This is a genomic window from Vibrio sp. 10N.247.311.49 (assembly GCF_041467655.1).
GTDB classification, from domain to species: Bacteria; Pseudomonadota; Gammaproteobacteria; order Enterobacterales; family Vibrionaceae; genus Vibrio; species Vibrio crassostreae_C.
Map to the genome: position 1 here is coordinate 1 of NZ_JBFSVA010000029.1, position 49,959 is coordinate 49,959.

Consider the following 49,959-nt stretch of genomic DNA (forward strand, 5'->3'; position numbering starts at 1 on the left):
TCACAATAATTCATCAATCTTAATTAGATCACATTTTTACTTTAATTGGTATTACGCAGCAAACTTGATTGAAGGTGCTGAAGTTAAAGTCCTAGACATCAACGATTACAATGTTCCTATGTTCAGTGAAGACACTGAAAAAGAGATTGGCCAAGCGGAAGGCGCTCAAGCATTCTTGCGCGACCTAGCTGAAGCTGATGCGTTTGTTATCTCGTTCGCAGAACACAATGGTCACTACCCAGCTGCGTATAAAAACCTATTTGATTGGGCGACACGCATTGAGCGTTCAGTATTTGGCGAGAAGCCGGCGGTTTACCTAGCGACTTCACCAGGCCCTGGCGGCGCACAAACGGTACTTGGCGCAGCGACAGGTTCTGCACTTTACTTCGGTGGCAACGTGCAAGCGTCAGTTTCAGTACCAAGCTTCTACGATAACTTTGATTTTGAATCTGGTTCTATCAGCAACGAAGAGATCGTTCTACAGATTAAAGACGCGGTTGCTAAGCTGTAAATACAGCTTCGTTTAGAACATCAGTTTAGAGCAACACGAATAACAAAAAGCCCGAGCGACACAATGAACTCGGGCTTTTTAGCTTTTAACTTATTAGTTTCAGATATTCAGAAATTTCAGATGTTCAAAATAGCTGAACTAGAAACTACGGCTTTGATTTAGAATGCTTGTCAGCAACCCATCCAGCCGTTAATGCCTTACCTTTACGCAGTCTGCGTACCCACATTCGACTTGGGTGAATCGCCTCAAGCACATCAACAGGCAAGGGCAGCGGATCGCCACAGATCTGTGATGCTAATACTTCAGCCAATAATGGTGCAGAGCTCAAACCACGTGAACCCAGTCCGATAAAGCAATAAAGGTTAGGGAAGTTTGTTACCGTTTCTACATCCTCAACCGAGTCACGCTGCGGGTTGAAGTTGTGGAGATCTTGGTACTGCTCCTTAATGGCTTCAAAGTCACCAACGTTTCCGACAAACGGAAGGTGGTCACGGCTTACGCTTCGGATACCTTGGCGCGCTAAGTTGTCACAGGTATCGACATCTTTTGTCCATGCTTGGTCTGGTAGTGACCCATGTAGGCGCTCGCCATTGTGCTGCTGAACCTCAATATCAAATTCTTGGTCGATATTGGTTTTGTCGTAGTTCGCACCAATACAGTGATGACCATTGTTGGGGTTCTGTGGCGTCAAATAGCCATCAAAGCACAACACGGTTTTTAGCTGGCTGAGATTTTCCGTGGTCGGAATATGGCTCACTTGGCCTTTAACCGGAGTCAGTGGTACTGGCTGAGTTTGTTCAAACTGAGTGAACTTGTGTCCGTTTGCGACAACTACTTGGTCGTGCTTGGTTTGAATCTCACCTTGAGGTGTATCCATCGTCAGTATCCATTGTTGTTCAGCTTCGAGCCACTCAAGTTGCGTTACTTGATGTTGATAGTGCGCGCTTACTTGGTTGTTCTCTTCTAACTTGCTAATCAAGCCTTGAGTCAGTTGCAGAGGGCTTAGCCAACCACCCAGCGGAAAGTAAACACTCTCTTTATCGACGGGTAAGCCAATCTTTTCGTTGGCTTGCTCTGGCGATAAACGCTGAATCAGGTCGGTGTGGAAGTTGCCTTCCAACATGCGGTTGAGCTTTTTAGTGGAGCCTTGATCCCACATCAAGATGTTCACGCCACACCAACTGTGATCAAATTGAATAGACTGAGCCGCTTGATTAATAAATTGACGAGCAAACAGTAATCCCGGGCCAAACACGCGAGACACGTTCGAGGTCGCTTCGCTTAATAGCGGGTAAATCGCACCTTGGTTGTTACCTGAGGCATTGCCCGCAGCTTGTGGATGTTCACAATAAAGGGTGATGTTTTTACCACGACGGCTTAGCGTTTTGGCTAATGCAGCACTGGCGACACCACCACCAATGATCGCAATGTCTTGGGATTCAGTGTGTTGAGCGAGGCCATACCAAGGTTTGATGTTGGTGTGAGCGTGCTTTTCGCCAAGTCGGCCGGCGATCATTTCTCGCTTAGTACCAAAGCCTTTGACCTTTTTCATTTCAAAGCCAGCTTCAATTAAGCCACGGCGAACAAAGCCAGCAGCGGTGAAGGTGGCGCAGCTACAATCTTGCTTAGCGAGCTTAGCCATGCCGTTGAATAGGTTTTGATTCCACATCTCTGGGTTCTTGCTCGGAGCAAAACCGTCTAAGAACCAAGCATCAACCAAACCTTCACGCGGGGTTGGTACGTTGGGCATGCAATCTTTAATATCGCCAAACCACAAATCAAGCGTGATTGCACCGTCGCCCAGCACAATGCGGTGACATTCAGGTAGAGCAATAGGGTAGTGTTCTTGGAGTTGCGTCGCATACTCGGCTAATTCTGGCCACGATTGGTGTGCTTTGATGAGATCCTCTTTATTTAAAGGATATTTTTCAAAACTGATGAAATGTAACTCTTTGGTCATCGCTTGTGGGTTATCTTTAAGAAAAGCATCGAACCATTGCCAAACTGCAAGAAAGTTCAAACCTGTGCCAAAGCCGGTTTCAGCAATCACAAAGCGGCGTTGTTCATGTTCAAGCCAACGCTCTGGAAGGTGGTTTTGCTTTAAAAAGACGTAGCGAGTTTCTTCTAAACCGTTAACATTGGAGAAGTAAACGTCGTCAAATTGGTCTGAAACTGGCGTGCCAGACTCATTCCATTCCAGTTCTGCATTAGTAATTGAAGTCATAAAATCTATCATTTTGTGATTTGAAGCGATATGTTGGTAGGGATTGTACGAATTTCTAGGAAAGCTGACCACTTTTGTTAGGCTTCTTAGTTATCATCTAGCTGAATTTAGAATTATAGGAATGTCACATGAAACGAGTCGTAATCACCGGTATGGGTATTGTTTCAAGTATCGGTAACAACGTCGAAGAAGTTTTAGCATCACTGAAAGAGGGTAAATCTGGTATTACCGCTTCAGAGCAGTTCAAGGAAAATGGCTTGCGCTCTCAAGTATGGGGTAACCTAAAAATGAACCCTGCTGACCATATCGATCGCAAAAAAATGCGCTTTATGGGTGATGCAGCGGCATTCGCTTATCTTTCAATGGAGCAAGCAATTGCTGATTCTGGCTTAACTGAAGATCAAGTATCTAATGACCGCACGGGTATCGTTGCGGGTTCAGGTGGTGCTTCATCTCTAAACCAAGTAAACGCGGTAGACATCATCCGTGAGAAAGGCGTGAAGCGCGTTGGTCCATACATGGTTCCACGTACAATGGCTTCTACGGTTTCTGCTTGTCTAGCAACTCCTTTCAAAATCCGTGGTGTGAACTACTCTATGAGCTCTGCATGTGCGACATCTGCACACTGTATTGGTCACGCAATGGAGCTTATCCAACTTGGTAAGCAAGACGTTGTATTCGCTGGTGGCGGTGAAGAACTGGATTGGTCTCTGACTATGATGTTCGACGCAATGGGCGCACTTTCTACTAAGTACAACGACACGCCAGAGCTGGCTTCTCGTACCTACGATGCAGACCGTGATGGTTTCGTTATCTCTGGTGGCGGCGGCATGTTAGTTATCGAAGAGCTTGAGCACGCTGTTGCTCGTGGCGCAAAAATCTACGGTGAAATCGTAGGCTACGGCGCAACTTCAGATGGCTACGACATGGTTGCTCCTTCTGGTGAAGGTGCGGTTCGTTGTATGAAGATGGCGATGCAAAACGTTGATGGCGTTGATTACGTGAACACTCACGGTACTTCAACTCCAGTTGGCGACGTTAAAGAGCTAGGCGCTATCCAAGAAGTATTCTCTCAAGGCAATGGCGGTGGCAACAGCCCAGCAATTTCTGCAACTAAAGCGATGACAGGTCACGCTCTAGGTGCTGCTGGCGTACACGAAGCTATTTACTCAACGCTAATGCTAGATAACGGCTTTATCGCTCCAAGCATTAACGTTTCGAACCTAGACGAAGCTGCTGCTGGCCTAGACATCGTAACTGAAGCTCGTGATCAAGAGCTAACTACAGTTATGTCTAACAGTTTTGGTTTCGGCGGTACGAACGCAACGCTAGTAATCAAAAAGTACCAAGCTTAACTTAAGCTTGAGTTACAGAGACAAGGTTAATCGTTAAAGGGTTGCGCTAGTGCCGATTCAACACGCACAGGTCACCCAGTAATAATGACCATCAGAACAAAGTTTTTAGACGCAGGTTGGTAAACGTGTTTTTTGAACATAGTTTTTAAATCTGGGTTTTGAGATTGAAAGGTTTCCAGAGCTTGACCAGTACTGACTTTGGTTAGTACTGGTTGAACAGACGCAAGACTCTGTCTCCTGGAGAGCGAGATAGGATCCTTTTGTTCTGGATGTTTGCCCGATTGTTTATTCAATCGGGCATTTTTCGTTTTAGCCGTTTGAGATTTGGGTATGGAATCTTATGCCTGTTGTTTGTGCAGACTCAGTGATTCAGCCCTTTATTTATAATGTATTCCAATTGCTACTCGACACCGTGTGTGGAATTTTGCACAATCATTTCAATTCACATTTAGGTCGATAGACCCCAACAAAAGTACTCGCCAAATGAAAATCTTAATCGACGAAAATATGCCTTACGCTGAAGCGCTTTTTAGCCAGCTAGGGGAAGTGACAATGAAGTCTGGTCGCACACTTACTGCTGACGACCTAGTTGACGTAGACGCATTGATGATTCGCTCTGTTACCAAGGTAAACGAGTCATTGATCAGCAAAGCCAATAAGCTGAAGTTTGTCGGTACTGCGACGGCTGGTATGGACCATGTTGACCAAGAATTGATGAAAGAGCGTGGCATTTTCTTTACTGCGGCGCCTGGCTGTAACAAGGTGGGTGTTGCTGAGTACGCATTCAGTGCGATGATGGTGCTTGCGCAACAGCAAGGCTTCTCTGTTTTTGATAAAACGGTTGGTATTATCGGCTGTGGTCAGGTAGGTAGCTACTTAGCGAAGTGCCTTGAAGGTATTGGTATCAAAGTTCTGCTGAACGACCCTCTAAAACAGCAAGAGGGTGATACTCGCGAATTTACTGAGTTAGAGACTTTGCTTGAACAATCAGACGTTATTACATTACACACGCCAATCACTAAGACGGGTGAGTATCCAACGCATCACTTGATCAGTGAGCAAGTGCTGAACAACTTACGTGCTGATCAAATCCTGATTAATGCAGCTCGCGGTCCTGTGGTTGATAACCAAGCGCTAAAAGCTCGCCTGCAAAAAGCCGATGGTTTCACTGCAGTGCTTGATGTGTTTGAGTTTGAACCTGAAGTCGACTTTGAGCTTCTTCCGTTACTCGCTTTTGCAACGCCTCACGTAGCGGGCTACGGTTTAGAAGGTAAAGCGCGTGGTACCACGATGATCTTCAACAGTTATTGTGAATTTTTAGGTACTGAACAGCGTGCGTATGCAAGCGACTTATTGCCGACAGCGCCTGTACCTCAAATGAAATTAGATAGAGCTTGGGATGAAGCAACACTGCACAATTTGACTCAGTTGATCTATGATGTGCGCAAAGACGACGCCTTATTCCGTCGCAATATCGTTACGCCGGGTTCTTTTGACAAGATGCGTAAAGAATATTGGGACCGCAGAGAGTACAGTGCAGTCGAGTTAACGGGCGACGAATCTTGTAATTTAACGCCGTTATCTAAACTCGGTTTTATGGTAAAGCCAACTTTATAAAAGAGAGAAACAATGAGCCAAGAATTTAATATTGCTATTTTAGGTGCGACTGGTGCGGTTGGTGAAACCATTCTTGAAGTACTTAAAGAGCGTAAATTCCCTGTCGGTGAAATGCACTTACTAGCAAGTGAACGTAGTGAAGGCAAAACTTCCCGTTTTAACGGCAAAACAATACAAGTACAAAACGTAGAAGACTTCGATTGGTCTCAAGTACATATTGCGTTTTTCTCTGCAGGTAGCGAGCTTTCAGAGCGTTGGGCTCCAATTGCGGCTGATGAAGGTGTGGTTGTCATCGATAACACATCACGCTTCCGTTACGAATACGATGTTCCTCTGGTTGTGCCTGAAGTGAACCCTGAAGCGATTGCTGAGTTCCGTAACCGTAACATCATCGCGAACCCTAACTGCTCGACTATCCAAATGGTAGTAGCGCTAAAACCAATTCACGATGAAGTGGGCCTTGAGCGTATTAACGTTTCAACTTACCAATCTGTGTCTGGTGCAGGTAAGCCAGGTATCGATGAGCTAGCGGGTCAAACGGCTAAGCTTCTTAACGGTATGCCAGCTGAAAACTCAGCGTTCTCACAACAAATCGCTTTCAACTGTATTCCTCAAATCGATGAATTTACAGAGAACGGCTACACGCGTGAAGAGATGAAGATGGTTTGGGAAACTCAAAAAATCTTTGCTGACTCTTCAATCACAGTGAACCCGACTTGTGTCCGCGTACCAGTATTTTACGGTCACGCAGAATCTCTACACATTGAAACTCGCGCACCAATCGGTGCAGAGCAAGTGGTTCAGCTTCTAGAGAACACAGAAGGTGTTGAAGTATTCCAAGCGCTAGACTTCCCAACTCAAGTTCGTGATGCAGGTGGTAAAGACCACGTAATGGTTGGTCGTATTCGTAACGACATCAGCCATCACAGTGGCGTAAACATGTGGGTTGTCGCTGATAACGTTCGTAAAGGCGCAGCAACAAACGCAGTTCAAATCGCTGAAGTTCTGATTCGCGATTACTTCTAAGCTTTATTGCTTTGATAAAAAAGCCTCACTCTTTAGTGGGGCTTTTTTAATCGATTAAAAATATTGTTAGTCAAATTGTGTGAAATTGCTGCGAATATTGTTGCTGCAACACATTTTTTGTTTTCATCTCTATAGTTTTACGTCATTTATCCGATATATTTAATAGATCATCACTTTTCCGAATTTAAGCACCTAGCTGAGCCTTTTATGTTTCAAATTTTCAAGCCGTGGTTAATGCCTTTTGCCTTTATCATTGCGACTCAGATTTCCGTTGTTCGTGCAGATTCCATTCGAGTTGTAGGGCCTAATGGCCAGATACAATCAGCGCCTACGTTTTCAGAACCACTTCAAAGAGCGCAATCAAATAGCGCTGAGCCTTCACGTTTCTATGGTCCAACTCGCGGCTCAGAAACATTGTGGTCTATTGCCTCAAAGTTACGCCCTGATAACTCCGTTTCAGTCCAACAAACTCTGTTGGCTATTTATCGCTTAAACCCACAAGCGTTTGAAAACCAGAATATCCATAGCCTGCTGCCTGCGAGCAATCTACGCGTGCCTTCTTTAGAGCAAGCACGTGCAAGCTCGACGCAGCAAGCTATCAACATCATGAACTCACATCTTGCTAAGCTTGATGCTCCTGCAAGTAAGCCTGTCGCTTCAAAACCCAAAGCGCCGAGTTCTGATGCAAAAAATGTTACTCCTGCTAAGCAAGTAAGCACTACTGAAACTGCTAAAAAGCCATTGTCTCCAACTCAATCATCTCTAGCTCAATCTGCACCAACCCAAGAGATGAACAAGTTAGAGAAGCAGCTAGAGCTTTCAGAAACTGAACTGCTGTCACTTGAAGAGAAAAATCACCAACTTCGTTTGATGTTATCGAATGTTCAATCGGAAGTGGATGAGCTAAAAACAGAGCTCAGTGATGAAGACCGCATTCGTAGCGAAGTGGAAAAGCTGCTTGATGAAGAGCGCAGAAAGAACGCCGAAATTGAAAAGATGGCACCAAGTGTCATTGACGAACTGTTATCGAATGGTTGGTTAGTGGCGGCTCTTGCGATTATTCCAGGTCTGCTCATTGGTTTGATCGTTGTGATGCTGTTAGGCCGTCGTTCTAAAAATGATGAGCAACAGCAGACGACTCAAGAACAACCGCTCCAGCCAGAACCAAGCAGCGTTGCACCTATTACATTGGGCGACGAGATGGACGACCTTAACGAGCTGTCTTTAGATGATGACTTGTTTGGTACGGAAGATGACGCCAACAAGCTATTTGACGATCAAGCGCTAGCCGAAGAGGATGATGTCTTTGCTGGTTTAGATGAATCTGATCTCGATTTCAATCTAGATGGTGAAGACGATGACCCATTTGCTAGCATTGGCGAAAACGGTGATTTAGACACCAACTTCGACGATCTAGATTTAGACAGCAGCAACGGCATTAGTGTTAATGGCGAAGAGAAAGCGCTTGGCCTTGAAGAGATGGAACGTGCGCTAGACAAAACAGCGGAAAGCGCCGTCGATACTGATGATGTTGACTTTGATCTTTCTGATGATAACGCAATGTCTGCTGATGACATTGAAGCTTTACTATCTCAAGAGTCTGAAACTGAAGATCTCGGTTCCAACGAGCTAGACCAATCTTTATTAGATGATCTGTTTGCTCTTGATGACGAAGATGACGACAGCTTCGATATTGATGCTCTGATTTCGGAAGAGCAAAGTGATTCGCCTTCTAGCACTGAAACACCAGCAAGCGATGATTTTGACATCGATGCGCTTATCTCTGAGCAACAAAGTGAGACTAAGCCTGTTGATTTGAGCAATGACGATTTTGATATTGATGCTCTAATCTCTGAACAACAGTCCCCTGAGCCAGCTTCACCGACAGCGAATGATGATATTGATGACATCTTTGCCCAAGTTGCTGCTCAGAACGATCAAGCGAATGACCCTTTCAACCTCGATAGCGACGATGAGATTGCCACTAACCTAAACAGTGGTTTGGCGTCTGATGATGATATCGAAAACATTCTGTCTCAGTTCGATAAGCCCATCGTAAATGAAGAACCTCAAGACAGCGTTGATCTGCTTGATGAGCAACTGGCAGGCGATGACGTAGACCTAAGTAACTCGACAGACCTTCTTGATGAGATGCTAGGGGACGATTCGGATGATGAGTCTGAAAGCGAACCTCTTGGCTTTGATTCTCTGTCTGAGCTTGAAGAGCTTTCTGGTTTATCGACCGATGATGACCTCAACATCGCAGAAGACAGCACGGAAACCTTGGATGAATTAATAGGTGACTCTGACGACGATGATTTCGAACTCGACGCCGAAAGTACCGACTTATTGGATGATTTCCTTGATAGTGAATTGTCAGATGATGAGCTTTTAGCGGATGCATCAAAATCAGAATCTCTAGACCCATTTGATGACTTACTGACAAGTGGCATTGAAGACGAGCTTGAATCTGAAGATAAGACGTTTGATAAAGAGTTAGACGCAGCCTTTGGTTTGGACAACGCCAATGAGAAGCCTGAAAAGGACTCAGACGTTGAGCTTACTCCGTTAACCTCTGAAGGTGAGCCTGAGCAAGATCCGGACATTAGTGAAACACCACAACCTGAAGTCGTTACTGATGAATCGTTAGATTCTGAAATGACTCAAGAAAGTTCTGACATTAAGCCAGAAAATGATGAAGCCTTTAATCGTGATGGTTTTATCGATGATTTGTTCGGTGTCGCACCGGCAACGGATGCTTTGCTTGATGACTCGCTAGAAACAACAGACGAAGCGTTGATTGATGAGTTAATGACTTCTGATGACAATGATTTGTTGCCAGCAATAGAAGAGCCTGTTGAACCATCAATTGAAAATACGGTTGAATCAGAGCAAGCGCCTCTTTCAAACAGCAACGAAGTATCAGCGCAAGAAACCGCATCATCGGTGGAGGATGATAAATTGGATATCGACTCGCTGTTATCTGAGAATTCTGATTTTGATAAACCAGATTTTGAAGAGCGAGTTCAAGAAGAAAGCGCACAACAAGAATCTGAGCCGAAAGAAGCCGACGTACAAGAGCAAGCTTCGCCATCGTCTTTGAACGATATCTCTGAAGATGAAGAAGAAACGGTTGAAGACTGGTTAGCTGAAGCCATCGACGATGTAGAGTCGCCAGCGAACATTGACTCTGATTTTGACTTTGAACCGAAAATCCAAGGTAGCGATCAGCTTGAAGATGTCGTTGAATCCTTGCCAGAGCCAGAGCCAGAGCCAGAGCCAGAGCCAGAGCCAGAGCCAGAGCCAGTTCGTGCTGCAAACATGCCAGAGATCATTCCAAATGAATTTGGTGTGCCAGAAGACGATGATTGGCTGATTGAAGATGAGGCGTCTGAACCAGAAGCATTAGCGGAAGCTGACGTAACACCAGAGCCAGTAACACCTGTCGCTGAACCTCAGTTAGATGAAGAACCGCAAGTTGAAGCTACACCACAAACGGAAGTAGCAGAACAAGCTGAAGTTCTAGGACAAGAAAGCGCAGAAGAATTCTCGTTTGACGACTTCGAGCTACCAGAGTTTGGTGAAGAAGATGCACTAGCGGAAGCTGATGCTGAATCAACAACAGAATCAGTATTGCCTGCTGTTGAGCCTCAAGCTCAAGCTAAAGAGCAAGACGACGAAGAGTTCTCGTTTGATGACTTTGAGCTACCAGAGTTTGGTGAAGAAGACGCACTAGCGGAAGCTGATGCTGAATCAACACCAGAACCAGTAACGCCAGCTATTGATGCTCAACCAAGTGTTGAATCACAACCTACCGCTGAGCCTCAGTTAGATGCTGCACCACAAGTTGAAACTGCGAAACCAGAAAGCGAAGAAGAATTCTCGCTTGATGACTTCGAACTACCAGAGTTTGGTGAAGGCGATGCGTTAGCGGAAGTGGTGAGTGAACCAGATGAAGCACAGTTAGAGCAAGACTTAGCGCCTGACACAGAGAAGTTCGAGTTCGATGACCTTGATCTTCCGGAGTACGATGAAGAAAGCGCAAAAGCAGACTCTGTTTTAGATGATATTGAGCAAAGCAATGCCGAGCCGGTGGCGGAAGCCCAAGGCGTAGAGTTCGATGAGTTTGATTTACCGGAATATGGTGAAGATGAAGCCATCTCTGATGCGTTTGCTGAGAAGCCAACACCACTGACTTCTTTCAGCCCACAAGGCGAAGAGCAAGATGCGTTGCATGATCTGTTCTCAAATCCGCAGAGCTATAGTCAGGCTGATGATTTCTCGAATGCTGAAGACTCTGAACCGGCTGGTTTTGCACAGCCAGAACAATCACTGAGCGCGGCTTCAGAGCCAAACTCAACGCCTGCAGCGGTTCAAGACGAGCCACTAGAAGGCTTTGATGACTTTGATGAGACAGCATTAGCTGAGTTGCTTTCTGAAGATGTTCAAGACTCTGTCGACAACATGTTCGATAAGCCATTGGACGCAACTTCGATTGATAGCGCAGGGTTAGATATTGACGCCATGCTTGAAGTCGGCGGCGAAGACTGGAAAGGCTTTAACCTAGCGCCAGAACAACAATCGAGCATGCATAATGATGTGCCTGATGACCAACAAGAGATTTGGGCATCGGCTGAACAGCAAGCTGAACCGAAAATCAAAGAAGAGAATTGGGCTGAACAAGACAATCTAACCGAATCAGGCAACAGTCGTGATAAGCAGTACATGACGATTGATGAGCTAATGGCTCAAGTCGAGCAAGAAGGTGAAGAAGTCATTAATCCAGACGATGAAGAGCTTAAACTGGATGTGGGTCTTAACGAATTCCCTGATGTTATCGGTGATATTGGCAATTATGATGTCGACAGCAATGCAGAAGCTGCGGGTAAGCTTGATTTGGCCAAAATCTACATCGAGATGAGTGACTCGCAAGGGGCAATTAAGCTTCTAGAAGAGGCAATCGTTGACGGCAGCGATGATATTCGTCGAGAGGCAAAAAATCTTATCGATACGTTAAACGGTCGATAAATTTACAAATCAGAAAGGGTAGCGTTGGCTACCCTTTATTTTAAGGCGATACAGAGCGCTATCGTTTCATTTGGTTTTTCAACAGCATCGTCTCGGTCGATGCTGATTGTTTATTGAAGTTTTAGCCCCATCCTATTTGGGCTAGCACTGATTTCCGTATATAATTCTCGCCCATTTTCAAAGAGAACAAGAACATGAAAATTGCTTTAGGTATTGAATATAACGGTACCCACTACTTTGGTTGGCAGCGCCAACGAGACGTGAAAAGTGTCCAAGAAGAATTGGAAAAGGCTCTTTCAGTTGTCGCGAATCACCCTGTAGAAGTTATGTGCGCAGGTCGTACAGATGCCGGTGTTCACGGTACGGGACAAGTCGTTCACTTTGAAACTAATGTCGATCGTAAAATGGTGGCATGGACAATGGGCGCGAATGCCAACATGCCAAAAGATATTGCGGTTCGTTGGGCGACAGAAGTGAATGAGGATTTCCATGCTCGTTTCTCGGCTACTGCCCGCCGTTATCGCTACATTATCTTTAACCATGCACTACGCCCAGGCATTTTGAATTCAGGTGTGAGCCATTATCATGGTCATCTTGATGAGAAAAAAATGCATGAAGCGGGTCAGTACTTACTTGGTGAGAATGACTTCACTTCGTTCAGGGCAACACACTGTCAATCTCGTAGCCCATGGAGAAACATGATTCACTTGAACGTGACTCGTCATGGACACTACATTGTGATCGATATTAAAGCGAATGCGTTTGTTCACCACATGGTGAGGAATATTACGGGTAGCCTTATTGCCGTAGGTAAAGGTGAGCAGAAACCAGAGTGGATCCAGTGGCTTTTAGAAGCTAAAGATCGAAAAGTAGCCGGCGCAACTGCAAAAGCGGAAGGTTTGTATCTGGTGGATGTTGATTATCCTGAACATTTTGAGCTACCACGAGAGCCAATTGGTCCTCTATTTTTACCGGATAATTTGAACTAAATGTGAGACTTAGGTTCAAAAATTATTACGGTTTAGTGCGTAAGATAGTCCCAGAAAATAGGTACAACCAGTTTTTTATCTACAGTCGCTGTTTTATGTGCTTTAATTCCCACGCATAATTCCCAAATTTATTTCTTTCGCAATCAAGCGGAAGAATCGAAACAAAAAGGTCTTCCATGAGTTGGCTTGAAAAGATTTTAGAAAAAAGCAACATCGTAACATCTCGTAAAGCGTCTATCCCTGAGGGTGTTTGGACGAAATGTACTTCTTGTGAGCAGGTTCTGTACCATGCTGAACTAGAGCGTAACCTAGAAGTATGTCCAAAATGTGACCATCACATGCGCATGAAAGCACGTCGTCGTCTGGATACATTCCTAGACAAAGGTGAGCGTGTTGAACTAGGTGCTGATCTTGAGCCACAAGACAAGCTGAAGTTTAAAGACTCTAAGCGTTACAAAGAACGTATCTCTGCTGCTCAAAAGAACAGTGGTGAAACAGACGCATTAGTTGCAATGAAAGGCGAACTATTGGGTTTACCTATCGTAGCGTGTGCTTTTGAATTCTCATTCATGGGCGGCTCAATGGGTTCTGTTGTTGGTGCTCGTTTCGTGAAAGCGGTAGATGCTGCTATCGAGAACAACTGTGGTTTAGTGTGTTTCTCTGCAAGTGGTGGTGCTCGTATGCAAGAGGCATTGATGTCTCTAATGCAAATGGCGAAAACCAGTGCTGCGCTTGAGCGTTTATCTGCGAAAGGCCTACCGTTTGTTTCAGTTATGACTGATCCAACAATGGGTGGTGTTTCTGCAAGTTTGGCAATGCTTGGCGATATCAATATTGGTGAACCAAAAGCACTGATCGGTTTTGCTGGACGTCGTGTAATCGAACAAACGGTACGTGAAGACCTTCCTGAAGGTTTCCAACGCAGTGAGTTCCTACTAGACCACGGTGCTATCGACATGATTGTTGACCGTCGTGAGATGCGTCAGCGCGTTGCAAGCCTTGTTGCTAAAATGACCAACCAGCCTTCACCATTAGTAGTTTCTGTGAACGATTCACCGAATGAAGCTACTTATGAAGTACCAGAAGCGCCAGAAAAAGGGTAAAGTACCTTCTAACAAACCAACTTAATTATGGTTATGAGTTAGATGAGTCAACAACCTATTCCTCAAGCCACATCCTCTTTGGAGATGTGGCTTGATTATTTATCAAACATCCACATAAGCGCTATTGATCTTGGATTAGACCGAGTTCAGGCCGTCGCCTCTAAGGCAAACCTCACCAAACCTGCTCAACATGTTATTACTGTTGCCGGAACCAATGGCAAAGGCTCAACATGTGCACTGATGGAAGCGATTCTATTGGACGCTGGTTACTCAGTTGGTGTCTACAGCTCTCCTCACTTAATTCGCTATAACGAACGTGTTCGTATCAACGGCCAAGATCTATCTGATGAAAAGATGGTTCAGTCTTTCGATTTCATTGAGAAAGAGCGTGGCGAAATCAGCCTGAGTTTTTTCGAATATGGCACTTTAGCGGCGTTACGTGCATTTCAAACTGAAGCGGTTGATGTTGTGCTTTTAGAAGTGGGTTTAGGCGGGCGTTTAGACGCGACCAATATCGTTGAGCATGATGTTTCTGTGATTACTAGTTTGGCTGTCGACCATGTTGACTGGCTAGGTGATGACATCAATGTGATTGGTTTTGAGAAAGCGGGCATTTATCGTAGCGGTAAACCCGCTATCTGTGGTCAACCCAAGCCACCGGCTACGGTTGCAGCGCACGCTGATGACATTAAGGCTGAGTTCTACCAAGTCGGTATTCAATACACTTATGATGTTGACGGTGATACGTGGAACTGGCGCAGTGGTGCATTCCAACTAGAATCGCTACCTATTCCAAGCCTGCCGTTACCTAACGCTGCAACAGCGTTGATGGCATTGGGCACATCAGAGCTTAGTATTAGCGACGTGAACGTGGTTAACGGCATGAAGAATGCGCAGCTTCCTGGGCGTATGCAGCAAATTAGCGAACAACCGGTGATTGTGCTTGATGTAGCACACAACCCGCATTCTGCTGAGTACTTTGCGCAGCAAGTCGCGAAGAAGTATGCAGGCAAAAATTTACACGTTGTAGTCGCCATGCTTCATGACAAAGATATCCCCGCGACATTGGAAGTATTAGCTCCAATAACAACACATTGGTACCCAGCTTCGCTGAACGGCCCACGAGCCGCAACAGCCGCTGAATTGTGTCAAAGCTTACCTGAAGGTGTAGAGCGGTATTCAAACCCTGTTGTAGCGTTTGAAGCGGCTTTAGCTTCTGTTAAAGGTGACGATGTTGTGTTGGTTGTCGGTTCTTTCCATACAGTGGGTGAAGTGTTGGAGCATTGGCAGAAAAAAGGAAACTAAATGGCAAGTAAATTCCAAAGCCGGTTAGTCGGCACCATCATTTTAGTGGCCATTGGTGTGATTGTATTGCCCGATGTACTAGATGGTAAGAAGCTCCACTACAAAGAAGAGTTTGCAAGCATTCCAATTAAGCCTGAGCTTGATAGTAATGTTGAAGTGTTTGAAGTACTCGATCCCGTTGAAGATCAGATAGCGCTACCGGATTCTCCGGTTGAGCAAGTGGTTGAAAGTGGTCGTACTGATAATTCAAACACGCAAACCGCGTCTTCTTCTAATGATAAAGAAGCAGACAAAGTGGCAGTTGTGGTTAAGCCGGTACCTGAAAAAAATGAATACCAAGACAGTGCTTGGATTATTCAATTGATGGCTTTGAAGAATGCTGACAACGCAAAAAACGTTGTTAAGGATCTGCAAAAGCGCGGTTATCAGGCTCACACCAAGCAAGAAAAAACTTTTACGCGAGTAATTATTGGCCCGGATGTCTCTAAATCCAAACTTGAGCGACAAATTAAGGAATTAGAAAAAATTACGGGTTCAAAAGGCCAGTTGCTCAAATTTAAACCGTTAAATCCATAAGAAAACGTTTGCGTCAGCATTTTTTCTGTTAAAATGCGCGCCAACTTAAGATGAAGAATTCATGAATTGGTTAGATTTTGTCATTTTAGGCGTGATCGGCTTCTCTGCCGTGATCAGTTTAGTTCGTGGTTTCGCTAAAGAAGCCTTGTCACTCGTTATTTGGTTTGGAGCATTTTTTATTGCTAGCCAGTACTACGCTAAATTAGCGATGTACTTCACCAATATCGAAGATGAGATGTTTCGAAACGGAACTGCGATAGCAGCATTGTTTGTTGCAACGTTAGTTGTGGGTGCCTTAGTTAACTATGTCATCGGTCAACTAGTTCAGAAAACAGGCCTGTCAGGTACAGACAGAATCCTCGGTGTCGTCTTTGGTGGCTTACGTGGTGTTTTGATTGTTTCTGCAGTGTTGTTTTTCATGGATGCGTTTACTGCATTCCCAAGTTCTGAGTGGTGGAAGAATTCGCAATTGGTTCCAGAATTTAGTCGAATCATTGCGCCGTTCTTCGAGCATTTACAAGCAACATCTAGTTTCTTATCTGGCGCGCTCTAGCGCCAGTTAATGTCGAAAAATCGAGGATTAGGACATGTGTGGTATTGTTGGAATCGTGGGTTCAACACCTGTAAACCAGTCTATTTATGACGCTTTAACGGTATTGCAGCATCGTGGCCAAGATGCCGCTGGTATTTGTACCATAGAAAGCAATCGTTTCCGTCTGCGTAAGGCGAACGGTTTAGTAAAAGATGTTTTTGAAGCAAAACACATGCAGCGCCTACAAGGTGAAGTTGGTATTGGCCATGTTCGTTATCCTACTGCGGGTAGTTCAAGTGCGTCTGAAGCTCAGCCTTTCTACGTAAACTCTCCTTTTGGCATTACGTTGGCGCACAACGGTAACCTGACGAACGCAAACGAAGTTCGTGAGAAGTTGTTCGAAAAAGACCGTCGTCATGTAAACACAACCTCTGACTCTGAAGTTCTACTGAACGTATTAGCTCATGAGATCGATACTGTTAAAGGTAACGTAACTTCAGATGACGTTTTCCGCGCTGTGGCAAATGTGCATCGTACAATTCGTGGTGCTTACGCCGTAACGGCGATGATCATCGGCCACGGTATGATCGCATTCCGTGACCCACATGGTATTCGTCCATTGTGTCTTGGTAAGCGTGAAGTTCAAGGTAAAACAGAGTACATGGTTGCGTCTGAATCGGTAGCACTCGATGCTGTTGGTTTCGACTTCATGCGCGACGTAGCACCAGGTGAAGCTATCTACGCAACGTTTGACGGTGAGCTTTTCACTAAGCAATGTGCGGACAACCCACAACTAAACCCATGTATCTTTGAGTTTGTATACTTTGCACGCCCAGATTCATTCATCGACAAAATCTCGGTTTACAGCGCACGCGTTGAGATGGGTGAGATGCTTGGTATGCGTATTAAAGAAGAGTACGCAGACTTAGACATTGATGTAGTTATTCCAATCCCTGAAACATCAAACGATATTGCGCTACGAATCGCTCAAGCGATCAATAAGCCATACCGTCAAGGTTTCGTGAAAAACCGCTATGTTGGCCGCACATTCATCATGCCAGGTCAGCAACAACGTAAGAAGTCGGTTCGCCGTAAGCTCAACGCAATTCGCTCTGAATTTAAAGGTAAGAACGTTCTTCTGGTTGACGATTCTATCGTTCGCGGCACAACATCAGAGCAGATCATTGAGATGGCTCGTGATTCTGGCGCAAATAAGGTCTTCATGGTTTCAGCTGCTCCAGAGGTTCGCTTCCCTAACGTTTACGGCATTGATATGCCGAGCGCGACAGAGTTGATTGCTCATGGTCGTGATAACGAAACGATTTGTAAGCAGATTGGCGCAGACGCCTTGATTTTCCAAACGCTACCAGATCTGATTTCTGCAGTGGGCATGGGCAATCAAGACATCTCTCGTTTTGATACTTCTGTATTTAACGGCGAGTATGTAACGGGCGATATCGACCAAGTGTACCTAGATTTCCTAGACTCTTTGCGTAATGACGACTCAAAGGTTCAGCGTGAGATTCAACAAGATCTTGCTAACTTAGAGTTACACAACGAAGGCGCTTAACTAGCGTTTCGTTAGTCATACAGAGTTTCGCTAGCGATACAGAAAATAAAAAACCAGAGCATCGGCTCTGGTTTTTTGTTTATAGAGAAGGGGATTGACCTTAATGAATGTGGTATGCGATCACAAAATCAATAAACAATCTCACTTTCTCTGGTAGATGGTCTTTGTGGTTATAAAGCATGTAAATATCACGAGGGTTAGCGCTCCAGTCTTCTAAGACTTGCACTAAGCTGCCATCTTCAATGTATTCACGAATCATCACGTCAGGCATCAGGGTGATACCTAGGCCTTCTGAGCACGCTTGTCTTACGACATTAAGCGCATTGGCGTTGAAACGGCCTTTCTCGCTATTCACCACCGTCTCTTCATTCGAATTACTCAGCTGCCACTTAATCAGCGGGTAGCCTTTGAGTAGCGAATGGTTCGCTAGCTCTTCAGCATGGCTTGGAGCTGGGTTCTTCGCTAAGTACTCAGGGCTCGCGATAAGAATATCTTTGACTTCACTGATTTTTCGAGCGATTAGGCTTGAATCACGCTGAGGGCCGACTCGGAAAATTACGTCCCACTCCGTTGGATCCAGCTGATCCGCTTGGTTGTTCATCATCAGCTCAATATTGATATCAGGGTATTGAATCATGAATTCACTGAACATTGGCATCATCATGCGCTTGGTCAGGTTTGAGGGTGCCGTAATACGAATCTTACCGGAAGCGCCTTTGCACACGTCAGTTAACTCTTCTGCAGTAGAAGAGAGACGTTGCAACAGCGGAGAGCATTCATTGAAGAAACGTTCGCCTGCCTCTGTTAAAGAAAGTTTACGCGCGTGTCTATTGAGAAGCCTAAGGTTCAAAGAATCTTCTAAGGCTTGGATGCGTCGTGTGATGGTCGCAACCGGAATCATAGTCTTGCGCGATGTTGCGGTGTAGCTCCCATTTTCAACGACGAGTCGAAAGAGGTTTAAATCATCTAATTTCATAAATCCAGACACATTTGTTTACAATCTCATCTAATTTATACGTAACAGTGAGATCAATGTTTGCGTTACGTCAACTCGTTGCACTATTTACAAGTATTCCAACCCTCGTCACGAATTACCAGTAAAGAGTGCAAATTTGTGTATTTAGCATTTTATTACTAAGTTTTATATTAGTTCTTAGAACAGATAACAATAATAATTCGACTTAGTTTTGTGAGGTTATAGATTATGTACAAAACTCACAGTCAGCCAGTAATGACCTCGGCTCAGGAAGTAATTAACCAAAAATGCGTGATGTTGGTTGATGATGATCCTATTTTTCGCCGTATAACCAGCGCGTACCTAGACAAGGTCGGTTATAAAGTGGTTGAGGCTGAAAATGGACTGGACGCTTTGCAGAAACTTAGAGACTCAACGCCAGATTTAATTGTGTGTGACTTATCAATGCCAATACTTGATGGCATAGAGCTTGTGGAAGAGCTCAGTTTAGAGTACCCGTCACTGCCTATGATCGTTGTGTCTGGCACTGATGATATGTCTGACGTGGCGAAAGCCTTGCGATTTGGTATTAAAGACTTCTTGGCGAAGCCGTTAGAGGATCACCGTCACCTAGGAAGTGCGATTGCGAATACATTGACAGATTCGTTCGATAACATTTCAGACCAACGAGATTTTTCGAGCCAATGGTTCTGTGTGGATGATGGGGGAGAGATCCCTGAAGACCAAGAGCTGCATTGGCACCTGAATTACCTTCAAGATAACCCAAGCGCAGCAAAAGACTTACTGCATGCGCTGCTTCCAGAGAAAGATACGCGACAAGGCTCATGGCGTTGCAGTTACCGGTTACTGCAATCAACAGAGATGATGCCACTTGTGTTTGACTATGCGTGGATGATGAACGGGCAGTTTGCTTTTTACCTCGTCGATTCATCGTCGTCTGATAATGGCGGCTCCGCGACAACATTGTTAGTGAGAGCGCTGTTCCACGATTACATAAGAAACAGAAAAGATTTTAATGTTGATCTCAAAGATATTGCTGAAATCTTAGAGAAGGGGATTCGTTGCTCTAAATGCTCCACCCCAGTGAATGCCTTGTTTGGTGTTGCTGACCTTGCCGAGGGAACCATCTCCATTTTGCCTGCGGGTCTAGACGGGCAATGGTCGAATGGTGAATTGAATCAATATATTGCAGCAGGTGAGCGCTTGGGTGAGAACTGCAAGAAGAACTTTATTACGCGGGACCTTCCGATCGAACAGGGCTGCCAACTGTCGTTGAGCCTACTTGGAGCGGCAAGTTTTAGTTTAGACATACACCAAGGGTCTACTGATTAACCCTATATTTCCTCGGTTTTTGTGAATAATTGATTAAGGTATAGTTGCGCAAATGGTGTGGCTATGCCTTTTTTGTTAAATGTCGATTTAGCAAAGCGGGTTTGGTTCGCCGGATACTTACCTTCACTAACAAAAACAAGAAGCAATCATGGCAGATAACAAAGACTTTCAAGACCCGTTTAATGTATTCTACTTTTTAGGATTTTTAGCCGCATTTTTAATGATTCCATTGCTACCAGCAACACTTACGTTGATCCGCGTATTCAATGGTTACGCAACATTCTAGTTAAGCTGTCGTCGCCGATTGGTGATAGCTAACTCAAGGAGGCCACAATTAGCGTTCGAGTTTTAAGCCTCAATATTGCTGGTGGCCTTTGTATATTTCTCGCAGTTCTAGGGATAGTTTTGCCCGTTCTGCCAACCACTCCTTTTCTCCTTCTTGCCAGCGCATGCTTCATGCGAAGCAATCCGAAAGTTCATAAATGGATGCATGAGCACAAAACGCTGGGTCCTTTGCTGAACAATTGGTATCAACACGGTGCCGTCACCAAACAAGTTAAAACGCGTGGCGTATTCTTTATCTTGTTGAGTTTTGCGTTATCCATCTACTTTGCCCCTATCATTTGGGTCAAGGCTTTCCTAATTTGTGTACTTGTTATTCTTCTCACATGGTTTATGCGACTTCCAACCCATGAGTTGGTTGCTGACAGCAAAGAAAATCACTACCATTAAGCCAGTGTGCCTGCTTGTATAGCGGGCGTTTATTATTTCAGCAATCAGAGTTATGACTCTCGTTGCAATGAATACCAATCGTACCTTTCCTTAATTCCGAGCGTTGAAGTTTGATTCGTTAACGAGAGTTTGGAAAGCGGCCTAATGAAGTGCATAAGATTATGAACACAGAAAAAATCTCTCTGATCAAAGCAAGCATCAAAAGCATTCCTGATTACCCTAAAGCGGGTATTTTGTTCCGTGACGTAACAAGCTTGATGGAAGATCCAGTAGCTTACAAAGCGACTATCGACCTGCTAGCGGAAACATACAAGGACATGGGCTTTACTAAGATCGTTGGTACTGAAGCTCGTGGTTTCCTATTTGGTGCGCCTTTGGCACTTGAGCTAGGTGTTGGCTTCATTCCTGTTCGTAAGCCGGGCAAGCTGCCTCGTCAAACTGTGGCACAATCTTATGAGCTTGAGTACGGCACCGACACTCTAGAAATCCATACTGATGCTATCGTTGAAGGCGATAAAGTGTTGATGGTTGATGATTTGCTAGCAACGGGCGGTACGATTGAAGCAACAACAAAGTTGATTCGTCAGCTTGGTGGTGTGGTAGAACACGCTGCATTTGTTATTAACCTTCCAGAAATCGGTGGTGACAAGCGCTTACAAGGCTTAGGTCTAGAAGTGTTTAGCATCTGCGAATTCGACGGTCACTAATCCTTTTCGGAATTATTCATGAGCTATCTTGCGTTAGCGCGAAAATGGCGACCAACCAAATTCAAAGAAGTGGTTGGTCAAGCCCATGTTTTAACAGCATTAGAGAATGCCCTTAGCCAGAACAGGTTGCACCATGCATACCTGTTCAGCGGTACACGAGGTGTCGGTAAAACGACCATCGGCCGTTTGTTTGCTAAAGGGCTCAACTGTGAAACAGGCATTACCTCAACACCTTGTGGTGAATGTGCAACCTGTAAAGAAATCGATGAAGGTCGTTTTGTTGACCTACTTGAGATTGATGCGGCATCACGTACTAAGGTAGAAGATACCCGCGAGCTTCTGGACAATGTTCAGTACAAGCCTGCACGTGGTCGCTTCAAGGTTTACCTAATCGATGAAGTACACATGCTTTCTAGGCACAGCTTTAATGCGCTTCTAAAGACCTTAGAAGAGCCGCCTGAGTATGTGAAATTCTTGCTCGCAACAACGGATCCACAGAAGCTTCCAGTGACTATCTTGTCGCGTTGTTTGCAGTTCCACCTTAAGCCGATCAGCGTTGATAATATTCACGAGCAGCTCGATCATATTCTTGAACAAGAAGATGTGACGTCTGAGTCTCGTGCGCTTGGAATGATTGCTCATGCTGCTGATGGCAGTATGCGTGATGCACTAAGCCTTACAGACCAAGCTATCGCATTAGGTAACGGCAATGTCGTAACAGATACTGTTGCTCACATGCTAGGAACACTGGATACCGACCAAGCTATCCACTTGCTTGAAGCGATTAGCAGTAAGCAGCCACAGCAAGCGATGGCGTGTATCCAAAGCCTTGCTGAGAACGGTGTCGAGTGGGATGGTTTGCTGAATCAGCTTGCGACTCAACTGCATCGTCTTGCGATGTTCCAAGCTTTGCCATCTACACTAGATAAGGCACAGCCTGACGCTGAGAAGCTTGAACTACTGAGCAAAGCGCTTAGCCCACAAGACATTCAACTCTACTACCAGATCGTGTTGAAAGGTCGTGAAGACTTACCATTGTCGCCAACCGCTCGCGTTGGTATTGAGATGGTGGTTTTACGCATGTTGGCATTTAGACCAGCTGAACAAGCGGTTGCTACGGCAATCTCGACTCAGTCGGCAAGCCCAGCGCCAGTTCCAGCAGCTCAAGCTCAGAACGTTGCTCAGTCAGTGAGTCAACCTGCGCCAATGGCAGCTCCGAGACAGCCTAAGATGCAACAACAGGCGCCTCAACAGCAAGCTATGCAGCAGCCACCCGTGCAGCAGAATCCAGCACAGTATTCAGATTCGCAAGGTTACGCTGAACATTCAGGCAACCAAGGTTATCCTGAGCAGGATTACCCGCATAGCCAGTATGACGCGCCTCCTGCTTATGATGAGCGTCCAAGCTACGGTGCAGAGCAGCCTCAGCAGCAACAAACGAATTATCAAAACCAGAGCCCGGTTCAACAGCCAAGCGTTGCACCTTCTGCTCCGCAAGAGCAGCCGGCGCGTGCAACTTCGCCTGTGAGTGGTTTACGCCACCAATTACGTTCTCAACGTAGAGGCAGCGCGGCAACAGAAAACAAAGGCTCGGCGCCAAAAAAGGCTAAAGCGACACCAGCTAAAACTTCAGTTCTTGATCGAGTTGCTCAGCAACACGGTGGTTCTGAGCGGGTGTCGCCAGCTTCTTTATCAGCCTCTTCGACAGAAAATGTGACCAACGATAATGAACCTTATCGCTGGAAACCGTCTAAACCTGTAGTGAAAGAGGTGAGCAAAGAGCTTACACCTACTCAGATCAAGCGTGCGTTGGAGCATATTAAGACACCAGAAATGGTCGATAAATTGCTTCAAGAGTCGATTGCTCAAGATGAATGGTCAGCCACGATTCAAAAGCTAGAGACAGCCAAGCTTGTTGAACAGTTAGCATTGAACTCAGTGTTTGCTAAAAACGACACATCAATCACTTTAACGTTAAGAGCGAGCCAAGCTCATTTGAATACCGACCGTGCGCAGAGTGAGCTATTGCAGTCTCTCAATACTGTGCTTGGAGAAGAGTGTCATTTGAGTGTTGAAATCGGTGATGGTGGAGAAACGCCGCTAGAATTACGAGAACGACTGTATCAAGGTAAGTTGAAAGACGCGTTTACCGCTTTAGAAAACGATGCCAACGTACAGTTCATTGAAAGACGTTTTGCCGCTGAACTCGACAGAGACAGCGTTCGTCCTATCTAGAACGTTTTCTTGTTTAGTGACCGGCATATCATCCCAGATAAGCAAATCTGAGAACTGAACATCGAGGGGTTGAATCACACTGTTTTAACCCCCATTTAAGCTCGTATAGCTTAATTAATTTTAATAAACCAATTAGACCAGAGAGTATTAACATGTTTGGTAAAGGCGGTATGGGCAACATGATGAAGCAAGCCCAGCAAATGCAAGAGCGCATGCAAAAGCTTCAAGAAGAAATCGCAAATATGGAAGTTACAGGTGAGTCAGGTGCTGGCCTTGTAAAAGTAACGATCACTGGTAGCCACAGCGTTCGCCGTGTTGATATCGATGAAAGCCTAATGGAAGACGATAAAGAGATGCTTGAAGATCTTATCGCTGCTGCTTTCAACGATGCGGCTCGTCGCGTTGAAGAAACTCAAAAAGAGAAAATGGCTAGCGTAACTGGCGGAATGCAACTTCCACCAGGTATGAAGATGCCTTTCTAAGTAACTTATTCTTAAAGGTTAATTCAGGTGGTGGTTTGTGTTGAACAGGCTATTACCTGAACATTAGAACGGTTAAATATGCGTACCAGTCATATGCTGGAGCATTTGATGGAGGCCTTACGTTGTCTACCTGGGGTTGGCCCCAAGTCGGCGCAGCGTATGGCCTTTCATTTGTTACAGCGCGATAGAAAAGGCGGCCTACAGTTGGCTGAAGCTCTTAGCCAAGCAATGACCGAAATTGGTCACTGTAATGAGTGCCGTACTTTTACTGAAGAAGATACTTGCCACATTTGTACCAATCCTAAACGTCAGGAAAATGGTCAAATCTGTGTAGTAGAGAGCCCTGCAGACATTGCAGCTATCGAAGCAACTGGCCAATATTCAGGTCGTTACTTTGTATTGATGGGTCATCTTTCACCACTTGATGGTATTGGTCCAAGTGACATCGGTCTCGATGTTTTGGACTACCGCCTGCGTCGTGGTGATATCTCGGAAGTAATCCTAGCGACTAACCCAACAGTTGAAGGGGAAGCGACAGCGCACTACATTGCTGAGCTATGTAATGCCCATGAAGTGAACGCTAGCCGTATCGCTCATGGTGTTCCCGTTGGTGGTGAGCTAGAGCTGGTGGATGGCACCACGCTTTCGCACTCCTTACTCGGTCGTCATAAGATCTAAAAAAGCCGCTTGGTGAAGCATCACTAAGCGGCTTTTTCTTTTATTGCTTTAGACGTTTTTCAGCGCTTAATCTGAACCTCTCACCGCTTTGTATATCATCGCGCCAATCACGGCACCAATAATCGGTGCAATCCAGAATAGCCACAATTGCGAAACGGCCCAATCACCGACAAATACGGCTACACCAGTACTTCGCGCAGGATTCACCGAGGTATTGGTTACAGGGATACTGATAAGGTGAATTAGGGTCAAACAAAGACCAATTGCGATAGGTGCAAACCCAGCGGGTGCTTTCGAATCCGTCGCGCCCATAATCACGAATAGGAACACCATGGTCATGACCACTTCACAAACGAGAGCTGCTGTGAGCGAGTAGCCGCCCGGTGAGTGTTCACCATAACCATTTGAAGCAAAGCCAGATGCCGCAGCGTCAAAGCCTGCTTGGCCTGAAGCAATCACAAATAACACGCCGCCCGCGATAATACCGCCAATCACTTGGGCAATAATATAAGGCGCAACATCCTTGCCATCAAAGCGACCACCACTCCATAGACCGATGGTGACAGCAGGGTTGAGGTGGCAACCGGATATATGACCAATAGCGAAAGCCATAGTGAGTACGGTTAAACCAAAGGCAAGGGAAACTCCGAGTAGACCAATTCCCACATCAGGGAAAGCCGCGGCTAAGACGGCACTACCACAACCGCCTAACACCAACCAAAACGTACCGAACATTTCTGCGATATACTTATTCATAACTATCCTTATTAATCTTTACCAGTATCAATAAGATAGTTTAGTTCTATCAAAGTTGTGAAATCTTGGGCATATATAAGAAGAAAAGTATTGTTAAGTTATTGCTTCGAGCTCAATAAGGTTATCAAGCGCTTCTTGGTCGGTTTTACCACAAATGACAGGGCAAGCTTTGAATTGGTGACATACCTTCGGGCGTGAAGGTTGACCAAATAATTTGCAGAGATCTTGCTCATTTAATTGGATGCAGCGTACCCCAGCAGGCTTACCATTAGGCATTCCAGGAATAGCAGATGTAATACTTGGAGCGATACAGCATGCTCCACAACCTAGGCGACATTCCATCAAATTAAACTCACTAAATAACAGGGTGCGCGATAGTAGCAAAAAATGATGAGAGTGACAGCTGTTGATTGAATCAAAGAATGAACAATTATTATCCTTGAACTTTTTATGGGCTAGCGGTATAACACGCACCCCAGTAAAAGAGTAAGAAGTAATCCTATGACGAATCCATTTTGGCAAGAAAAGACACTAGAACAGATGACCAAGAATGAGTGGGAATCACTTTGCGACGGTTGTGGTAAGTGCTGCCTACATAAACTAATGGATGAAGATAGCGATGAAGTTTACTACACCAATGTGGCGTGTAGCTGGTTAAACGACAAAACATGTTCGTGTAAAGATTACCCGAACCGCTTCACTTCAGGTGAAGAGTGTTTGAAGCTGACTCGTGACAAGATCGATGAGTTTCACTGGCTACCAGACACTTGTGCTTACCGCCTTTTATCAGAATCTAAGCCGATTCCTGAATGGCACCCGTTGATCACCGGATCAAAAACAGAGATGCATGCAGCAGGTGAAAGCGTTCGTAACAAAGTGGTATACGAAATCGATGTTGTCGATTGGGAAGATCACATCTTGAACCACCCGAACCGCTAGTTAACGAAGACTAGTCAATCACCCGAATAAAAAAAGGCTCACATTTCTGTGAGCCTTTGTCGTATTTAGGAGGGTCCAAATCAATGGACTGTGTCATGGCTAATGTCAAGCAAGCGGTAAGTCTGCAACCACCTGATTGAACGTGATACGAGCATTCTGAGCTTGCTCAGATAACTCGATCTTTTTCGCTTGTGCGGCACTAAGATTACTCTCGGCCTGATCAAGTGCTTGTTGTAGGTTCTCTGGTAACTCGTGAGTTTCCATTTGTGAACCTTGTTCTAACACATAAGCGCGAATTTCTTTCTTCACTGCGGCAAGTTCTGTGTAAGCAACACGCTCAAGTTCTGCGGCTTCTTGTGCTGCATCTCTTTCTTTCTCAAACTGAGCCAACGCCATACCTTCAGCAGACCAAGGGTCCATGTCTGGCAGTTCTTCGATGTTGATCGTTGGCTCGATATACGCATCTTGATGGCGTAGGTCGAGGTTAGTCGCACGAACCGCTGAAATCATCAGCATCACAGAAATAGCAAGCAGTGGTAAGCCACCAACAATCGCCGCCGTTTGTAGCGTACTTAGACCGCCTAAGAACATTAGAATCGTTGGTAAGAACGACAGAGTAAATGCCCAGAACATACGGTTCCAGCGCATTGGCTCTTCGGTCACGTTATTTTGTACAACAGACGCTAGGATGTATGAGATAGAGTCAAATGTTGTTGCCGTGAAAATGATACACAGCATTGTAAATACAGCGATAACCAGCGTGCTCATTGGCAATTGTGCAAGCATCGAGAAGATAGCTTTGGTTGCGCCTTCCGCATTCAAAATGGTAACGACATCTAGCTCACCAGAAAGCTGCAGTGATAGGCCGTAGTTACCTAAGATCATGAAGAACAGGAAACAACCTAGAGAACCAAAGAAGATCGACCCTGACACCATTTGTTTGATGGTTCTGCCGCGAGAGATACGCGCAACAAACAGACCCATACTCGGTGCAAATACTAGCCACCATGCCCAGTAGAAAATCGTCCAGTCTTGTGGGAAGTGAGTGTTTTCGAATGTACCGTAACCACCAAATGGTTCAGCCCACGTTGCCATCACGAAGAAGTTAGACAGTAGACGACCAATTGAGTCTAAGCCTGTTTCTAACATGAAGATTGTTGGACCCGCGATCAGAACGAAAGCCAGTAGACCCATCGCACCCCAGAAGTTGATGTTACTTAGGATCTTGATGCCTTTTTCCAATCCAGCATAAGATGAGTAAGCAAAAATCGCAGTACACACTAAAAGCACCATCACTTGCGTTAGGTTATTTTTAGGTAGACCAAATAGGTGATTTAGACCTTCAGTGATCAGAGGAGCGGCTAAACCTAATGTTGTTGCAGCGCCGCCTAATAGACCGAAAATGAATAGGATATCAACGATCTTTCCTGGTACGCCTTTACTACGGTGTTCACCAAGAACAGGCATTAATGCGCTTGAAATCTTTAGAACAGGTTGTTTACGTACGTAGAAGAAGTAAGCGATAGGAATTGCCGGGATTAGGTAGATAGACCATGCGATTGGTCCCCAGTGGAATAGGCCGTAGGTCGCAGCCCAGCGTACTGCTTCTTCACTGCCAGGTTCTAGTTGGAAAGGCGGTGATTGGTAGTAGTAAGCCCACTCAATACAGCCCCAATACAAGATACTTGCACCGATACCGCCACAAAATAGCATGGCAGCCCATGATGCAGTTTTAAACTCAGGCTCTTCATCAGCTTCGCCCAGTTTAATTTGTCCCATATCACTGAATACTACGTACACCATAAATGCACAGGCTGCGAGACCTAGAGCAAGATACAGGAATCCGAGTTGATCAGTCATGAATGTTTTCGCAACCGCAATCCAGTCTGCGCCCTGTGCAGGGAACAAAATGAGCGGGAAAACTATCGTGAGTAGGAGTGCTATAGCACCAAAAAAGGTTGGCTTATCGATAAGCTCAAAAGTGTTTTTCACGAGTATTATTCCATTAAAATGAGAGCGGAATTATGGAATGAACTCGTTTTTTAGACCTAATCGGGTCTATTGTCGTAACGATAAATCGCTTTTATTCTAGAGAATGCGATAGGTTAGCAAGGCTAAATGAGTGCGAGAAGAATACCGCCTACGGTTGCCGCTGCGGACAGGTATTGCCCCGCTGAATAAGAACCATCATCTTCTTCTTCAATCTTATCTGGGTGATCCATACCCAAGGCACCATGAGCGAATGACTCAACTTTATCGGTAACTGTCGCGTTTTCTGCTTCGACTTTCTTCGCTTCTTTATCAATTTCTTTTAGGGCAGATAAGAGTGCTTTGCCTTCATCAGAAAGCTTAACCGTATTTTGCTCAACCTTAAGCGGTGTAGGCTTTTCAGCTTCGTTAGCTGAACTCTTAGCGTTCATCTGCGAAGGCGAATACAGCTGAGTATTACTCGTTCCTACTGGCGTCATATAGCTCTCCTTACCTATCCTTAAATATAGTATCGGCAGAGGTGTGAAAAACTTGTGCAATTAATCATCGATAGTGATGTTTTTTTATTCGCACATTACATTTTCGTCTGCTTGGTTAAATCGTCTATTTACTAAGCAAGTCTTGTGCCGATAAGAATGTTTGATTTTAGATAGAGTTAGGATGAATGACGGGAACGTGATCAAGTTGTGACGATGGGCTAATTATCTAGGATTAGCCCATCGACTCTTTAGCTTAGAAGAGTGGATCAACAGATCCTACTCACACTCTAGGCTAGCGCTACGTTTTGACAGATGCTTGTATGCCTTCATTCGGTTCTCTTTCTTTACAAAGCGAGCCGGCGGCGAAAGCACTTCAAGCTGATAATCACCGCTATCCGATGAGATCGCTTCAACCGGGCTGATGATGGCGATTTTTAAATCAGGGTTACGACGTAGAATTGATGCCGCCGTCCCTAAACCACCCTCGGTGTGGAACTTGCCAGCCACGTGAATCACTTGTTTATCAGGGTTTGATGCTAGGTAATCCACAATCGACTCAGCCATGGTTTCGTCCCAGGTAACCTGAGCGGCAAACTGCTTTTCTGTTTGCTCTGGCGTACCGTGATGCATAGAAGCCATGAACTTTTCTTTGTAAGGGCTATCGCCAGTATCCACTTCGGCAGCAATCCATTGGCGTTGCTCGGTCGATAATTGGTCTAGGTAAGGCAATCCTTTACGGCCAATACACTGCACGAATGGCTTTGGTGCATTTGCCGCAATAACATCGACGTCGTTGGCTTTTGCGAACTCAACTAACGCGCGGTAATCACTTTCGTAATTTGGCCAAGCTGCCGCTTGAGACATGAGAATTTGTTCGCCAATTTCGCCGTTTAAGTATTGGTCAAGTGTGGCTTGGTGCTCTCGAGTGAACTGTTCCATTGAAAGCGCAATGTTTGATGTTGCGTTGCGGCGCGCTTTTAAGAAGTCGGTTTGGAAGCGGTGAATGGCAGAATGCGTGTGCCATTCGCCAATTAGAACCACATCAGCGTCAATCAGCTGCTCGGGTAATGCATCGAGAGAAAGTGTTTCGCCTTGTGGAGAAGCGAACTGGTAGTCATAGAATGTGGAAACGGATTCCGTTTGAGCCACTTTTTGAGAAGTGTCTTTTGCAGGTTGACTAGCACAAGCCGTGAGAAGAGTAGCTAATCCGATAAGAATAATACGTTGCATGAAATGCCTCCTTGAAGAACACGCATACTAAAGGAGGCAAGATAAGATTTCAATGCAAACGATAATCAATATCAATTAAATTTGTTTGCGGTACACTCGCAGCATAAAGTCAGCTTCACAGTTGAATTGCTCTGCCTCGGTGAGTTGTTGTTTAAACTCTTCACTCGCCTTCCAAGCAAACGGCGTCATCTGTAGCAGGTCGAATGCATCTGACCCCGATAGTTCCATCATATAGTTTAGTTGCTCTTGATGCTCAAGCGTAAAACCTTCGATCACTTCTGGATCTTCATCGTGCAAGCGAACGCCATCATAAATTGCATCACGCAGTTGATACAGGTGTCGGCTAGCTGGTGTCACGGTGATCACCACACCATTATCTTTGATGGTGCGTTGTAACTCTTCAGCCTTGCAAGGCGCGTAAATGCGTAGAATTCCGTCTAAGCTGTTTTCAGCAAAGGGTAGGCGATGGCTTGATGCAACTGAGAAGTCGACAGCAGGGTAGCGTTTAGCGGCGTATTTGATAGCAATCTTAGAAATGTCTAGGCCAAACGTAGCCCCTTTCTTTTCTTGAAGATTCACAGCAATTTCGTTGGTGTAATAACCTTCGCCACAACCAATATCCAATAGGCTAGGCGTCTCTTCTGGTAGATAGCGAGAACACAACGTCACCACCGCTTGGCGCATTGGGTCATAGTGGTTACCTTCAAGGAAGCGACGACGTGCCTGCATCATCTCTTTGTTGTCACCTGGATCTTTTGAGCGTTTGTGGTGCGCAGGCATCAAATTGACGTAGCCTTCTTTCGCTAGGTCGAACTGATGGTTCTTTTCACACTTAAACGTACGATCGTTTTGAGATAAAGGTTGGTGACACAAAGGGCATTGGTAAGTCATGGAGACCTCTAAAGGAGAATAGACAGCGCAAGTGTAACGAGCTAAAACCAAAAAGTAAAAGAGCGACATAAAGCCGCTCAAAAATCGTTTTTTATAACTGTATTTATACGGTTATTGGGCACTAATCACAGTAATCAGCTGGTGGCTTTCACCAGGCTGTAATGTTTTTCCTGCTTCTAGGCTTGGTGCGTGCAGTGTTGATTCAACACATAGCATGGTTAGGTAACCGTCGTCTTGCATGTCGCCCATACCCGCAGCGCCTTCTGCCCACGGGTTCCACAGTACTGCAGAGTTATGACCGTGGTTTTCAACTGTTAGCGTGCGATCCAGCTTCTTGTCAGCAACAAAGATTTGCGCTTCTGGTTGCGTGTAAACGCGGTCAATCGTGTCGGTCAGTACCAGTTCAGATCCACCTTGGCAGATCTTGCCACCTTGCAGGCTATCAATGTACTCAGCACCCATACCAGTGGTGGTTGTGTTGTGGATATCGCCAACGTTTAGGTAAGTGTGTAGTGCACCAGAGAAAGTCCATGGCTGAGAATCAGTGTTCTTCACGTCCAGCGTTACTTTTAGTTGTTCGCCGATCTCAACATTCAAGCGAGCATCAAACTGATGAGGCCATACTGCTAGCGTCTCTTCGCTTGGCTTCAGACCTAAGCTAACAATCACGCCAGCTTCGCTTTCACGGTGTTCAACCAATTGCCATTCACTTGAACGGGCAAAACCATGTGCTGGTGCTGCAATGCGGCCAAACCAAGGCCAACATACTGGAATACCACCACGCAGAGCCGTTTTACCATCGAACTTAGCTTGTTGGCTCATCCAAATTAGGTCTTCTTGACCTTGCGGTTGGAATGACACCACATGGCCGCCAAACAGTGAAATCGCTGCGTTTGCTTTATCGTGGATAACGCGAACCAGTTTTACACCTTCGTGTTCAACGATAGTGACGTTGTCAGAAAGTACCGCCAGTGCAGGTAGAGTAGATAAATCCATTACATGATCCTTCTAAGGAAATTGAATTCAAATGCTGACTAGAGTGATGCTTGTGTTTTCATGAGTAACAAGCAGAGTCAGTATTAGAATTGAATTTTGCGTTTGGGCTATCTTGATGAGCTTAGACAGACGCGGTTTAAAAGATAGCAGGCATTAAAAAGGCGACACTAAGGTCGCCTTTTTCAAAGTCTGCTCAAAACAGTCTTCGCTAATACTTATCTAAAGCGATTTCTAAAAAGAAATTACTTAGAGATGTGAGCGATTAGGTCTAGAACTTTGTTTGAGTAACCGATTTCGTTGTCGTACCAAGATACAACTTTAACGAATTTGTCAGTTAGAGCAACACCAGCTTTAGCATCGAATACTGAAGTTTGAACTTCACCGATGAAATCTTGTGATACTACTTGGTCTTCAGTGTAACCAAGAACGCCAGCCATTTCGCCTTCAGAAGCTTCTTTCATTGCAGCACAAATTTCTTCGTAAGATGCAGCTTCTTTTAGGTTAACTGTTAGGTCAACTACAGATACGTTAGCAGTTGGTACACGGAAAGCCATACCAGTTAGAAGGCCGTTTAGTTCTGGAAGAACAACGCCTACAGCTTTAGCAGCACCAGTTGAAGATGGGATGATGTTTTGAGAAGCACCACGGCCACCGCGCCAGTCTTTAGCAGAAGGGCCATCTACAGTTTTTTGAGTTGCTGTAGTAGCGTGAACTGTAGTCATAAGACCAGACTCAATGCCCCACTTATCGTTAAGTACTTTAGCGATAGGTGCAAGACAGTTAGTAGTACAAGAAGCGTTAGAAACGATGTCTTGACCAGCGTAAGATGCTTGGTTAACGCCCATTACGAACATTGGAGTTGCATCTTTAGAAGGACCAGTAAGAACTACTTTCTTAGCGCCAGCAGTGATGTGCTTACGTGCAGTCTCGTCAGTTAGGAAAAGACCAGTTGCTTCAGCAACTACGTCTACGTCGATAGCATCCCACTTAAGGTCTTCTGGGTTACGCTCAGCTGTAACACGTACAGTTTTACCGTTAACGATTAGGTTACCGCCTTCAACTTCAACAGTACCGTTGAAACGGCCGTGAGTTGAGTCGTACTTAAGCATGTATGCCATGTACTCTACGTCGATTAGATCGTTAATACCTACTACTTCGATGTCTGCACGCTCTTGAGCTGCGCGGAATACGAAACGGCCGATACGGCCAAAACCGTTAATACCTACTTTGATAGTCATTGTAGTTGCTCCACAACTTAATTTCTGATTAAAGATAACTGGTAGTAAAATTACAGAATCCAGTATACATCTGCAATAGATAATCCGACTTAACTTGTTTAATGTCAAAAAAAAGCGACGCTTTTCTTAACAATTGGGTGTAAGTGATTGAAAATTGACCATTGCAAGTGGCTCTGTACCCTTCCAGTTGGGTAAAATACCCCTAAATGATGATTCACTTATGAGTGTATATGTACAATGTTTCCTGGTGAGAAAGTATGTGCTACAAAACGACTCATATGCAAGCCTTTATAGAAAAAAGTAAATATAATAACTGAGAATGTGGAGAGATATTAACGTGATTCAAAAGGGAGGAAATATGATAAAGCCTGATGAATACTGGCGTGAGCGCCTAACGGACGACGAATTTTCAGTGTGTCGTGAGCGTGGTACTGAAGCCCCATATAGCGGCAAGTTACTGCACAACCATAAGACTGGCGTCTATAGCTGCACATGCTGTGAAAGCCCTTTGTTTCTGTCGGATAACAAATATGACTCTGGGTGTGGTTGGCCAAGCTTTGATGCCCCAGTGAATGATGAAGCAGTACGCTATATAGAAGATCTAAGTCACGGAATGAAGCGTGTAGAGATCCGTTGTACCGCCTGTGATAGCCATTTAGGTCACGTTTTTCCAGATGGCCCGAAGACCACAGGTGAACGGTTCTGTGTTAATTCAGTGTCGTTAATTTTCAACAAAAATGACGAAAGTACGAAATAACTTGTAACTATTGTCTAATCCTTACAGGTCGCATTTGTCGATTTAGGAATGCTGAAACGCCCAAGATTTCAGATTTAACTCTAGTACAAATAAAAACAGCTACCAAAAAGGTAGCTGTTTTTATTTGAAAGCAGGTGAATAAGAAGCTTAAGTAAGAACACTATAAATGAAGCGATCAGTAACTCGGGACGATTGAAGGGCTGTAAATTCCATCCTCAATCGCTTCGACGATGTTATCTGCGTCTTTATTTAGCTTCTTATAGGTTGCCTTGTCGAAATGGTACAACACCGTGAGCTCGGCTTCAGAAGCAATCGGCACGTCAAAGTCTTTGGCAACCATTGCCCAAACGTACGCTTTTTCCATATGTCCCAGGCTGTGGTTGATACTGGCCATCGACTTGAAGATTTGAGTGTTGGCTACCGAGCCATTAGAAAGCGTTAGCGCATTATTGAGTAGCTTAAGTGTCTTTATATGATTGCGGGTGGTATAGAAGGTTGCCAAGGCATATTGCATCTCAGCTGTGTTTAACGCTTCAGAGCCTTCTAGTTGTAGGAAACTGCGTCTGGCATTGGTGTCCCCAGTTTGCGACCACAAGAAGTAAAGCGTTTCCGGTGTATCAGATTTCGATAGCTCATCAACAATGCGCTCAGACTCTTCGATACTGTGCATTAAAGAGGTAAAGCGACGCTCTTGCAGCTTAGATTGATCGATCGTTTCGATCTGTGCCGCGAGCTCTAGGCACTTTTTGTAGGCAGTGACTAATTCGAATTCTTTAATTTTGTTGATTTCGGTGGGTTGCTTCTGAACTTCAAATCGATGCCAGATGAGGTCGGTACGTGCGACACGACATTGCCCATCGTTCATGTTCAATTGTTCACACTGAAGACCCGGATTGCTTTGGCACAGTTGATCGGTATTTTTGTTCCCTTCAAGACACCCAACCAGAGTGAAAGGCAATAGGCTAATCGCCAACCATTTCATAATTTTCATATTCCTTCACTTGTGATCAGATGCACTTATTATCGGTCAGGTTCTTGACTCAATTCTGTTACGGGTTATTTTCTGGTGAAAATTGTTAAAACTAAGGCTTTACCATGGATGCAGAACAACTTCTTAGCGCAATGACACCCGAGGTCTACGAACGTTTAACCTACGCAGTTGAAACGGGTAAATGGCCAGAAGGTACGGCGCTCTCAAAAGAACAGCGCGACTCGTGTATGCAAGCGGTTATGTTATACCAATCTAAACATAACTCTGAAGCTCAACATATGACAATTGCAGCTGGTGGTGAGATTAGCTTTAAATCTAAGTCTGAACTAAAGAAACAGTTTAAGTCAGATCAAGAAGACATTGTTAGGGTTAACCCGAATCATTAAGCTTAAATTACAACAAAGGGGTGGCAATGTGCCACCCCTTTTAGTTTAACTCGTTTATTTATAAGCAATAAAACGATTTAGTTCACGTTAAGCCGCCGTTACTTTCATAGAATAACTGGCTTTAACGTGAATCCTTGAACAGGTTATAAGCTCATCTCACCGCGCAATACTTGTTGCATCTGAGCCTTCACTTCTTCGTAGCCTAGGTTTTGGCTTAATAGATAATGCAACTTCGCCAGTGCCGCTTCTGGTGTCATATCGTAACCACTCACCACGCCCGCTTCTGCTAGTGCACAACCTGTCGCGTAACCACCCATGTTGACTTTACCAGCCAAACATTGAGTTAGGTTCACCACAATAACACCGCGCTCTGAGGCATCTTTCAGGTGCTGAAGCAGTTCTGGGTTTTGTGGTGCGTTACCCACACCAAAAGTAAGCAGAATCATCGCGTTAACAGGTTGTAATAGCGTGTTACGGATAACTTCGTGTGAGATGCCTGGGTACATTGTGATTACGCCGATAGGTTGCGGAGTAATGTTATGAACCTTGAAAGCACCTTCAGGTTGTTCGTTTACCTTTACGTTATTGCTAAGTTGGATATTGATACCCGCTTCTAGCAAAGGATTCAGGTTTGGAGACGTAAACGCATTGAAGCCATCTGCGTGTGATTTTGTGCTGCGGTTACCACGCATCAACTTGTTGTTGAAGAACAGTGTCACTTCATTGATAGGGTAGTTTGCAGCAATGTGTAGCGCATTCAGCAGGTTTGCTTGTCCGTCTGAACGAAGCTCTGCTAGTGGGATCTGAGAGCCCGTAACAATCACAGGTTTGCCGAGGTTTTCAAGCATGAAAGACAGTGCAGAGGCAGTGTAAGCCATAGTGTCTGTACCATGCAGGATAACGAAACCATCGTACTTATCGTAGTTCGCGCGAATGTCATCAGCGATAGTCTGCCAATCAAGTGGCGTCATATCTGAAGAGTCCATTAATGGAGAGTATTCGTGAATGGTGTACTCAGGCATCTCTGGGCGATGGAATTCAGGCATGCCAGCTAGCTGCTTATCCATGAAACCTGCGACAGGAACATAGCCGTGGTCAATAGACTTCTGCATGCCAATTGTGCCGCCGGTGTACGCGATATAGATGTGTTTTCTTTCCATGGCGATTAATACTTAGTGTGATGTAGGGAACAGGGGGGCGATTATAGCGAATTATCATGCAATAAAAAGAGGCACCTCACACAGAGGCACCCCTTAGTTATTGAGTTATTGGCTCAACTTATTGAACTTGGCAATTTAAGCAGAAAGCGTATCGGCCTTGTGGGTCGTTAAAGTTGCCTAACAGCTGGCTATCTTGAGCTAACTGCTGAGTAACAGGCTGTAAACTGCTTGGTATCATCGATTGAATATCTAGGCCTATCGACATCTGAACTTGGTTCATAAATTCTTGAATAAATTGTTCAGTGGCCGAAAGTGGCTCTTCTACCCAGTAGATGTTGTAGCTTTCAAGCTCTGCAAGTGAAGCCGCAGCTGCAACCGCATCATCGAAATCACCAATCTCATCGACTAAGCCTTTCTGAATCGCATCTTGACCTGTCCAAACTCGACCTTGAGCAATCTTGTCGACCGCATCGACTTCCAGACCGCGATTTTCTCCAACTAGGCTGATGAATCGGCGGTATCCGTTTTCAATGCCCATTTGGAACGCGTCCTTCGCGCCATCGCTAAGTCCAGTTGTAATACCAAGACCAGAGAAAGGTGAGGTGCCAACGCCATCAGTGTAAACACCAATATCGTTCAACCCTTTTTCGAAGGTGGTGATAACACTGAAGATACCAATTGAACCCGTTAGTGTGGTTGGCTGAGCTAGGATCTTATCCGCACCCATCGAGATCCAGTAACCACCCGAAGCAGCAAGGCTCGACATCGACACAACAACCGGTTTACCCGCTTGCTTGATCGCTTCTATTTCATTACGGATAACTTCAGAAGCAAAGGCACTGCCACCTGGGCTATCGACACGAAGTACAACTGCTTTCACTTTATCGTCGTTACGTGCTTGGCGCAGTAGGGCTGCAGTGGTGTCTCCGCCAACTGTGCCACGCGGTTGCTTGCCATCCATAATTGCGCCGCTCGCTACAATCACGGCAACGTCGTGAGATTCACTGGTCATGTCTGGAAGCATGGTTGCACGGTATTCGTAGTAACCAAACGCGTTGTAGCTGTCTTGGCCGTCACTGCCGAAAACATCGGCAAGCTCTAGTCGAACTTGCTGGCGTGTCGCTAGCTCATCCACTAAGCCAAGTTTCTCGGCCAGTTTTGCAATGTCACCGTCCACAGACTCAAGTTCTTTCAAGAAGGTGTCCATGCTTGGATTCAGTGTTTTAGCATCGATCTGGCGGTTGTTACTGACGTCATCAACGTACGCACCCCATAGTTGGCTTAACCAACGAGAAGCGGACTCTTTCGCTGCGTCTGACATGTCGTCACGAATGAAAGGCTCGATAGCTGACTTGTAAGTACCCACACGGAACACGTGCGTGTTTACGTCTAGTTTCTCTAACAACGTTTTGTAGTAAAGCGAGTAAGCGCTATAGCCTTTAAGAAGAACCCCACCATCTGGTGATAGGAAGACCTTAGTTGCATAGCTGGCTAGGTAGTATTGGCTTTGGTTGTAAAAGTCACCCACCGCATAAATCGGCTTGCCTGATGCTTTAAACTCATTCAATGCCTTAGCAATGTAGCGTAGCTTGGTCAGGTTGGTTTCTGGCAACTCTTTGAGTGCTAAAACGATACCTGTAACCTTGTCATCGTCTTTTGCGTAGCGAATCGTTTCAACGATATCAAACAGGATGTTCTCTTTTGGGAGGTCTTTGCCAAGCAGTGAACCTGTGACCGAATCCATCGGATTGATATAGCGGCTTTGTTCCACAATAGGGCCAGACAGGTTAAGCACTAAAGCCGAATCCTGTGGAACAGTGGGCTGAGCCGTATCTGAATGGAAGTACACAAAGTAGATGATGGCGATACTGAGTAAAAAGACTAGGTTAACCAGCGCAAGACGTACAAACGTAATGAGCTTCCAAATCCCTTTAAAGATCATGCCTATAAATTTGAATATTTTTTTCATTCTGTCTCCGCAGTGAGATCACGTCGCTTTAACAAGCCGTAGTACCATTAATCTCAATAATATGAACTGCTTAGTATCCTACGATAATTCCCAAGCTCAAACTACACCAAGAATTGTTAATCGATATATATTCTCATTAAGTGTAGTCAAATTAAGGGCTTCTGAACGATTAATACGCTCTGCATTATGATCGGTGTTACAAAAATGTAAACGGTTGTTTGAACTTTTGGTAATTGAACTATACTGTGGTCAGACCACAAGGATAAAATAATAGAAGTGATGTCTGCCATGTACCCACATTTACTTGAACCACTCGATCTTGGATTTACTCAGTTACGTAACCGTGTATTGATGGGATCAATGCACACAGGTTTAGAAGAAAATAAAGAAGGTCTCCACAAACTCGCCGCGTTTTATGAAGAGCGAGCAAAAGGAGGCGTTGGCCTTATTGTTACCGGTGGTTTCTCTCCTAATTTACGTGGCAGATTAACCCCATTCAGTGCTGAATTCAGTAAAGTAAAGCACGCTAAAGCGCACCAAGTTGTTACCGAAGCCGTCCACAAGCACGGCGGTAAAATTGCGCTTCAACTATTGCATGCTGGTCGTTATGCGATGCACCCATTCGCGCAAAGTGCGTCTGGCATTAAAGCGCCTATCGCCAAGTTCGCTCCGAGTGAGATGAGCCCTCGCCAAATTAAAAAGACCATTGGTGCCTTTGCCAACAGTGCCGAACTCGCCCAAGTCGCGGGTTACGACGGCATTGAGATTATGGGATCTGAAGGTTACTTGATTAACCAATTCATCTGTAAACGTACCAATATGCGTTACGACGAATGGGGCGGTTCTTATGAGAAGCGCATGCGTTTCCCGCTGGAGATTGTTAAATCGATTCGCGAAGCAGTGGGTGACGACTTCATTATTATTTTCCGACTGTCGATGCTGGATTTGGTTGAGCAAGGCAGCACCTTTGAAGATGTTGTTCTATTGGCTCAAAAGCTGGAAGAAGCAGGCGTGACTATTATCAATACCGGCATCGGTTGGCATGAAGCGCGTGTTCCGACTATCGCGACACAAGTACCACGTGGTGCATTCTCTTGGGTGACGGAAAAAGTGAAACCATACGTGTCGATCCCAGTGGTGACATGTAACCGAATTAATACGCCAGAAGAGGCCGAACGTATTCTTAGCTCTGGGCAGGCTGATATGGTGTCTATGGCGCGTCCATTCTTGGCAGACCCGGATTTTGTTAATAAAGCAGCTCAAGACCAAGCTCAGTTCATCAATACCTGTATCGGTTGTAACCAAGCTTGCCTTGATAACGTGTTTAAAGGTAAACGTGCGAGCTGTTTGGTGAACCCACGCGCTTGTTACGAGACTGAAATTGTTGTTCAGCCAGCGCAAGCGACTAAGACCATTGCGGTTGTTGGCGCAGGCCCAGCCGGTTTAGCTTGTGCGACGACACTAGCCCAGCGTGGACACAAGGTTGACTTGATTGAGAAAAATGACCGTATCGGCGGCCAGTTTAGATTAGCAATGCAGATACCGGGCAAAGAAGAGTTCAGAGAAACGATTCGTTATTTTGCTAACCAAATCGATGCATCCGGCGTGAATCTGAAACTGGACACGGAAGCAACGTTTGAGATGTTGTTGAAGTACGATGAAGTGGTGATGGCTGCTGGCGTAGAGCCAAGAAAGCTCGATATTGAGGGCATTGACCAAGAAAACGTGGTCGATTACCAAACCTTGATTCGCGAAAAGACACCAGTAGGCGAAAAGGTCGCGATTGTTGGTGCTGGTGGTATCGGTGTCGATGTGGCAACCATGCTGACAGAACCGACTTCACACAGCCTAGACGATTGGCTGCATGAGTGGGGCATCGATAAGAATATGGAACACCCAGGCGGACTTTACCCTTACCCTGATTCATTCAGCGATAAAACGGTGTGGGTGATGCAGCGTAAAGCGGGTCGTGTTGGTAAAGGTCCGGGCAAAACTACAGGCTGGATTCACAAACGCACACTAGAAAAACGCGGTGTTAATCTACTGGGTGGCGTGAGCTACAACAAGATTGATGACCAAGGTCTGCATATCAGCGTTGGTAAGAAAGAGCAGGTGCTGGATGCTGACTCGGTTATCGTATGTGCAGGTCAGGTGTCAGTTCGTCCATTCGAAGACATGTGGCAAGAGTTTGGTGGTAAACTGCATGTGATAGGCGGCGCCGATTACGCGGGTGAATTGGATGCAGTACGCGCAATTCGTCAAGGTGTTGAGCTAGCGATTAAGTTATAGAATCAGCTATCAAACTGTAATCTTATCAGTAGATATTGTTACTTAATTTGCTGAGTTAGATTTTGAACAAGGCTCCTAAGTCATAGATTTAGGAGCCTTTATTGTTTCTAATCTAGCCTAAATGGACAGCCGTTGAGATTTATTATCGTTTGTATTCTGTGCTAAAGTTCAAGTATACAAATAATAAAGAAATAGTAAGGACTTCAAATGGATGCTTTGGATCTATTGCTCAACAGACGCTCAATCGCAAAACTCTCTGATCCGGCACCTGAAGGTGTGGCGTTAGAAAACATCATCAAAGCAGGGCTGCGTGCTCCAGACCACGGTGCACTAACACCATGGCGCTTTGTTATCGCGCAAGGTTCAGGCCTACAAAAGCTTTCAGACATCTTGGTGCGCGCCGCTGAAGCGGATGACAGCGAAGAAGCGGTTATCGAGAAAGTAAAAAAAGCGCCGTTCCGAGCTCCGATGGTGATTACTGTGATTGCCAAAGTAACTGAGCACGAGAAAGTGCCTGCTATCGAACAACATCTGTCTGCGGGTTGTGCTGCACAGGCGATGCAAATGGCGGCAGTCGCACAAGGTTTCCAAGGCTTTTGGCGCTCAGGTAAATGGATGTTCCACCCAGAAGTACACCAAGCATTTGGCCTAGAAGGCGACGATGAAATTGTTGGCTTCCTATACCTAGGCACTCCAGGCTGTACACCAATGAAAGTGCCAGAGCGCGACTTCTCTAAGTTCGTTGAGTTTTTATAAGTGAGCAAAAGCAGCCCAAGATAGGGCTGCCCAACTAAATCTAAAAACTAAATCTGGTGATAAAAGCCATAATAGCTGTAGGTAGTTGAAAGTCTTCAGCAACTAAGAAGTCGATAATCGCTAAAACTGATTCTATTACATCTAGTAAAGAGTTTAACTTTTGAAACATGCCCATATACTCGTTTAAGTAAGTTTAGCACGTTGTTTTTTACATAGACTTTGATATGATTCGCCGTGAAACAAGCCATCATAATCGTTGTCTTAAAGTTTAAAGTCTTCTCCTACAAAGACTTTGAACTCTGCTTATTACAACGTGAGTGATACAGATAAATTAGCCCGCTTTGAGTGGGCTTTTTTATTGCTTAGAATAAGTCATGTTACCTCCCTAAATTCGATTTGTCCTTAGACTACATATAGCCTTAACTTGCACTTCTAATACAACATATTGTGCCCAATTAAACGAGAACCACCAACTTTGAGTATTGATTTAGGTCAATAAAAGCCCCAAGCTGACTAAGTTCAATTCATTATTATTACGTTAGTTCTCTCTTTAGGAAAAAATAAATAAAACCAATTATATAGTGTCAAAATCGTTACTTTTTCTAGAGCCATTGCAGGCAGTGGCCCGCGTAGTTATTGGGAGATACAAAACAAGGCAGCTAGTTACGAAAGCTTGTATTAGGCATGTTTTAGTCGTGCATATTTAGTAGTCAGTAGTTTTTTGAATGCTAACTGTATAAACAACCAGTTTTTCTTGATTTATTAGGGCCACATTAGATAATGTGGCCCTAATTGTTTGTAGCATCTGGAAAAACATGTCTCGCCTTATTATTGCTGAAAAACCAAGCCTCGGCCGCGCGATTGCCGCTGCATTGCCTAATCCACAGAAGAAGGACCAAGGGTTTATCAAATGTGGTAATGGGGATGTGGTGACTTGGTGTATTGGACACTTATTGGAGCAGGTTGAGCCAGACGCTTATGACGACCGTTATAAGAAATGGAACTTGGCCGATCTTCCTATCGTGCCAGAGCAGTGGCAGCTAAGACCTCGTAAGACATCCAGCAAACAGCTTACGGTGATCCGAAAGCTACTGAAGGACGCCACTCAAATTGTTCACGCCGGAGACCCGGATAGAGAAGGGCAGCTGCTGGTTGATGAAGTGATTGATTACTGCAAAGTATCCAAGGCTAAGAAAGAGTCGATGGACAGGTTATTGATCAGCGACTTGAACTTACCTGCCGTAAAACGTGCACTTTCCCAAATGCGCAGCAACCGTGACTTTATCCCACTATCAATTTCAGCTTTGGCACGCTCTAGAGCCGATTGGCTGTATGGCATGAACATGACCCGAGCTTATACCTTGCTGGGTCAAAAGGCTGGCTACCAAGGCGTGTTGTCGGTAGGGCGAGTACAAACACCTGTACTTGGTTTGGTGGTAAGGCGCGATGAAGAGATCGAAAACTTTATTCCGAAAGATTACTTCACTTTGCACGCTTTGATCCCTTATCAAAATCACGGCCAGAGCTTTGATATTCGTGCGCGTTGGAAGCCAAGCGAAGCATGTAAACCATGGCAAGATGAAGAAGGGCGCGTGCTCAATCGAAAGCTGGTTGAGAATGTGGCTAACCGAATTGCGAATCAACCCGCGACGGTGACGGAATCAGAGCAAAAGCAAAGTAAACAAGCTGCGCCACTGCCTTACTCGCTGTCAGCCTTGCAGATTGATGCGTCTAAGCGTTTTGGTATGAGTGCTCAACAGGTGTTAGATACGTGTCAGTCATTGTACGAGAAACACAAACTCATCACTTACCCACGTTCTGATAGCCGCTATCTACCTAAAGAGCACTACTCGCAGCGAGAATCGATCGTTGATGCTATCGCTAACAATGCGAAAGAGCTGCAAAGTGGCGCTCAAGGTGCGGACCTTTCTCTTAAATCAAAAGCATGGAACGACAGTAAGGTCGATGCTCACCACGCGATTATTCCTACTCCGAAGAAGTCATCGGTGAACGGCCTGTCTGCCAACGAGATGAAAATCTATCAGCAAATCGCTCGTCAGTATCTAATGCAGTTTTACCCACCTGCGGTTTTTGCTGATGCTAAGCTGGTCTTTGATATCGCTGGTGGCGTGTTCATCGCAAAAGGGCGTCAGCTTATCAACCCGGGTTGGAAGGTGTTGATGGGTAAAACGGATACCGAAGAAAAAGGGGATGGCACGGATACGGTTCCTCCATTGGATAAAGGTACGGTGTTGACGTGCCGTGAAGGCGTGATTGGTGATAAGAAAACTGAGCCACCAAAACACTTCACGGAAGCGACATTGCTTCAAGCGATGACAGGTATCGCGCGTTTTGTTGCGAACAAAGATCTCAAAGCCATTTTGAAAGAAACCGATGGCCTTGGCACAGAAGCAACCCGTGCGGGTATTCTAGATACTCTATTCAAAAGGCAGCTGCTAACGCGCCAAGGTAAGAGTATTCACAGTAGCCCTGCGGGCAGAGGCTTGATTCATGCCTTACCTGAGGATTCTACCTTCCCAGACATGACGGCACATTGGGAGCACCAGCTGCAAGGCATGGCAGAACGAAATCAAGCGTATCAGCCTTTCATGCAAGCGTTAGAAAGCAAGATTGATGGTTTAATGGGTAAAGTAAAAACGGGAGAAGTTCCTGAATCACTCCGCCACCTTCCTAAAGTCGAGAGACCTGCCTTCAAACGCCGTAAAGGCGGTGGGGCGAAGAAGTCTTACGCCAAGACAGGTACGTATGCTAAGAAAGGTACTTCCGCTAAAAAGAGCACTAAAAGCTAAGACTTATTGAGGTTAGGATTAGCGACCGACTTTACGGCCACAACGTTTAAACAGTTGCTGCCAATAGTCAACATGGCGACGAGTGGATGATCGAAAGGCTTGATGTGCATCTTGGATGGGAAAGTAATAACTGTGCAGTTCAGGTTGCGCGTCAAACATTCCTAGTTGCGGGGCTATGTGCTGATAGTAGCCATCCAGTTGCGCCATGTAAGGCTGAACCTTACCTATGTATTGTTGCTCGAACACATTGTTGAGATAGCGGAACTTAGTGGTGTCTCGTTGTTTACCACAGATGATCTTGTCATCAAAAGTTGTCAGCTGTTTGGTGATGGTATCAAGCTCAACTGACGCCCGAGCGAGCGAGTAGTATAAATCCCCAAGGGTCGAACTCTTCTCTAATACTTCTTGAACCTCAGTGGTTTTGCCGGAAACGAGCGGAACGTTTAACGCTTGATTGATATGTTGTAAGGCATCAACGGTTTGTCTTACCTGATCGCCTATATCAGCGCGTAACCACTGACTACCCCGCATTTGTGACTGCATAGCATCGCTGGCATAGATGAGATTCCATTGATGCAGTGGAAACTGTGCGAGTTTCTGTTGCTCAATTTCTCTTAGTAATTCTACGATCTCTGGGTCTAATTCATTACTGGATAAACATTTGCCCACGCCTTCAAGTAGCGCGACTTGATAATCGTAATTACGAAACTCATCCGCGACCTTGCCCAGAACCGAATTTCTTTCTGCAATCAGATTGAACAATCCACACTGACGAAGCTGGTAGCTGTCGATGAGGCCGATAGAGAGTGAGGGCACGTCAAGCAGCAGTTCTCGTTTTCTCGGTAGGCTTTCAAATTCCCATTCCTCTATTATCTCGTCAGCATCTTGTACTCTGGCTATCTTTGTTTGATAGTCGTCGAACAAGTCGCCGGGGCCATCACTGAAACAGCCAGCTAGTATCACTGTTAGACAAAACAGCGTTGAGTGCTTAACTAGGTTTGAGAGATGCCCTGCATTCATCTGTGGATTACCAGTCAATTTCGCTGCCATCGAAATTGAAGAAGTGACCACTCACTTCGGTATTCGCTGACTCGATGACTTCAATCAGGCCGGAAGCTGAAGTGTCGGTGTCGATCAGAGCATTAGGGCCACCCATTTCAGTCTGCACCCAACCTGGATGCAGTGCTAACACCGTAAAGCCATCATCGGTTAAGTCGTTGCTTAGGCTCTTCACCACGGAGTTTAGAGCGGCTTTAGAGGAGCGATAGATGTAACCGCCGCCTGAGGTGTTCTCTGACATACTGCCGACTCTAGAGGATAAACAAGCGACCTTTTTGATATCGCTGTCTTTGAGTAAAGGCAATAGCGTTTCGACAAGCTTTAGTGGAGCGATGGTGTTGACTTCGAATACACGACGCCACTCTTCAACATCGGTATTACCCAGCCCGTAGCCTTTAGGGCCATAGTAGCCAGCGTTGTTGATCAAGATATCAATCGACTCTATTTGCGAAGGGAGTTGGCTTACTGCTTGGTAATCGGTTATCTCTAATTGAATACAGGTAAGGTTGGTGTTGTGGTCTGCGAGTGAGAGCAGTTCTTTTGCTGAATTGTCATCACGATAAGTCGCGTACACCTTGTGATTACTTTCCAAGTATTGTCGAGTCAGGCTTAAGCCAATGCCGCGGTTCGCTCCAGTAATAAAAATAACGCTCATGGTGATTCCTTTTCAGTTCAATTAGTTAAGTTTGATGGCTTAACACGAGAAAATCAACGCTCCACCAACTGGCCATTAGCATTCCTACAAAAATCATTACTGCTGCCGCTGAGCCGCAGATCACCCCAAAGATGAGTATTACGTTTTTCATTATGGTCTCTACTTTATAATTAATAACAATGATAACCATTATCATTAATTAAAGTTGTCGCCAAGTTTGAGGCTGTTATGATTTTGAGAAAGATACGCAATTAGCCTGATTATGATTCCTTTAATTTACCACCCAATCTATTCACAGTTACCTTTACCAGAAGGTCATCGCTACCCAATCAACAAATATCAGTTGTTGCATAGTGCTGTTGAGGCGCTGATGAATAGCGAACCTCGATGGAAGTGCAAGTTTGAAGTGTGCCAACCAACGCCGGTTTCGGTTGAGCAAGTAAAACAGGTACATGATAGCGGATATATTGATTTGCTCGTGTCTGGTAAGTTACCTGCAGCAAAGATGAGACGTATCGGTTTCCCGTGGAGCGAGCAACTTATCGAAAGAACACTCTACTCAAGTGGTGGAACCTGCTTGGCCGCTGAAATGGCAATAGAGACTGGTTTAGCGATTCATTTGAGTGGTGGTTATCATCATGCGCATCATGATTTTGGCAGTGGCTTTTGTTTGTTGAACGATTTGGTTTTAGCGGCAAAACACGCGCTGACCTTTGAACATATCGATAAAGTGCTGATCGTTGATAGCGACGTTCATCATGGTGATGGCACAGCAACTCTTTGCCAAGACAACGACGACATCATTACTCTGTCGTTCCACTGCGATAAAAACTTCCCTGCACGAAAGCCGCTATCCGATTTAGATGTGCCATTAAGTCGTGAAACAGAAGATGAAGAGTTCCTACGTTGTTTTGAACAAGTCACTAAGTTAGCGATTGCTCACCATCAACCTGATCTGATTATTTATGATGCGGGGATAGATATTCATCAAGACGATGAACTGGGTTATTTGAATGTCTCGACACAAGGGATATTTGAGCGCGACTGTTTCATGATTGAATTAGCGAAATCAGAGTCTATTCCGATGGCTTGCGTAGTCGGTGGCGGGTACCGCACTAAACACCAAGATCTGGTGCCGATTCACATGCAGCTGTTAAAAGCGGCCTATCATGTTCACGGTTAACCTCTCAAATTAGCGGCTGATAGTTCATTGAAATGATGGTGTGAAATAAGCGCCTTTTGCACCATAAAAGACACGCTTGCACCATTGTGACTCATATAAAGTACTTTTTTATTAATTAGTTACGTATTTGTGTGGTTAATTGTGGTCTGTAAATTGCTTGACCCATGTGTCTATAAAAACACAAGGGATAAAATGAACCTGACGGACAAGGAACGTAGTTGGCTTAATTGGTTTGGCGCAACAGGAAAACTGGCTATGCGCAGAGCTTGTTTCCTCAATCGAAGTAGGACGGAGGAGCTTGAACAAGCTTTTGAAAGTATTGCTCACACGCGAGTTCAACTTCTGCATAACTGGGTCAAGAATCAATGGGACTTTTTAGAAGACTCTGCTGTTTATTTGGCAAGTCGAACGGAAGAGCAAGCACAGGGGACGTTATCTAGCCTTCTTAAACGCAGTACGGATTTTTCTGAGTTGGCGATCGTCGATGCTAAGGGGATAGCACAAGCATCGAGTTATCATGAGCATGTAGGGGTTAACCTTGGAGACAAGAAGGCTTTAGTTGAAGGGGCTTCAAAGCGTTATCTGCATGGGCCGTATATGGATCAGCGCACGTTGAACGTAGGGGCTTCGAGTTCATCGTTTCATGACCAAGTAACGCTGATGTTTTATGTCCCCTTTTCTCGGGATGAAGGGGCGCCGCAATTCCTATGTGGTCGTGTTCCAAATGATGTTATTGGTGACATTATTCAAAGAGAAGCGGGGCATATTTATAGCGAGTCGGGTGATAACTATATCTTTATGGTCGACTCCATTCATGATCCTCATACTCAGCCGGGTGTTGCGCTCTCTCGTTCTCGCTTTGAAGATAATACCTTTTCACACGGCGAGAACTTAAAGCAAGGGGTTCATACTGATTGGGGAACGGTTAAGATCCAGCACCACACCGAATTTGAGATTCGCTTTACAGACCCAGCCACTAATCAGCTTCACCCAGGCGTAAGAGAAACCATTAAAAATGGCAATAACTTGTTTATTGGTTATCCGGGGTATTCTGACTATCGCCACATACCCGTTATTGGCAAAGGTATCACTTTTCAATTGGATGGTTCACCAGATACCTTTGGCATGATGTGTGAGTCCGATTTAGAAGAGGTCTACAGAGACCGAAGTCTAAGTTATACCTTATCTAAGCACTTTATCAGCTGCATGCTACTGCCTCTATTTGTTCCATTACTGTTTGCCAACCTTTATACACTCACACCTTTTATGCAGAGTGGCATTATGTTCGCTTGCGCGTTGCTTTCATTGGGCTTATTCCGTTTAGTTAGCGCCAAACCACTAGCGAAGAAGATTCATGAAATGACCGGGGTAATGCAGACCTTAGCTGAAGGTGATGGCAACTTAAGTCGGAGACTTGATCCCACCACATTCAGTCATAATGAACTTGGCAACTTAGGGCGCTGGACTAACAGTTTTATCGACAATTTAGATAACACGGTGAGTGAGTTGATCCATGCGAGTCACGAAGTTAGAGAGGTTTCGGAATCGATGTTTCGTCGCAGTGTCGTGATGAAGCAAACCAGTGATGATGCATCACAAGCGTTAAGCAATATGCTTCATTTGAGTCAGTATCAACAGAGCGAAATTACTCATGCGAGTGTCTCAGCAACGCAAATGGACACGGTGATGAAACAAGCCGTCCTGAGCGCAGAGAAGGAGTACAATCAGTCCGTCGAAGGCATGGAGATTGTTCGCAATATCGTAGAAAGCTCGGCGTATAGCGTGAATGAGGTGAATAATGAAATGACTAAGGTGTCTGACATTATAGATATCATTACTGACATTACCGCGCAGACTAACCTTTTGGCCTTGAATGCGGCCATTGAGTCGGCAAGAGCAGGTGAACACGGGAGAGGGTTCTCTGTCGTCGCTTCTGAAGTAAGAACTCTGGCTGACCGAACTTCACAAGCTGCTAACCATATTAGTGACCTAATGAAAGAGCTGCATAGTAAGTCTCGCAGTGCTGTTGAGTCCATGGAGCGAGGTGTCGAGAATGTGAGTAAAGGAAACTTAACAGTCGACTCAAATGCTCGCAGTGAGCAAATTCAATCAGCGGTGAGTGACCTCTTTACCACGATGTCTAACTTAGATGAAAACAGTCAGAAAAATGGACAAACGGCAGATAAAGCCCAACGTTCAATATCTGACTTACAACTGTCTACTAAGCAACTCGCACGTCGAGTGTCCTTGATGGGCAATGCATTGAGCCGTTTAGACCAATTGATTGGGCGTTTTGAAGTGAGCCGAAAGGTGGCGTAGTGGAAAATACGTAAGTTCTTTACGCAAACGCCAGATACAAAAAAGCCGCTGATTTCTCAGCGGCTTTCTTTAATGTGGTGGAGGGATAGGGATTTGAACCCTAGAACCGCTATTAACGGTTGCCGGTTT

41 protein-coding genes are annotated in these 49,959 nt (G+C 45.1%); 26 read left to right on the top strand and 15 right to left on the bottom strand.

Features of this window, described 5'->3' with window-relative positions; translation table 11 throughout:
• The first annotated feature begins 16 nt into the window (after nt 1–16).
• A complete protein-coding gene (locus AB6E54_RS20075) occupies nt 17–511 on the top strand; it encodes an NADPH-dependent FMN reductase (protein ID WP_372169009.1) in 495 nt (164 codons plus the stop codon).
• A 145-nt stretch (nt 512–656) separates the two neighbouring features.
• On the opposite strand, the gene mnmC is transcribed toward AB6E54_RS20075, so the two are convergent.
• On the bottom strand, nt 657–2,735 hold the full coding sequence (mnmC, locus tag AB6E54_RS20080) for a bifunctional tRNA (5-methylaminomethyl-2-thiouridine)(34)-methyltransferase MnmD/FAD-dependent 5-carboxymethylaminomethyl-2-thiouridine(34) oxidoreductase MnmC (RefSeq protein WP_372107095.1): 2,079 nt from the start codon (nt 2,733–2,735) through the stop codon (nt 657–659).
• A 128-nt stretch (nt 2,736–2,863) separates the two neighbouring features.
• Here mnmC and fabB point away from each other — a divergent pair, with 128 nt between their 5' ends.
• From fabB to purF, 10 genes are all read left to right on the top strand, one after another.
• On the top strand, nt 2,864–4,090 hold the full coding sequence (fabB, locus tag AB6E54_RS20085; RefSeq protein ID WP_017070308.1) for a beta-ketoacyl-ACP synthase I: 1,227 nt from the start codon (nt 2,864–2,866) through the stop codon (nt 4,088–4,090).
• 483 nt (nt 4,091–4,573) lie between these two features.
• Nucleotides 4,574–5,707 carry a 4-phosphoerythronate dehydrogenase gene (locus AB6E54_RS20090; RefSeq protein WP_017062351.1) on the top strand — a complete coding sequence of 378 codons (1,134 nt, stop codon included), beginning with the start codon at nt 4,574–4,576 and terminating at the stop codon, nt 5,705–5,707.
• 12 nt (nt 5,708–5,719) lie between these two features.
• Nucleotides 5,720–6,733, top strand: a complete 1,014-nt coding sequence (locus tag AB6E54_RS20095) for an aspartate-semialdehyde dehydrogenase (RefSeq protein WP_017062350.1) — start codon at nt 5,720–5,722, stop codon at nt 6,731–6,733.
• 207 nt (nt 6,734–6,940) lie between these two features.
• On the top strand, nt 6,941–11,761 hold the full coding sequence (locus AB6E54_RS20100) for a FimV/HubP family polar landmark protein (protein WP_372169006.1): 4,821 nt from the start codon (nt 6,941–6,943) through the stop codon (nt 11,759–11,761).
• Between the two features lie 194 nt (nt 11,762–11,955).
• Nucleotides 11,956–12,750: a tRNA pseudouridine(38-40) synthase TruA gene (truA, locus tag AB6E54_RS20105; RefSeq protein WP_004734161.1), complete on the top strand. Its 795-nt coding sequence runs from the start codon at nt 11,956–11,958 to the stop codon at nt 12,748–12,750.
• A gap of 176 nt (nt 12,751–12,926) precedes the next feature.
• Nucleotides 12,927–13,853: an acetyl-CoA carboxylase, carboxyltransferase subunit beta gene (accD, locus tag AB6E54_RS20110; RefSeq protein WP_017062348.1), complete on the top strand. Its 927-nt coding sequence runs from the start codon at nt 12,927–12,929 to the stop codon at nt 13,851–13,853.
• A 42-nt stretch (nt 13,854–13,895) separates the two neighbouring features.
• The gene (folC, locus tag AB6E54_RS20115) at nt 13,896–15,158 is read left to right on the top strand and encodes a bifunctional tetrahydrofolate synthase/dihydrofolate synthase (protein ID WP_102332531.1); all 1,263 of its coding nucleotides are present in this window, start codon (nt 13,896–13,898) and stop codon (nt 15,156–15,158) included.
• On the top strand, nt 15,159–15,734 hold the full coding sequence (locus AB6E54_RS20120) for an SPOR domain-containing protein (RefSeq protein WP_017063432.1): 576 nt from the start codon (nt 15,159–15,161) through the stop codon (nt 15,732–15,734). It begins immediately after the preceding gene.
• A 61-nt stretch (nt 15,735–15,795) separates the two neighbouring features.
• Nucleotides 15,796–16,287 carry a CvpA family protein gene (locus tag AB6E54_RS20125; protein WP_009848678.1) on the top strand — a complete coding sequence of 164 codons (492 nt, stop codon included), beginning with the start codon at nt 15,796–15,798 and terminating at the stop codon, nt 16,285–16,287.
• A gap of 34 nt (nt 16,288–16,321) precedes the next feature.
• Complete coding sequence (gene purF / locus AB6E54_RS20130) at nt 16,322–17,836, top strand: amidophosphoribosyltransferase (RefSeq protein WP_017062345.1); 1,515 nt, start codon at nt 16,322–16,324, stop codon at nt 17,834–17,836.
• 100 nt (nt 17,837–17,936) lie between these two features.
• On the opposite strand, the gene AB6E54_RS20135 is transcribed toward purF, so the two are convergent.
• A complete protein-coding gene (locus AB6E54_RS20135; RefSeq protein WP_017062344.1) occupies nt 17,937–18,812 on the bottom strand; it encodes a LysR family transcriptional regulator in 876 nt (291 codons plus the stop codon).
• Between the two features lie 228 nt (nt 18,813–19,040).
• Between AB6E54_RS20135 and AB6E54_RS20140 the strand changes: the two genes are divergently transcribed.
• From AB6E54_RS20140 to recR, 7 genes are all read left to right on the top strand, one after another.
• On the top strand, nt 19,041–20,144 hold the full coding sequence (locus AB6E54_RS20140; RefSeq protein ID WP_102428821.1) for a response regulator: 1,104 nt from the start codon (nt 19,041–19,043) through the stop codon (nt 20,142–20,144).
• 148 nt (nt 20,145–20,292) lie between these two features.
• Nucleotides 20,293–20,430: a hypothetical protein gene (locus tag AB6E54_RS20145; protein ID WP_017067606.1), complete on the top strand. Its 138-nt coding sequence runs from the start codon at nt 20,293–20,295 to the stop codon at nt 20,428–20,430.
• Nucleotides 20,431–20,504: 74 nt separating this feature from the next.
• Nucleotides 20,505–20,876, top strand: a complete 372-nt coding sequence (locus AB6E54_RS20150) for a YbaN family protein (protein ID WP_029225617.1) — start codon at nt 20,505–20,507, stop codon at nt 20,874–20,876.
• Between the two features lie 161 nt (nt 20,877–21,037).
• Nucleotides 21,038–21,583: an adenine phosphoribosyltransferase gene (gene apt, locus AB6E54_RS20155; protein WP_017062340.1), complete on the top strand. Its 546-nt coding sequence runs from the start codon at nt 21,038–21,040 to the stop codon at nt 21,581–21,583.
• Nucleotides 21,584–21,601: 18 nt separating this feature from the next.
• Nucleotides 21,602–23,818, top strand: coding sequence for a DNA polymerase III subunit gamma/tau (gene dnaX, locus AB6E54_RS20160; RefSeq protein WP_372107091.1), 2,217 nt, complete (start codon nt 21,602–21,604; stop codon nt 23,816–23,818).
• A 152-nt stretch (nt 23,819–23,970) separates the two neighbouring features.
• Nucleotides 23,971–24,300, top strand: coding sequence for a YbaB/EbfC family nucleoid-associated protein (locus tag AB6E54_RS20165; RefSeq protein ID WP_017062338.1), 330 nt, complete (start codon nt 23,971–23,973; stop codon nt 24,298–24,300).
• Between the two features lie 78 nt (nt 24,301–24,378).
• Entirely contained in the window at nt 24,379–24,978 is a 600-nt protein-coding gene (gene recR / locus AB6E54_RS20170) for a recombination mediator RecR (RefSeq protein WP_019823189.1), read from the top strand.
• 66 nt (nt 24,979–25,044) lie between these two features.
• On the opposite strand, the gene aqpZ is transcribed toward recR, so the two are convergent.
• Both aqpZ and AB6E54_RS20180 read right to left on the bottom strand, forming a co-directional pair.
• Nucleotides 25,045–25,734 carry an aquaporin Z gene (aqpZ, locus tag AB6E54_RS20175; protein ID WP_017059390.1) on the bottom strand — a complete coding sequence of 230 codons (690 nt, stop codon included), beginning with the start codon at nt 25,732–25,734 and terminating at the stop codon, nt 25,045–25,047.
• A 93-nt stretch (nt 25,735–25,827) separates the two neighbouring features.
• Nucleotides 25,828–26,076 carry a YkgJ family cysteine cluster protein gene (locus AB6E54_RS20180; protein WP_017059389.1) on the bottom strand — a complete coding sequence of 83 codons (249 nt, stop codon included), beginning with the start codon at nt 26,074–26,076 and terminating at the stop codon, nt 25,828–25,830.
• Nucleotides 26,077–26,235: 159 nt separating this feature from the next.
• On the opposite strand from AB6E54_RS20180, the gene AB6E54_RS20185 reads away from it, so the two are divergent.
• Nucleotides 26,236–26,673 (top strand): YcgN family cysteine cluster protein, encoded by a 438-nt coding sequence (locus AB6E54_RS20185; RefSeq protein ID WP_102332528.1) that lies wholly within the window; start codon nt 26,236–26,238, stop codon nt 26,671–26,673.
• Nucleotides 26,674–26,778: 105 nt separating this feature from the next.
• Here AB6E54_RS20185 and AB6E54_RS20190 read toward each other — a convergent pair whose 3' ends face one another.
• The 6 genes from AB6E54_RS20190 to gap all read right to left on the bottom strand — a co-directional run bounded on the left by AB6E54_RS20190 (nt 26,779) and on the right by gap (nt 33,496).
• Entirely contained in the window at nt 26,779–28,665 is a 1,887-nt protein-coding gene (locus AB6E54_RS20190; RefSeq protein WP_372107089.1) for a BCCT family transporter, read from the bottom strand.
• Between the two features lie 122 nt (nt 28,666–28,787).
• Nucleotides 28,788–29,141 carry a hypothetical protein gene (locus tag AB6E54_RS20195; RefSeq protein WP_017070749.1) on the bottom strand — a complete coding sequence of 118 codons (354 nt, stop codon included), beginning with the start codon at nt 29,139–29,141 and terminating at the stop codon, nt 28,788–28,790.
• 276 nt (nt 29,142–29,417) lie between these two features.
• On the bottom strand, nt 29,418–30,371 hold the full coding sequence (locus AB6E54_RS20200) for a ChaN family lipoprotein (protein WP_017059385.1): 954 nt from the start codon (nt 30,369–30,371) through the stop codon (nt 29,418–29,420).
• 75 nt (nt 30,372–30,446) lie between these two features.
• Complete coding sequence (gene rlmA / locus AB6E54_RS20205) at nt 30,447–31,262, bottom strand: 23S rRNA (guanine(745)-N(1))-methyltransferase (protein WP_102332526.1); 816 nt, start codon at nt 31,260–31,262, stop codon at nt 30,447–30,449.
• Nucleotides 31,263–31,373: 111 nt separating this feature from the next.
• Nucleotides 31,374–32,258: a D-hexose-6-phosphate mutarotase gene (locus AB6E54_RS20210; protein ID WP_102332525.1), complete on the bottom strand. Its 885-nt coding sequence runs from the start codon at nt 32,256–32,258 to the stop codon at nt 31,374–31,376.
• 242 nt (nt 32,259–32,500) lie between these two features.
• Nucleotides 32,501–33,496, bottom strand: a complete 996-nt coding sequence (gap, locus tag AB6E54_RS20215) for a type I glyceraldehyde-3-phosphate dehydrogenase (protein WP_017059382.1) — start codon at nt 33,494–33,496, stop codon at nt 32,501–32,503.
• A gap of 319 nt (nt 33,497–33,815) precedes the next feature.
• On the opposite strand from gap, the gene msrB reads away from it, so the two are divergent.
• Entirely contained in the window at nt 33,816–34,253 is a 438-nt protein-coding gene (msrB, locus tag AB6E54_RS20220; protein ID WP_080582205.1) for a peptide-methionine (R)-S-oxide reductase MsrB, read from the top strand.
• Nucleotides 34,254–34,428: 175 nt separating this feature from the next.
• Here the strand turns inward: msrB and AB6E54_RS20225 are convergent, their stop codons facing one another.
• Entirely contained in the window at nt 34,429–35,235 is an 807-nt protein-coding gene (locus tag AB6E54_RS20225) for a DUF2989 domain-containing protein (protein WP_372107100.1), read from the bottom strand.
• A 113-nt stretch (nt 35,236–35,348) separates the two neighbouring features.
• Here AB6E54_RS20225 and AB6E54_RS20230 point away from each other — a divergent pair, with 113 nt between their 5' ends.
• Nucleotides 35,349–35,630, top strand: a complete 282-nt coding sequence (locus AB6E54_RS20230) for a YeaC family protein (RefSeq protein WP_010437067.1) — start codon at nt 35,349–35,351, stop codon at nt 35,628–35,630.
• Between the two features lie 143 nt (nt 35,631–35,773).
• Here AB6E54_RS20230 and ansA read toward each other — a convergent pair whose 3' ends face one another.
• On the bottom strand, nt 35,774–36,790 hold the full coding sequence (gene ansA, locus AB6E54_RS20235; RefSeq protein WP_019823767.1) for an asparaginase: 1,017 nt from the start codon (nt 36,788–36,790) through the stop codon (nt 35,774–35,776).
• 118 nt (nt 36,791–36,908) lie between these two features.
• Nucleotides 36,909–38,759, bottom strand: a complete 1,851-nt coding sequence (gene sppA / locus AB6E54_RS20240; protein WP_372107087.1) for a signal peptide peptidase SppA — start codon at nt 38,757–38,759, stop codon at nt 36,909–36,911.
• 279 nt (nt 38,760–39,038) lie between these two features.
• Between sppA and AB6E54_RS20245 the strand changes: the two genes are divergently transcribed.
• The 3 genes from AB6E54_RS20245 (at nt 39,039) to AB6E54_RS20255 (ending at nt 44,614) form a co-directional block, all read left to right on the top strand.
• Nucleotides 39,039–41,048, top strand: a complete 2,010-nt coding sequence (locus tag AB6E54_RS20245) for an NADPH-dependent 2,4-dienoyl-CoA reductase (RefSeq protein WP_017070327.1) — start codon at nt 39,039–39,041, stop codon at nt 41,046–41,048.
• A 207-nt stretch (nt 41,049–41,255) separates the two neighbouring features.
• Complete coding sequence (locus AB6E54_RS20250; protein ID WP_017059376.1) at nt 41,256–41,804, top strand: NAD(P)H nitroreductase; 549 nt, start codon at nt 41,256–41,258, stop codon at nt 41,802–41,804.
• 815 nt (nt 41,805–42,619) lie between these two features.
• Nucleotides 42,620–44,614, top strand: coding sequence for a DNA topoisomerase III (locus AB6E54_RS20255; protein ID WP_017063444.1), 1,995 nt, complete (start codon nt 42,620–42,622; stop codon nt 44,612–44,614).
• Nucleotides 44,615–44,632: 18 nt separating this feature from the next.
• On the opposite strand, the gene AB6E54_RS20260 is transcribed toward AB6E54_RS20255, so the two are convergent.
• Together AB6E54_RS20260 and AB6E54_RS20265 are read right to left on the bottom strand one after the other, a co-directional pair.
• The gene (locus AB6E54_RS20260) at nt 44,633–45,664 is read right to left on the bottom strand and encodes a DUF3080 domain-containing protein (protein WP_372107085.1); all 1,032 of its coding nucleotides are present in this window, start codon (nt 45,662–45,664) and stop codon (nt 44,633–44,635) included.
• Nucleotides 45,642–46,328: an SDR family oxidoreductase gene (locus AB6E54_RS20265; RefSeq protein WP_017059372.1), complete on the bottom strand. Its 687-nt coding sequence runs from the start codon at nt 46,326–46,328 to the stop codon at nt 45,642–45,644. Before AB6E54_RS20265 ends, AB6E54_RS20260 begins: the two co-directional genes overlap by 23 nt.
• Before the next feature lie 262 nt (nt 46,329–46,590).
• Between AB6E54_RS20265 and AB6E54_RS20270 the strand changes: the two genes are divergently transcribed.
• Together AB6E54_RS20270 and AB6E54_RS20275 are read left to right on the top strand one after the other, a co-directional pair.
• The gene (locus tag AB6E54_RS20270) at nt 46,591–47,511 is read left to right on the top strand and encodes a histone deacetylase (protein WP_372050838.1); all 921 of its coding nucleotides are present in this window, start codon (nt 46,591–46,593) and stop codon (nt 47,509–47,511) included.
• A 192-nt stretch (nt 47,512–47,703) separates the two neighbouring features.
• A complete protein-coding gene (locus tag AB6E54_RS20275) occupies nt 47,704–49,830 on the top strand; it encodes a methyl-accepting chemotaxis protein (RefSeq protein ID WP_372107084.1) in 2,127 nt (708 codons plus the stop codon).
• The last annotated feature ends 129 nt before the right edge of the window (nt 49,831–49,959 follow it).

Coding starts and splice junctions, on each gene's coding strand:
- AB6E54_RS20145 (WP_017067606.1), top strand. CDS start 20,293: ATGGCAGATAACAAAGACTTTCAAGACCCGTTTAATGTATTCTACTTT.
- mnmC (WP_372107095.1), bottom strand. CDS start 2,735: ATGACTTCAATTACTAATGCAGAACTGGAATGGAATGAGTCTGGCACG.
- recR (WP_019823189.1), top strand. CDS start 24,379: ATGCGTACCAGTCATATGCTGGAGCATTTGATGGAGGCCTTACGTTGT.
- AB6E54_RS20185 (WP_102332528.1), top strand. CDS start 26,236: ATGACGAATCCATTTTGGCAAGAAAAGACACTAGAACAGATGACCAAG.
- AB6E54_RS20125 (WP_009848678.1), top strand. CDS start 15,796: ATGAATTGGTTAGATTTTGTCATTTTAGGCGTGATCGGCTTCTCTGCC.
- AB6E54_RS20230 (WP_010437067.1), top strand. CDS start 35,349: ATGGATGCAGAACAACTTCTTAGCGCAATGACACCCGAGGTCTACGAA.
- AB6E54_RS20200 (WP_017059385.1), bottom strand. CDS start 30,371: ATGCAACGTATTATTCTTATCGGATTAGCTACTCTTCTCACGGCTTGT.
- AB6E54_RS20095 (WP_017062350.1), top strand. CDS start 5,720: ATGAGCCAAGAATTTAATATTGCTATTTTAGGTGCGACTGGTGCGGTT.
- AB6E54_RS20265 (WP_017059372.1), bottom strand. CDS start 46,328: ATGAGCGTTATTTTTATTACTGGAGCGAACCGCGGCATTGGCTTAAGC.
- AB6E54_RS20245 (WP_017070327.1), top strand. CDS start 39,039: ATGTCTGCCATGTACCCACATTTACTTGAACCACTCGATCTTGGATTT.
- AB6E54_RS20165 (WP_017062338.1), top strand. CDS start 23,971: ATGTTTGGTAAAGGCGGTATGGGCAACATGATGAAGCAAGCCCAGCAA.
- accD (WP_017062348.1), top strand. CDS start 12,927: ATGAGTTGGCTTGAAAAGATTTTAGAAAAAAGCAACATCGTAACATCT.
- AB6E54_RS20270 (WP_372050838.1), top strand. CDS start 46,591: ATGATTCCTTTAATTTACCACCCAATCTATTCACAGTTACCTTTACCA.
- AB6E54_RS20180 (WP_017059389.1), bottom strand. CDS start 26,076: ATGGAATGTCGCCTAGGTTGTGGAGCATGCTGTATCGCTCCAAGTATT.
- sppA (WP_372107087.1), bottom strand. CDS start 38,759: ATGAAAAAAATATTCAAATTTATAGGCATGATCTTTAAAGGGATTTGG.
- aqpZ (WP_017059390.1), bottom strand. CDS start 25,734: ATGAATAAGTATATCGCAGAAATGTTCGGTACGTTTTGGTTGGTGTTA.
- AB6E54_RS20250 (WP_017059376.1), top strand. CDS start 41,256: ATGGATGCTTTGGATCTATTGCTCAACAGACGCTCAATCGCAAAACTC.
- fabB (WP_017070308.1), top strand. CDS start 2,864: ATGAAACGAGTCGTAATCACCGGTATGGGTATTGTTTCAAGTATCGGT.
- AB6E54_RS20140 (WP_102428821.1), top strand. CDS start 19,041: ATGTACAAAACTCACAGTCAGCCAGTAATGACCTCGGCTCAGGAAGTA.
- rlmA (WP_102332526.1), bottom strand. CDS start 31,262: ATGACTTACCAATGCCCTTTGTGTCACCAACCTTTATCTCAAAACGAT.
- apt (WP_017062340.1), top strand. CDS start 21,038: ATGAACACAGAAAAAATCTCTCTGATCAAAGCAAGCATCAAAAGCATT.
- AB6E54_RS20100 (WP_372169006.1), top strand. CDS start 6,941: ATGTTTCAAATTTTCAAGCCGTGGTTAATGCCTTTTGCCTTTATCATT.
- AB6E54_RS20090 (WP_017062351.1), top strand. CDS start 4,574: ATGAAAATCTTAATCGACGAAAATATGCCTTACGCTGAAGCGCTTTTT.
- AB6E54_RS20260 (WP_372107085.1), bottom strand. CDS start 45,664: ATGGCAGCGAAATTGACTGGTAATCCACAGATGAATGCAGGGCATCTC.
- AB6E54_RS20255 (WP_017063444.1), top strand. CDS start 42,620: ATGTCTCGCCTTATTATTGCTGAAAAACCAAGCCTCGGCCGCGCGATT.
- dnaX (WP_372107091.1), top strand. CDS start 21,602: ATGAGCTATCTTGCGTTAGCGCGAAAATGGCGACCAACCAAATTCAAA.
- truA (WP_004734161.1), top strand. CDS start 11,956: ATGAAAATTGCTTTAGGTATTGAATATAACGGTACCCACTACTTTGGT.
- AB6E54_RS20195 (WP_017070749.1), bottom strand. CDS start 29,141: ATGACGCCAGTAGGAACGAGTAATACTCAGCTGTATTCGCCTTCGCAG.
- AB6E54_RS20210 (WP_102332525.1), bottom strand. CDS start 32,258: ATGGATTTATCTACTCTACCTGCACTGGCGGTACTTTCTGACAACGTC.
- gap (WP_017059382.1), bottom strand. CDS start 33,496: ATGACTATCAAAGTAGGTATTAACGGTTTTGGCCGTATCGGCCGTTTC.
- AB6E54_RS20225 (WP_372107100.1), bottom strand. CDS start 35,235: ATGAAATGGTTGGCGATTAGCCTATTGCCTTTCACTCTGGTTGGGTGT.
- ansA (WP_019823767.1), bottom strand. CDS start 36,790: ATGGAAAGAAAACACATCTATATCGCGTACACCGGCGGCACAATTGGC.
- purF (WP_017062345.1), top strand. CDS start 16,322: ATGTGTGGTATTGTTGGAATCGTGGGTTCAACACCTGTAAACCAGTCT.
- msrB (WP_080582205.1), top strand. CDS start 33,816: ATGTGGAGAGATATTAACGTGATTCAAAAGGGAGGAAATATGATAAAG.
- AB6E54_RS20135 (WP_017062344.1), bottom strand. CDS start 18,812: ATGAAATTAGATGATTTAAACCTCTTTCGACTCGTCGTTGAAAATGGG.
- AB6E54_RS20275 (WP_372107084.1), top strand. CDS start 47,704: ATGAACCTGACGGACAAGGAACGTAGTTGGCTTAATTGGTTTGGCGCA.
- AB6E54_RS20120 (WP_017063432.1), top strand. CDS start 15,159: ATGGCAAGTAAATTCCAAAGCCGGTTAGTCGGCACCATCATTTTAGTG.
- folC (WP_102332531.1), top strand. CDS start 13,896: ATGAGTCAACAACCTATTCCTCAAGCCACATCCTCTTTGGAGATGTGG.